At 66.5% G+C, this 54,688-nt stretch carries 59 protein-coding genes and 1 other RNA gene (2 of these 60 only partly in view); 28 read left to right on the plus strand and 32 right to left on the minus strand.

Going from position 1 to position 54,688, the window contains the following annotated elements:
- Positions 1-638: the final stretch of a DNA repair protein RecN gene (gene recN / locus ACXJJ8_RS09800; protein WP_499029393.1), read on the plus strand. 1,033 nt of this gene lie to the left of the window's left edge; only the last 638 of its 1,671 coding nucleotides appear in the window; the start codon falls outside the window, past its left edge; it ends in the stop codon at positions 636-638.
- An 85-nt stretch (positions 639-723) separates the two neighbouring features.
- Here the strand turns inward: recN and fur are convergent, their stop codons facing one another.
- Positions 724-1,128 (minus strand): ferric iron uptake transcriptional regulator, encoded by a 405-nt coding sequence (gene fur, locus ACXJJ8_RS09805; RefSeq protein ID WP_499029602.1) that lies wholly within the window; start codon positions 1,126-1,128, stop codon positions 724-726.
- 49 nt (positions 1,129-1,177) lie between these two features.
- Here fur and ACXJJ8_RS09810 point away from each other — a divergent pair, with 49 nt between their 5' ends.
- Positions 1,178-1,573 (plus strand): outer membrane protein assembly factor BamE, encoded by a 396-nt coding sequence (locus ACXJJ8_RS09810; protein ID WP_499029395.1) that lies wholly within the window; start codon positions 1,178-1,180, stop codon positions 1,571-1,573.
- On the opposite strand, the gene ACXJJ8_RS09815 is transcribed toward ACXJJ8_RS09810, so the two are convergent.
- Positions 1,570-1,863, minus strand: a complete 294-nt coding sequence (locus ACXJJ8_RS09815; protein ID WP_499029398.1) for an RnfH family protein — start codon at positions 1,861-1,863, stop codon at positions 1,570-1,572. The genes ACXJJ8_RS09810 and ACXJJ8_RS09815 overlap by 4 nt on opposite strands.
- Positions 1,864-1,867: 4 nt before the next feature.
- A complete protein-coding gene (locus tag ACXJJ8_RS09820) occupies positions 1,868-2,299 on the minus strand; it encodes a type II toxin-antitoxin system RatA family toxin (protein WP_499029400.1) in 432 nt (143 codons plus the stop codon).
- 30 nt (positions 2,300-2,329) lie between these two features.
- Between ACXJJ8_RS09820 and smpB the strand changes: the two genes are divergently transcribed.
- Positions 2,330-2,851, plus strand: coding sequence for an SsrA-binding protein SmpB (smpB, locus tag ACXJJ8_RS09825; protein ID WP_499029402.1), 522 nt, complete (start codon positions 2,330-2,332; stop codon positions 2,849-2,851).
- A gap of 15 nt (positions 2,852-2,866) precedes the next feature.
- Positions 2,867-3,235 carry a hypothetical protein gene (locus ACXJJ8_RS09830; protein ID WP_499029404.1) on the plus strand — a complete coding sequence of 123 codons (369 nt, stop codon included), beginning with the start codon at positions 2,867-2,869 and terminating at the stop codon, positions 3,233-3,235.
- Between the two features lie 61 nt (positions 3,236-3,296).
- On the opposite strand, the gene ACXJJ8_RS09835 is transcribed toward ACXJJ8_RS09830, so the two are convergent.
- Entirely contained in the window at positions 3,297-5,123 is a 1,827-nt protein-coding gene (locus tag ACXJJ8_RS09835) for a sensor histidine kinase (RefSeq protein ID WP_499029407.1), read from the minus strand.
- 108 nt (positions 5,124-5,231) lie between these two features.
- On the opposite strand from ACXJJ8_RS09835, the gene ssrA reads away from it, so the two are divergent.
- The 6 genes from ssrA (at position 5,232) to ACXJJ8_RS09865 (ending at position 10,865) form a co-directional block, all read left to right on the plus strand.
- Positions 5,232-5,585, plus strand: a transfer-messenger RNA (tmRNA) gene (gene ssrA / locus ACXJJ8_RS09840).
- A gap of 172 nt (positions 5,586-5,757) precedes the next feature.
- On the plus strand, positions 5,758-6,987 hold the full coding sequence (locus ACXJJ8_RS09845; RefSeq protein ID WP_499029409.1) for a tyrosine-type recombinase/integrase: 1,230 nt from the start codon (positions 5,758-5,760) through the stop codon (positions 6,985-6,987).
- Between the two features lie 102 nt (positions 6,988-7,089).
- Positions 7,090-7,758, plus strand: a complete 669-nt coding sequence (locus ACXJJ8_RS09850; RefSeq protein WP_499029411.1) for a hypothetical protein — start codon at positions 7,090-7,092, stop codon at positions 7,756-7,758.
- A 76-nt stretch (positions 7,759-7,834) separates the two neighbouring features.
- Complete coding sequence (locus ACXJJ8_RS09855) at positions 7,835-8,071, plus strand: helix-turn-helix transcriptional regulator (RefSeq protein WP_499029413.1); 237 nt, start codon at positions 7,835-7,837, stop codon at positions 8,069-8,071.
- Positions 8,068-8,427, plus strand: coding sequence for a hypothetical protein (locus tag ACXJJ8_RS09860; protein WP_499029415.1), 360 nt, complete (start codon positions 8,068-8,070; stop codon positions 8,425-8,427). The genes ACXJJ8_RS09855 and ACXJJ8_RS09860 overlap by 4 nt, the downstream gene beginning before the upstream one ends.
- Positions 8,424-10,865 (plus strand): AAA family ATPase, encoded by a 2,442-nt coding sequence (locus tag ACXJJ8_RS09865; RefSeq protein ID WP_499029417.1) that lies wholly within the window; start codon positions 8,424-8,426, stop codon positions 10,863-10,865. The genes ACXJJ8_RS09860 and ACXJJ8_RS09865 overlap by 4 nt, the downstream gene beginning before the upstream one ends.
- A gap of 294 nt (positions 10,866-11,159) precedes the next feature.
- Here ACXJJ8_RS09865 and ACXJJ8_RS09870 read toward each other — a convergent pair whose 3' ends face one another.
- Together ACXJJ8_RS09870 and ACXJJ8_RS09875 are read right to left on the minus strand one after the other, a co-directional pair.
- The gene (locus ACXJJ8_RS09870; RefSeq protein WP_499029420.1) at positions 11,160-11,387 is read right to left on the minus strand and encodes a hypothetical protein; all 228 of its coding nucleotides are present in this window, start codon (positions 11,385-11,387) and stop codon (positions 11,160-11,162) included.
- Positions 11,388-11,474: 87 nt separating this feature from the next.
- Entirely contained in the window at positions 11,475-12,104 is a 630-nt protein-coding gene (locus ACXJJ8_RS09875) for a hypothetical protein (protein ID WP_499029422.1), read from the minus strand.
- Positions 12,105-12,451: 347 nt separating this feature from the next.
- Between ACXJJ8_RS09875 and ACXJJ8_RS09880 the strand changes: the two genes are divergently transcribed.
- Positions 12,452-13,027 carry a hypothetical protein gene (locus tag ACXJJ8_RS09880; protein WP_499029425.1) on the plus strand — a complete coding sequence of 192 codons (576 nt, stop codon included), beginning with the start codon at positions 12,452-12,454 and terminating at the stop codon, positions 13,025-13,027.
- Positions 13,024-13,572: a hypothetical protein gene (locus ACXJJ8_RS09885; protein WP_499029427.1), complete on the plus strand. Its 549-nt coding sequence runs from the start codon at positions 13,024-13,026 to the stop codon at positions 13,570-13,572. Before ACXJJ8_RS09880 ends, ACXJJ8_RS09885 begins: the two co-directional genes overlap by 4 nt.
- Positions 13,573-14,346: 774 nt before the next feature.
- Here the strand turns inward: ACXJJ8_RS09885 and ACXJJ8_RS09890 are convergent.
- Positions 14,347-14,883, minus strand: a complete 537-nt coding sequence (locus ACXJJ8_RS09890; RefSeq protein WP_499029429.1) for a hypothetical protein — start codon at positions 14,881-14,883, stop codon at positions 14,347-14,349.
- 478 nt (positions 14,884-15,361) lie between these two features.
- Between ACXJJ8_RS09890 and ACXJJ8_RS09895 the strand changes: the two genes are divergently transcribed.
- The gene (locus tag ACXJJ8_RS09895) at positions 15,362-16,504 is read left to right on the plus strand and encodes a ScyD/ScyE family protein (protein WP_499029431.1); all 1,143 of its coding nucleotides are present in this window, start codon (positions 15,362-15,364) and stop codon (positions 16,502-16,504) included.
- 56 nt (positions 16,505-16,560) lie between these two features.
- Here the strand turns inward: ACXJJ8_RS09895 and ACXJJ8_RS09900 are convergent, their stop codons facing one another.
- Positions 16,561-17,559, minus strand: coding sequence for a TolB family protein (locus ACXJJ8_RS09900; protein ID WP_499029433.1), 999 nt, complete (start codon positions 17,557-17,559; stop codon positions 16,561-16,563).
- 244 nt (positions 17,560-17,803) lie between these two features.
- On the minus strand, positions 17,804-18,451 hold the full coding sequence (locus ACXJJ8_RS09905; protein WP_499029435.1) for a response regulator transcription factor: 648 nt from the start codon (positions 18,449-18,451) through the stop codon (positions 17,804-17,806).
- A 207-nt stretch (positions 18,452-18,658) separates the two neighbouring features.
- Here ACXJJ8_RS09905 and ACXJJ8_RS09910 point away from each other — a divergent pair, with 207 nt between their 5' ends.
- The gene (locus tag ACXJJ8_RS09910) at positions 18,659-19,723 is read left to right on the plus strand and encodes a redoxin domain-containing protein (RefSeq protein WP_499029437.1); all 1,065 of its coding nucleotides are present in this window, start codon (positions 18,659-18,661) and stop codon (positions 19,721-19,723) included.
- A gap of 3 nt (positions 19,724-19,726) precedes the next feature.
- Here the strand turns inward: ACXJJ8_RS09910 and ACXJJ8_RS09915 are convergent, their stop codons facing one another.
- The 3 genes from ACXJJ8_RS09915 to ACXJJ8_RS09925 form a co-directional block, all read right to left on the minus strand.
- Positions 19,727-20,941, minus strand: coding sequence for an epoxide hydrolase family protein (locus ACXJJ8_RS09915; protein ID WP_499029439.1), 1,215 nt, complete (start codon positions 20,939-20,941; stop codon positions 19,727-19,729).
- A gap of 117 nt (positions 20,942-21,058) precedes the next feature.
- A complete protein-coding gene (gene msrA / locus ACXJJ8_RS09920; protein WP_499029441.1) occupies positions 21,059-21,559 on the minus strand; it encodes a peptide-methionine (S)-S-oxide reductase MsrA in 501 nt (166 codons plus the stop codon).
- 120 nt (positions 21,560-21,679) lie between these two features.
- Positions 21,680-22,189 carry a GNAT family N-acetyltransferase gene (locus tag ACXJJ8_RS09925; RefSeq protein ID WP_499029444.1) on the minus strand — a complete coding sequence of 170 codons (510 nt, stop codon included), beginning with the start codon at positions 22,187-22,189 and terminating at the stop codon, positions 21,680-21,682.
- Between the two features lie 121 nt (positions 22,190-22,310).
- Here ACXJJ8_RS09925 and ACXJJ8_RS09930 point away from each other — a divergent pair, with 121 nt between their 5' ends.
- Positions 22,311-22,694 (plus strand): hypothetical protein, encoded by a 384-nt coding sequence (locus tag ACXJJ8_RS09930; RefSeq protein WP_499029446.1) that lies wholly within the window; start codon positions 22,311-22,313, stop codon positions 22,692-22,694.
- Between the two features lie 4 nt (positions 22,695-22,698).
- On the opposite strand, the gene ACXJJ8_RS09935 is transcribed toward ACXJJ8_RS09930, so the two are convergent.
- The 5 genes from ACXJJ8_RS09935 to ACXJJ8_RS09955 form a co-directional block, all read right to left on the minus strand.
- A complete protein-coding gene (locus ACXJJ8_RS09935; protein ID WP_499029448.1) occupies positions 22,699-23,415 on the minus strand; it encodes a glycerophosphodiester phosphodiesterase in 717 nt (238 codons plus the stop codon).
- A 9-nt stretch (positions 23,416-23,424) separates the two neighbouring features.
- A complete protein-coding gene (locus tag ACXJJ8_RS09940; protein ID WP_499029450.1) occupies positions 23,425-23,787 on the minus strand; it encodes a hypothetical protein in 363 nt (120 codons plus the stop codon).
- A 93-nt stretch (positions 23,788-23,880) separates the two neighbouring features.
- Positions 23,881-25,953 (minus strand): TonB-dependent receptor family protein, encoded by a 2,073-nt coding sequence (locus ACXJJ8_RS09945; protein WP_499029451.1) that lies wholly within the window; start codon positions 25,951-25,953, stop codon positions 23,881-23,883.
- A gap of 73 nt (positions 25,954-26,026) precedes the next feature.
- Complete coding sequence (locus ACXJJ8_RS09950) at positions 26,027-26,401, minus strand: DUF2946 family protein (RefSeq protein ID WP_499029452.1); 375 nt, start codon at positions 26,399-26,401, stop codon at positions 26,027-26,029.
- A 22-nt stretch (positions 26,402-26,423) separates the two neighbouring features.
- Positions 26,424-27,461 carry a diguanylate cyclase gene (locus ACXJJ8_RS09955; RefSeq protein ID WP_499029453.1) on the minus strand — a complete coding sequence of 346 codons (1,038 nt, stop codon included), beginning with the start codon at positions 27,459-27,461 and terminating at the stop codon, positions 26,424-26,426.
- Between the two features lie 202 nt (positions 27,462-27,663).
- On the opposite strand from ACXJJ8_RS09955, the gene ACXJJ8_RS09960 reads away from it, so the two are divergent.
- From ACXJJ8_RS09960 to ACXJJ8_RS09975, 4 genes are all read left to right on the plus strand, one after another.
- Entirely contained in the window at positions 27,664-29,760 is a 2,097-nt protein-coding gene (locus tag ACXJJ8_RS09960; protein ID WP_499029454.1) for a M13 family metallopeptidase, read from the plus strand.
- Between the two features lie 183 nt (positions 29,761-29,943).
- On the plus strand, positions 29,944-31,407 hold the full coding sequence (locus ACXJJ8_RS09965; RefSeq protein ID WP_499029456.1) for a sensor histidine kinase: 1,464 nt from the start codon (positions 29,944-29,946) through the stop codon (positions 31,405-31,407).
- Positions 31,404-31,841 carry a response regulator gene (locus ACXJJ8_RS09970; RefSeq protein ID WP_499029458.1) on the plus strand — a complete coding sequence of 146 codons (438 nt, stop codon included), beginning with the start codon at positions 31,404-31,406 and terminating at the stop codon, positions 31,839-31,841. The genes ACXJJ8_RS09965 and ACXJJ8_RS09970 overlap by 4 nt, the downstream gene beginning before the upstream one ends.
- Positions 31,841-34,438, plus strand: a complete 2,598-nt coding sequence (locus ACXJJ8_RS09975) for a sensor domain-containing protein (protein WP_499029459.1) — start codon at positions 31,841-31,843, stop codon at positions 34,436-34,438. The genes ACXJJ8_RS09970 and ACXJJ8_RS09975 overlap by 1 nt, the downstream gene beginning before the upstream one ends.
- A 77-nt stretch (positions 34,439-34,515) precedes the next feature.
- On the opposite strand, the gene ACXJJ8_RS09980 is transcribed toward ACXJJ8_RS09975, so the two are convergent.
- The 13 genes from ACXJJ8_RS09980 to ACXJJ8_RS10040 form a co-directional block, all read right to left on the minus strand.
- Positions 34,516-35,202, minus strand: coding sequence for a YiaD family glycine zipper/OmpA-like lipoprotein (locus ACXJJ8_RS09980; RefSeq protein ID WP_499029461.1), 687 nt, complete (start codon positions 35,200-35,202; stop codon positions 34,516-34,518).
- 96 nt (positions 35,203-35,298) lie between these two features.
- The gene (locus ACXJJ8_RS09985; RefSeq protein WP_499029462.1) at positions 35,299-36,747 is read right to left on the minus strand and encodes a WS/DGAT/MGAT family O-acyltransferase; all 1,449 of its coding nucleotides are present in this window, start codon (positions 36,745-36,747) and stop codon (positions 35,299-35,301) included.
- Positions 36,748-36,783: 36 nt separating this feature from the next.
- Positions 36,784-37,875, minus strand: a complete 1,092-nt coding sequence (gene alr / locus ACXJJ8_RS09990; RefSeq protein WP_499029464.1) for an alanine racemase — start codon at positions 37,873-37,875, stop codon at positions 36,784-36,786.
- A gap of 9 nt (positions 37,876-37,884) precedes the next feature.
- Positions 37,885-38,091 carry a hypothetical protein gene (locus ACXJJ8_RS09995; protein WP_499029465.1) on the minus strand — a complete coding sequence of 69 codons (207 nt, stop codon included), beginning with the start codon at positions 38,089-38,091 and terminating at the stop codon, positions 37,885-37,887.
- A gap of 37 nt (positions 38,092-38,128) precedes the next feature.
- Entirely contained in the window at positions 38,129-39,541 is a 1,413-nt protein-coding gene (locus tag ACXJJ8_RS10000) for a replicative DNA helicase (protein ID WP_499029466.1), read from the minus strand.
- Positions 39,542-39,658: 117 nt separating this feature from the next.
- Positions 39,659-40,435, minus strand: coding sequence for a YaiO family outer membrane beta-barrel protein (locus ACXJJ8_RS10005; RefSeq protein ID WP_499029467.1), 777 nt, complete (start codon positions 40,433-40,435; stop codon positions 39,659-39,661).
- 16 nt (positions 40,436-40,451) lie between these two features.
- Positions 40,452-41,048 carry an LbetaH domain-containing protein gene (locus ACXJJ8_RS10010; RefSeq protein WP_499029468.1) on the minus strand — a complete coding sequence of 199 codons (597 nt, stop codon included), beginning with the start codon at positions 41,046-41,048 and terminating at the stop codon, positions 40,452-40,454.
- The gene (locus tag ACXJJ8_RS10015; RefSeq protein ID WP_499029470.1) at positions 41,035-42,174 is read right to left on the minus strand and encodes a glycosyltransferase family 2 protein; all 1,140 of its coding nucleotides are present in this window, start codon (positions 42,172-42,174) and stop codon (positions 41,035-41,037) included. Before ACXJJ8_RS10015 ends, ACXJJ8_RS10010 begins: the two co-directional genes overlap by 14 nt.
- A gap of 3 nt (positions 42,175-42,177) precedes the next feature.
- Positions 42,178-42,816, minus strand: coding sequence for a PIG-L deacetylase family protein (locus ACXJJ8_RS10020; RefSeq protein WP_499029472.1), 639 nt, complete (start codon positions 42,814-42,816; stop codon positions 42,178-42,180).
- Positions 42,817-43,013: 197 nt separating this feature from the next.
- Entirely contained in the window at positions 43,014-43,466 is a 453-nt protein-coding gene (rplI, locus tag ACXJJ8_RS10025) for a 50S ribosomal protein L9 (protein ID WP_499029474.1), read from the minus strand.
- 73 nt (positions 43,467-43,539) lie between these two features.
- Positions 43,540-43,770 (minus strand): 30S ribosomal protein S18, encoded by a 231-nt coding sequence (gene rpsR / locus ACXJJ8_RS10030; protein WP_213434867.1) that lies wholly within the window; start codon positions 43,768-43,770, stop codon positions 43,540-43,542.
- Between the two features lie 11 nt (positions 43,771-43,781).
- Complete coding sequence (gene rpsF, locus ACXJJ8_RS10035; protein ID WP_499029477.1) at positions 43,782-44,201, minus strand: 30S ribosomal protein S6; 420 nt, start codon at positions 44,199-44,201, stop codon at positions 43,782-43,784.
- A 180-nt stretch (positions 44,202-44,381) separates the two neighbouring features.
- Positions 44,382-44,720, minus strand: coding sequence for a HesB/IscA family protein (locus tag ACXJJ8_RS10040; RefSeq protein ID WP_499029479.1), 339 nt, complete (start codon positions 44,718-44,720; stop codon positions 44,382-44,384).
- Positions 44,721-44,839: 119 nt separating this feature from the next.
- Here ACXJJ8_RS10040 and asnS point away from each other — a divergent pair, with 119 nt between their 5' ends.
- The 9 genes from asnS to ACXJJ8_RS10085 are packed head-to-tail and all read left to right on the plus strand — an operon-like array spanning position 44,840 to position 51,379.
- A complete protein-coding gene (asnS, locus tag ACXJJ8_RS10045; protein WP_499029481.1) occupies positions 44,840-46,240 on the plus strand; it encodes an asparagine--tRNA ligase in 1,401 nt (466 codons plus the stop codon).
- A gap of 31 nt (positions 46,241-46,271) precedes the next feature.
- The gene (locus tag ACXJJ8_RS10050) at positions 46,272-46,577 is read left to right on the plus strand and encodes a hypothetical protein (protein ID WP_499029604.1); all 306 of its coding nucleotides are present in this window, start codon (positions 46,272-46,274) and stop codon (positions 46,575-46,577) included.
- Positions 46,570-46,896 (plus strand): hypothetical protein, encoded by a 327-nt coding sequence (locus tag ACXJJ8_RS10055; protein WP_499029483.1) that lies wholly within the window; start codon positions 46,570-46,572, stop codon positions 46,894-46,896. Before ACXJJ8_RS10050 ends, ACXJJ8_RS10055 begins: the two co-directional genes overlap by 8 nt.
- A gap of 5 nt (positions 46,897-46,901) precedes the next feature.
- Positions 46,902-47,546, plus strand: a complete 645-nt coding sequence (locus ACXJJ8_RS10060) for an FMN-binding negative transcriptional regulator (protein WP_499029486.1) — start codon at positions 46,902-46,904, stop codon at positions 47,544-47,546.
- Positions 47,536-48,321, plus strand: coding sequence for an SDR family oxidoreductase (locus ACXJJ8_RS10065; RefSeq protein WP_499029488.1), 786 nt, complete (start codon positions 47,536-47,538; stop codon positions 48,319-48,321). Before ACXJJ8_RS10060 ends, ACXJJ8_RS10065 begins: the two co-directional genes overlap by 11 nt.
- Positions 48,322-48,331: 10 nt before the next feature.
- Positions 48,332-49,753 (plus strand): aldehyde dehydrogenase, encoded by a 1,422-nt coding sequence (locus ACXJJ8_RS10070; RefSeq protein ID WP_499029490.1) that lies wholly within the window; start codon positions 48,332-48,334, stop codon positions 49,751-49,753.
- Positions 49,750-50,415, plus strand: a complete 666-nt coding sequence (gene can, locus ACXJJ8_RS10075; RefSeq protein WP_499029491.1) for a carbonate dehydratase — start codon at positions 49,750-49,752, stop codon at positions 50,413-50,415. Before ACXJJ8_RS10070 ends, can begins: the two co-directional genes overlap by 4 nt.
- The gene (locus ACXJJ8_RS10080) at positions 50,412-50,846 is read left to right on the plus strand and encodes a RidA family protein (protein ID WP_499029493.1); all 435 of its coding nucleotides are present in this window, start codon (positions 50,412-50,414) and stop codon (positions 50,844-50,846) included. Before can ends, ACXJJ8_RS10080 begins: the two co-directional genes overlap by 4 nt.
- 2 nt (positions 50,847-50,848) lie before the next feature.
- Complete coding sequence (locus tag ACXJJ8_RS10085) at positions 50,849-51,379, plus strand: 3-hydroxyanthranilate 3,4-dioxygenase (RefSeq protein ID WP_499029495.1); 531 nt, start codon at positions 50,849-50,851, stop codon at positions 51,377-51,379.
- A gap of 27 nt (positions 51,380-51,406) precedes the next feature.
- Here ACXJJ8_RS10085 and ACXJJ8_RS10090 read toward each other — a convergent pair whose 3' ends face one another.
- Positions 51,407-51,937: a hypothetical protein gene (locus ACXJJ8_RS10090; protein ID WP_499029496.1), complete on the minus strand. Its 531-nt coding sequence runs from the start codon at positions 51,935-51,937 to the stop codon at positions 51,407-51,409.
- Positions 51,938-51,950: 13 nt separating this feature from the next.
- On the minus strand, positions 51,951-54,688 hold the 3' portion of the coding sequence (locus tag ACXJJ8_RS10095) for a cytochrome c peroxidase (protein WP_499029497.1). The gene runs 766 nt beyond the window's last position; 2,738 of the gene's 3,504 nt are visible here — the last part of the coding sequence; its start codon lies beyond the right edge, outside the window — the gene reads right to left on this strand; it ends in the stop codon at positions 51,951-51,953.

The following is a 54,688-nucleotide window of genomic DNA, read 5'->3' on the forward strand; positions in this document are numbered from 1 at the left end:
CGCTCGACGGCGAAATCGAAACCGCGCGCGCCGCGTGGCAAACCGCCGCGACGGCATTGACGAAAGCCCGCACGAAGGCAGCGAGCGCGTTGTCGGGGGCGACCACCACGCTCATCGGCGAACTGGGGATGGGCGGCGGCCGCTTTTCGGTCGCGATCGAACCGAACGCCGCCGCAGATCCGGACCCGCTGGGCGCCGAGCGCGTCGAATTCCTCGTCGCCGCCAACCCCGGCCAGCCGGCGCGCGCGCTGCGCAAGGTCGCTTCCGGCGGCGAACTCTCGCGCATCTCGCTGGCGATCGAAGTGGCCGCGCTGGGCCTGGATGCCGTGCCGACAATGGTGTTCGACGAAGTGGATTCGGGGATCGGCGGCGCGGTGGCCGACATCGTTGGCCAGAAATTGCGCGCCCTCGGCGGCAAGCGCCAGGCGTTGTGCGTGACCCACCTGCCCCAGGTCGCGGCGCAGGGGCATGCCCACTACCGCGTCAGCAAGGCCGCGAGCGAAGGCATGACCCAGAGCGCGGTGCGCAAACTGGAAGCGAAGGACCGCGAGGAAGAACTCGCCCGCATGCTGGGCGGCGTGGAAGTGAGCAAGGAAGCGCGGGCCGCGGCAAGACGATTGCTGGCCGACGCCAACTGATCGATCTGGTGGAAGCGCCCCTTTTTAGTGGAAGGGGCGCGCGACAGCGGGGGTATTGGGCAAGCCGCGCTCGCGCGATCGCGTCTTACGTGCGCTTTTTGCGCACATACAACACCAACGCATGTTCTTCGATCTCGTACCCGTGTTGGGCCGCGATCTGCTTCTGCAGTTCCTCGATCTGCGCGCTCTGGAACTCGATGACCTTGCCGGTCTCGATGTCGACCATGTGGTCGTGGTGTTCCCCGCGATCCAGCTCGTAGACCGCGTGGCCGCCCTCGAAGTTGTGCTTCAGGACCAGGCCGGCGGCCTCGAACTGCGTGAGCACGCGGTACACCGTGGCCAGCCCGATTTCGTCCCCGTGGTCCAGCAACTGGCGGTAGATGTCCTCGGCCGTCATGTGGCGCGGGCGGGTCTGCTCCAATAGCTCGAGGATCCGCATCCGCGGATGCGTGACCTTCAGCCCGGCCTTGCGGAGATCCTGCTGTTCCATGGCGCCGGAGTGTATCATCGGCCCTCCCCGCGCCAGCCCCGAAGACCGAATGCGCAAGCTGCTCATCGCCCTGTCCCTGACCGTCCTGACTTCCGGCTGCGGCGTGCTGTACCGCACGCCGATCTACCAGGGCAACCTGCTCGAGAAGACCAACGTCGAGCAACTCCAGCAAGGCATGGACAAGCGCCAGGTGATGAACCTGCTCGGCTCGCCTTCGGTCGCCGATCCCTTCCATCACGATCGTTGGGATTACGTCGCCACGCAGCGCACCGGCCGCGTCGGCCCGACGGAACGGAAGACGCTGACGCTGTGGTTCGAAAACGACCAGCTCGCCAAGTGGGACGGCGAATACTTCGGCGAGCAGGACCAGGCGCTCGCCAAGGAAATGCGCGACCACTACGGCAACTTGCCGGTCGACAAGAAAAAGAAGAAGCAGGGCCGCTAAGCGCCGCCCTGTTTCGAAGGCGCGCCCGGGCGCGCGGCGCGTCGCCGGCGCGCGTCCTTCGGGTCGGCCACCAGCGGACGCAACAATTCGATCCGGTCCCCCTCGCGCAGCACGCTCTGCGGCGAGGCGCGCACCCCGTGCAACGCCAGGCCATCGATGCCGCGCGATGCCAGCGACTCGGGCGTGAAGCCCGCCGATTCCAGCGCCTGTGCCACGGTCGCACCGATCGGCAAGGTCACCTGCCACGACTCGAACGCCCGCGGCACCGCCAGCACGATCTCCACGCGCATGCGCCTACTCCGCGCCGCGGTCGGCCGCGCGCACGAAATCGTCGACCATGCGATCGGCCAGGCCCTGGAACCCCAGCGCGAAGGCCGGCCCGAGCAATTTGTTCTTCGGTTCAAAGTCGAGCGTGAGCGTCACCTTGCACGCGCACTCGTCCAGCGCATGGAATTGCCAGCGCCCGTGCAGCTTCTTGAACGGCCCGTCCTTCAGGTGCATGTCGATGTGGTGCGGCGGCGCGAGCGTGTTTTCCGTGGTGAACCAGGTGCGCAGCGAACCCAGCCCCAGGTCCAGCCGCGCGACCACGCGACTGTCGTCCTTTTCCAGCACCTGCGCGGCCTCGCACCACTCGAACCGGCGCGGATACGCCGCGATGTCGTTCACCAGCCCGAACATGCGGGCGGCGGAGTGTTCGACGAGGGCGCTGCGCTGGATCGTGGGCATTCGGAGGCGTGTTTCGGCGAGAATGGCGGGATGAACAAGAAAGTGGCCAAGGATAAGGGAAAGCCGGCTTCCGGCGCGGCGAAGGCGCCCTCGCTGAAGACCGTCGCCCTGAACAAGCGGGCGAAACACGAATACCACTTCGAACAGAAGGTCGAGGCCGGCATCGCGCTGCAGGGTTGGGAGCTCAAGGCCATCCGTGCCGGGCGCGCCAACATCGGCGAGGCCTACGCGATCGTGAAGGACGGGGAGCTGTACCTGTTCGGCGCGCAGGTCACGCCGCTGATCTCGGCGTCCACGCATGTCATCGCCGACGCCCACCGCACCCGCAAGCTGCTCCTGCACCGCCGCGAGATCGACGAACTGATCGGCCGCGTGCAGCGTGACGGCTACACGCTCATCCCCACCGCGCTGTACTGGAAGGGCAACAAGATCAAGCTCGAACTCGCGCTGGCACGCGGCAAGCAGACGCACGACAAGCGCGAAGCCAGCAAGGAACGCGACTGGAACCGCGAGAAGCAGCGGCTGTTGCGGCGACACAACAAGAACGCTTGACCTCTTGGGTGCGTAGTGAAGCCCGCTCGAAACGCATTGGCGCGCCGCCGGGAACGTGGAGAGTTCCAAATTTTTTTGGGAAAAAAATTTGAAACTCTCCACGCTGCGGCATCACCTTGCGAGTCGCTTCGATCAAGGGGCTTTCGCTGGGGCAGTGATTGGGGGCTGCAAAGCAAGCTTTGCAGGAAGCCGATCGTTGCGATCAAGAGCGAGCAAATCTCTCCGGAGACTTCGCAACTGCCCTTCGAGCAAAATGAAGGCATACCTGCAAAGCTTGCTTTGCAGCCCCGAGTGAATGCCCGGGCGAAGGCCCTGATCGAAGCGACCACGAAAGGTGATGCCCCAGCGTGGGGAGTTTCAAATTTTTTTCCCAAAAAAATTTGAAACTTCACACGTTCGGGCGGCGCGCCAATCGTTTCCAGCGCGCTTTACCCGGAAAGCCGCTTCAACCCACCCGAAGCGTAAAAGCGAACACCGCCCCCTTCCCCGCTTCGCCCGTCGCCGTGATCGTGCCGCCGTGGCGCTCGACGATGCGTTTCACCGTCGCAAGGCCGATGCCCTCGCCGGCGAACTGCGCGTCGTCGTGCAGGCGCTGGAACGGACGGAAGAGTTTGTCGACGTAAGCCTGGTCGAAGCCGATGCCGTTGTCCTGCACGTAGAAGGTCTCGCCGTCGTCGTGTTGCGCGAAGGCGATGAACGCCTGCTCGCGATCGCGCGTGAACTTCCACGCATTGCCGAGCAGGTTCAAAAGCAGGCTGCGGACCATCGCGGCATCGGCGGTCGCGACCAGCGTGGGCGCGATGTCGAGGGTGACGGGGCGATGCGGCTCGAGCGTGCGCAGGTCGGCGATGATTTCGCCGGCCATGCGCGAGAGGTCCAGGCGTTCGGGCACCAGATCGCCGCGCCCCACGCGTGAGAGCTTGAGCAGGCCTTCGATCAATTCGCTCATGCGCGCCGCCGCGTTGCGCACGCGTCCGAGATAGCCGCGTCCGGTTTCGTCGAGCACCGGCGCATACCGATCCTCGAGCACGCGGCCGAAGCCTTCGATCGCGCGCAAAGGAGCGCGCAGGTCGTGCGACACCGAATAGGCGAAGGTTTCCAGCTCGCGGTTCGCCTCGCTCAATTCGCGCGTGCGCGTGTCCACGCGCGCTTCGAGGCTACGATTCAAGGCACGCACGCGCGCCTCGCTGCGCCGCGCGGCCAGGCTCATGCGCGCAGCCAGGCGCTGCGCCCGCAACTCCGTATGCGCAAGCGACCACACGATGCCGAACAACAACAGCGATGCCAGCAGCCCGACGATCAACGCCGTGCGCAAGGGCGTCAGCCCGGGCGCCGCGGTTTCCAAGGTCCCCGACGCGAATTCGAAATGCCACTGTCGCCCGTAGGCGCGTACGGTGGTGGATTCATGGAATGCCGCTGCATCGCCTTCGCGATAGTCCGGATCGGAATACACCAGATCTCGGCCTCCATCGGTGATGTCGTACAGGCGGAAGGTCACCGAACGCTTGATCGGCGCGAGCGCGACTTCGACGAAACGTGTCACGCGGATCGGCGCGTAGACCCACCCGGTGATCGCGCTTTCCCGCTGCATGTGGGTCGGCGGCGCGAGCCCGCCGGGAAACACGGGCACGTACAACAGGAAACCGCCCGCCTTCGGATCCAGGTCCTGCACCAGCTTCACGCGCGCGCTCATGCGCGGCATCGCTTCGTGCATCGCCGCCAGCATCGCGGTGCGGCGCGCGGGTTCGGAATACATGTCGAAGCCGACCGCGCTGAGGTTCTCCGCCGTGCGCGGTTCGAGATACAGGATGGGCCCGTAACGTTCGCGCTCCCCGCGTGGCCAGATCGACAGCAGGCCGCGGCCGGCGTCGCGCGTGTCGATCTGCAGGCGCTGCATCCCGTAACGGCTGACATACGCCGCATACCCCAGGCCCGTCATCGCGGGGAACCGCTGCGCCAGGCTGAGCCCGTCGACATACGCATGCCATTCGGCGGGACTCGGCCGCGCGACACTCGCGAACAGGGCTGCGCCACCGCGGATCGTCAGCTCGTAATTGACGAGGCGCTGCTGCAGCAACTCGACGATTTCTTCCGTCGAGGCATGGAACTCGGCCTGCGCACCGGCGAGCGCGGTCTCGCGCGCCGCACGCCACGCCGTGAGGACGAGCGCCACGGTGGCGATCAGCACGAGCACCGCCAGCGCGAAACCGGCGAAGCCCGGCGTGGCGCGTGGCGCGTCGGGCGCGGTGGGGGAACGCGGCGCGGACGGCATGGCCCCAGCATAAGCGGCAATGAACCCCAGGCCACGTAGATGGCCCGATGCCTTGCCCTGCCCCGTAACGCCCCTATACTGGCCGGGTCAGCGTGTTTGATGTCTCCCGGGGGTGCACTGGCTTCGACGGGGGTCGCGAAATCGCTTGGCGCATGCCGAGGGGGTAGCTTTCCTCGTTAATCCAGCTGCAAAAACCTAGACGCGAACGACGACGTCTACGCTCTGGCCGCTTAAGGCCTAGCCCCGAACCCACTTGTGCCTGTGCTCGTGGATGTAGGGTCATCATCACAGGATCGGTTGGAGTGGCGACCCGTCAGCTTCGACTTAACCTAAAGCGGGTGTGTCCTGCGGTGTGCCTCGCACGTCGTGTTGCCGCAGGCCGAGAACGAACGGCGAGCTAAGCATGTAGTGCCGGGGATGGAGTGCCTTCGGACGGGGGTTCAATTCCCCCCACCTCCACCATTTAAGTGTTCGACGCAGTACAAATCAGGCCGGAATCCTCAAGAAAAACAGGGATTTCGGCCTTTTTTGTGCCTGACGGCCGGGAACTTGTTCAATTTTGTTTGTTGCAATCCGGGGGCATGAGGGGGCAGCCTTGGGGGCATACGGCCGCCGCCGACAACTCGATGCCCCCATGCCCCTGACCGACACTGCCATCCGCAAGATCAAGCCCACCGACAAGACGCAGCGCATCTACGACGAGCGCGGGCTGTACCTGGAGCTCGCGCCTTCGGGCAGCAAGTTGTGGCGATTGAAGTACCGCGTCGATGGCAAGGAGAAGCGCCTCGCGCTCGGCGCATACCCGGACGTGACCCTCGCCGAAGCGCGCGACAAGCGCGACGCCGCACGCCGCCTGTTGGCCGCTGGCGTCGACCCGAACGAGCAGCGCAAGGCCGCGAAGGCCGCGCGCGTCGAAGCGAACGCCAACAACTTCGAAGCGATCGCGCGCGAGTGGCTGGCGAAGCAGAAGTTCGTGCCGACCTACATGGTGAAGGTGTCGGCATGGTTCGAACGCAACGTGTTCCCCTACATCGGCGCGCGCCCTGTCTCCGAGCTCACCGCCCCCGACTTCCTGCGCGTCCTGCGGCGCGTGGAAGAGCGCGGCGCGCACGAGTCCGCCCACCGCATCAAGCAGAACATCGGCCAGGTAATGCGTTACGCCATCGCCACCGGCCGCGCCGATCGCGACCCGACGGCCGATCTCAAGGGCGCGCTAACCAAGCCCGCCGAGAAGCACCACGCCGCGATCACCGACCCGAAGGAGGTCGGCGGCCTGCTGCGCGCGATCGACACATTCACCGGCACGCACGTCGTCCGCTGCGCGCTGCAACTCGCGCCGCTGCTGTTCGTGCGCCCGAACGAGCTCTGCGCCGCCGAGTGGTCCGAGTTCGACTTCGACACCGTCGAATGGAATATCCCGGCCTCGCGCATGAAAACGGGCCAGCCGCATCTCGTCCCGCTGTGCACGCAGGCAATCGCGATCCTGCGTGACCTCCACCCGCTGACCGGCGCGGGCCGCTACGCCTTCCCTAGCGCGCGCACGCCGCACGCCAACGCCTCGCAGCGCCCGATGACGACGAACGCCCTGCTCGCCGCGTTGCAGCGCATCGGCTACACCGGGGACCAGATGACGACGCACGGCTTCCGTGCCACCGCGCGCACGCTGCTCGACGAAGTGCTCGGCTTCCGGCCCGACTACATCGAGCACCAACTCGCGCACGCGGTTCGCGATCCCAACGGCCGCGCCTACAACCGCACGTCGCACCTGTCCGAGCGCCGGAAGATGATGCAGGCGTGGGCCGACTACCTCGACAGCCTGCGCGCGGACACGTCGAACGTGGTACCGCTCAAGCGCCGCGCCTGATGTAACTTTCACCTTGTCGCGCATAGGACGGCCATCCGAAAACCGGGCACCTTCCCCGGCTGGCGCGACAAATCCTTGAAGGGCGCGACGAAGGACGCGCTGATGATCGACACCACCACTTCCGGTGTGCGCGTCGCGCGCGTTCCGGATGCAACAGACGCCGTGCGACGTCTGTTGGAACTCCACGGGCTCGCGAACGTACCGGGCGACCACACCGAGGCGCTGGCCGCGGCGGTCCGCCGCGCTTGGAAGAAACGCGCACCGCCGGCACACGCACTCGCCGCACGCGAGCGTCAGCAGGCTATCGCCTGCACGCGAACCCTGATGCGCCACCTGGACAGGGCGCCGCGGCGCGCGAGCACCACCGACGACAAGCGCCGGAAGTTAGTTGCGCTCCTCGACACCCTGCACGCGGTCGTGAAGCTCGCGACTTCTTCCGGCTTCAACGTCGTGCCGGTGCTGGAACGCCTGCGCGCGGGCGCGTACACCGCAGACGATCTACACGCGCTCCTGACGGCGTTGGAGGCTATGGCCCCAGGCACGGGCGCGGCACCCCCGCGCGCGCCGTACGCGCGGCTTGTGCGCGGCGGGGTCATGGCATGGGAGGCGAGCGGTCGCGCTGCTGGCTACACGTTCAACCAGTACACCGACCCGCCGACGCTTGAAGGACCGCTGCCGGCGTTTCTGCGCGACCTGATTGCGTCGGCACAGCTGGACGTGCCGACAGACAACACGCTGCACGCGCATCTGGTGAAACTGCAAAACGTGTAGGCGTTCGTACCTTTTTCGGCACCCCGGTCCGAGGTGAATTGTTCGCCCGCGTTCAATTTTGACGCGAGGAGAACCTATGAGCCCCGAACCCCTGCTGCGCGTGACACAAATCATCGGCCGCAAGGCTTCTAAGCGTTACCGCGCCGTTCCCGCCCTCATCCCGGTTTGCCGCACGACGTGGTGGGCCGGCGTGAAGTCCGGACACTTCCCGCAACCCGTCAAGATCGGTCCCCGCTGCGTCGCGTGGCGCGTGAGCGACATCGTCGCCCTGGCCCAACAGACGCGCAACCCCGCGAAGCGGGGTGCGAAGTGATCGCCGATTCCCCCACCACGCCGGGTAAGAAGTACGCCCTCCAGCTCTGCGAGGACGGCCTCTACGGGTACTTCGAAGTCGGCCCGCTCATGGAGTCCGATCGCGCATGGCTGGGCCACGAAGAATACGAACGCCTCGCGCAGCACCGCGCAGCAGGCGTCAACGTCGTCGTCGCGCAGACGCTCGCGCACAACGTCGGATTCGTGCGCATTCCCGCAAGCGTGAACACCCAGGACGACGACCAAATGCGCCCCTTCTATCGCGAAGGCGCGCGCTTGGTGGAAGCCGGTCACGACATGGTGTTGTTCGATGCTGGTCGCGATTCCGCGCAGACCCTCGCCGGGGGTGTCGCATGAACGCCGCCGAAAAAGAGAACCCCCAGCCGGGCAGGACTGAGGGTTCCGAGGATGCACACGAGACGAGCGCGGGCGCGATGAAGCATACCGACTTGCGACCCGACTTCCACGCTGCTCGCCGGTTCCTCGCTCTGCTCGACCAGAACGCGAACGAAGCCGGCGCGTGGCATTTCCGCGTCATCCACCCCGATCCGGCATGGCAAGGGAAGCGCGCCATGAGCTTCTCCGGCGCGTTCGATGATGTTGCGGACGCGCTGCTCGCTGCCAATGCGCAGGGGTACGGCGTGTTCGTGGTGGTGAACGAAGGTGGTCATGAGAAGGCCAACATCACTCGTGCCCGTGCGGTGTTCGCGGACTTCGACAAGCCCGGTGCGCTGGATGCGCTGCTGAAACGCGACCCCGGTGCACTGAACGTCGCCGGAGTCCTGCCCAACATCGTCGTGGCATCGAGCGATGGGCGGCATCACGTGTACTGGTTGCTCGATCCGGCCGATCCGTTGCCCGTGCCCGAGTTCACCGACATGCAGAAGCGCATCGCGGCGAACTTCGGCAGCGACGCCTCGGTAAACGACGCATCGCGCCTGATGCGCCTGCCCGGCTTCCTGCACCGCAAGCCGAAGAACGAGGCCGCGAAGTACAGCGGCGAGCCGTTCTTGACCCGCATGTACACGGTCGCCGATCGCATCCCGCACTCGCGCGCCTTCACGGCGACCGAGCTCGGCGCAGCGTTCCACGCGCCCCCAGTGCCGACGTCGGCCACGGGCTTCGTGTTCAGCGAAGACACCGTGCACCCCTCGTACGACCGCCAGATGCACGACGGGCCGCTGGTCGTCACGAAGGAACGCCACGCGGACGTGCTGCGCATGGCCGCCCGTGTCTCCCGCGACGTGGTTTGGGAAGGCACGCCCCACGAGACTGCCCTCGACTACTTGAAGGGATTGCGCGACGCCGGGCGCTGGGATCGTGACGTGGACGACGAGGAGTTGAAGCGCGCGCTGGATGGGGCCGTCGAGAAATTTCGCAGCAGCGAGTGGTCGAAGCCGGAAACTCTGACCGCCGGACCGACTTCGGTGGACGCGTTTCCTCAAGCTGCGAACGACCCGTTCAAGGACACTGCCGCCGCGCGCATCCACGAGCTTGCTCGCGACCTCGCACCGCTTCTGACGCCCGCAACCGACGAAGAGTGGGCCGCCGCGGCGACGCCGGACCCGCATCTGTTCGGCGACGGCGAAACGGGTCTGTTCCCCATTGGCGAGGCTACGGTGCTCGGTGCGCCGCCGCGTGCTGGCAAGACGACGCTCATGGTGCACCTGGCCACGCAGGTTGCGCTCGGCCGAACTGTTGTCGGCCTGCCGTCGAAGTGCGGGCGCGTCGTGATCTACAGCCGCGAGGATGACCGCAGGCAGTACACCCGAAAGCTCCGTGCCGCGTGTTCGCAGCTGTCGCCGCAGGACGCTGCGCGTGCGCGAGCCGCCGTGATCGTGCCGAACCTTCGCGCTCCCGGTATTCGCGAGGCGAGCGCGCTGATCGACATTTGTGAGAAGAGGCGACGGCCGATCGAAACGCCGGTCGTGGACGCGCTGGTTCGCGCGCTACGCCCGCACGTCGAGTGCGACGACCCCGTGCGCCTGCTGGTCTTCGAAACCGCGAGCACGCTCTCGCATGCCGAGGAGGACAACAAGGGGCTGGGCGCACTGGCCGCCGCGCTGAAAAAAATCGCACAGGACTTGGGCGTGGCAGTCGTAATGACGCACCACTTGAGCCAGGAAGGCACGAAGGCGCTGCAATCGCTGGACTTGACGCCGGCCGTGATTCGCGGCGCGACCGCGCTCATCGGCGACACGCGCCAGATCCTCCTGCTGGTCGACCTCGGCAGCGAGGAAGAGCCGTTCCCCGATTCGGACCAGCGCGAAGTCTGGCGCCGGTACCTTCAGCAGAGCCCGTTCAACCCGCACCGGGGCGCACGCCTGAGCGCCCTCGTGCCGCTCGACACCTCGAAGGCGCGCGATCCGCTCCCGCTCGTGACGGCATGGTGCCGCACAGACGACGGCCCCGCGATGACCACCGTCGCGCTGCCGGAACAGATCGAACAGATGCGGTGGCGGCGAATGCGCGGCGTGATCCTGGCGTGGGGTGCGGCGCAGGCGAAGAAGGCGAAGGGCGATCGCCAGACGACCACCGCCAACGCCGAAATCGAAGAAGTGGTTGCGGCGTACCGCATGGTCGTCGACGCCGGAGGCGTACCTACGGCGAACGCGATCGCGAAGGTCCACTCGCGTGGCAAAGACTTCGTTGCCGCGCGCCTCGCGGCTGCGGTGAAGGCCAACGTGTTCACCACGAGCATCGAGCAGGTGCACCGCGGTCCGCCCGGCGGGACGATGATCTACACGCTAGTCGAGCATCGCGACGCCCCGGCAGACAGCACGAACGCCGTCTAGTGACTGTGCGAAGGCGACCGCGCAGTCATCGCACCGTCGTCGTCTCTTCGCGCGGAAACGCCGTAGCAATAGCGGTTTGTGACTGTGCGACGACTGTGCGGGTGTGGCGTTCCTTCTGTTCTTTTCGTGGGGAAGGATGGGGACGTAGGTAGGGTTGGGCGGGGGGCAGCGCCCACCCCAACCCGCCTACTTCCCCATGCAGTCGCTAAATCATTGATTCTTCGTCACCGCGACCACTGTGCTGGTTTCGCTATAGGGGTCTGGGGACTTCCTCCTAGTCAGTCGTGCCGGCGACTACGCGACCCGCGTCAGCAGCGCCGCCAGCCATTCTTCGACCGCCTCGATCGCGTCGCCCTCAACGCCGAACGGCTCGATGCGCACAGGCGACAAGTGCAACCCCATCACCGCCCACCAGGTCGTGCCCGACTTCGCGACGCGTGCGAACAAACGGCCGCGCGGCCCGCCATGTCGAAGCTGCATTTCCGGTTCGACAAGGTGCCACTGGAATTCCGACAGGTTCATGTCCTACCCCAAGCATCGACGACGGCGCACAGAATCCGCGCAGGAGCGGCGCGCGGCTATTGTCCTGCGGGGCAGCGGCGGTACGACCTACATCGCGTTGTCGGGCGCTGGCGGGGCGATCGGCTCGACAGGTGCAGGAGTAGGTGCAGGTGTCGGAGTTGGGGCGACTTTGTATCGCCGCCGCATTCGCTGCTGCACCACTTCGACTTGCGCCTCCAGCTTGCGCAAACGCGGCTCGCCGCCCGGCGAGTAGCCGACGTACGCGCTCCGAACGGCCGGATAGCTGAGAAGGTCCGCAATGACTGCCGCAAACATCGGCTTCCGGGCGAGATGCAGGTCTTCGGCGTCCTCGATGAACGCTGCCTGCCAAAGCGCCAGGCATTCGTCGCGGTCGTCGGTTGTGGGGGCCGTTTCCACCTGCGCCTGCATCATCTGGTTGTAGAGCCCGGCGAGGTACGACCACTGCGACGCGAAGCGCGTGTAGAGCGCGACGTACACGCCCGCAAAGATCGCGCCGAACCACGGAATCGTGTCGGCCATGACTGCTCGTGCTTCGGCAGTGTCGAAGTGCAACGTCGCTCGAGGCGCTAACGCTGATTTCAGCGTGATCGCGACGACGTAGAGGATCGTGGAAATGAAAGCGGTTCGATAAAGCACCACCGTCCCGCCGTTCGGACGATTCTTGAGAAAGAACTCCCCGGCAACCCACGACCCCATGCCCCCTCCTTCGCCCACCATACGCACACGTATGGTTAGCCATTGTCTTGTTCAGCGAATCCCCGAGAAGCCCGACGGTACAACGGTTTCCGCGGTTAGCCACCATTAGCGACAAAGTGACCCAACCTTGTTCAGCGATTTGCCCACCGCCTGTGGCGTCGCTACCGCACTTCACCCGTGGCGCCTCCTCCTAGCCGCGGCTATCGTCGGGACCACGGGGGGACGCATGAGCAATCTTTGGGGACACATTCGGCGCAGCAGGCTGACCTTCGGCGTCGGCGCGGCCGCGCTCGGCGCGGCGGTGGTGCTGCTCGCGATCGGGCAAGGCGTTTTGGATTCGTCGTTGCGTGCTGCCTGGTGGTCCGCGCTCGCTTTTTGCGGGCATCGTGGCGCTCGCGCTGGGCGTCGAGGCGAATCTGCGCGCTGAACGTGCCGCCAGGGCGACCGCAGCGGGCGTCGCCGCGCTGGTCAGCCTGCCGCTGTACCAGCTTCGCGCGACGTTGGAGGTGTTGCAGGAAAACAGCGAGACCGTGCGCGCTAGCAAGGAAGGTCACGCCGCATGGCTGCACGGAATTTCAAAGTGGTTCGCCGAGTCGAGGCCGCTGATTCAGGACAAGCACCTGCCGCTGCTGACTTCGCTGCCCCCATTGGAGCTTCAATGCCTCGCTCTCGCCGATGACGCGCTCGCGCGCTTCAAGGCGAAGCACCTTCTTCCGCCAACGACCACGGTCGCAGAAGTCGTCGCCGCGTTCGACACCTTCATGGACAAGGCGCTTGCCTTGATGCCGATCGTGGTTGAAACGTCGAACCAGATTCACCGCTTGAGCCCGAATGATGGGTTCCTGCCCCCGTGGGACGCCGTTGCGCTTCGCCGCGCTGCCGCCAAACCGCCCGACAACCACCAACAGGAAACCACACAATGAACGGCTGGCAGCGATTGTTCCTCGTCATCGTCGTCGGAACGTGCGCGGTGTTCGCGGCGGTGACCGTGGCGCAGCGCCCCTCGCCGGACGACAGCCACTTCATCATTAAGTGCCGCCTTGTAGATTCGTACGTCACGCCCGAGCGCGCGAAGAAGTACCTCAGCGAGCAGCGAATCCCGGAAGAAGACTTCCAATCCTGGGCCCACGACAACACAGCCGAAGACTGGAAGGAATGCAGCACCGAGTTGAAGGAGGTCGCGTCCGGCGCGGAGTACCGCGAAGCGCAGGCGCGGTGGAAGGAGTCGACGCAGTGGGCGATCGCGGGCATCGCGATCTTCTTCGCGGTCCTCTACGCGCTGGGGGCGGCGCTAGGCTGGGTGTGGCGCGGCTTCTTCCCGCGAAAGCCGCAGCGCGTAGACGTGTTCCTCCCCGACATCCGAATCGGCACGTTCACCGTCGAGAACGGTGTTGTTCAGTTGTCGGCCTCCGACGCGCGTGCCATCGCGACCTGGACTTCCGGAGAAGCTGGCAACAGCCCCGGCTAATAGCGGCGGGCACAACACCATGAGGGCGCTGGCGGGCAGACTCGCCAATGTCCGCTTTCGGCCAATAGCAGACGTTCGTGAGGGCCGGTGCGTATGCACGAAGCTGTGGCTTGACCAAGACCTAGCGACCAGATTTGTCGCGACGGTGCTTGCCAAAAATTGCCCCTAGCGCGGCTATGAGCGCATATACCGCTACGAGCATTGGAATTTGTTGGGTCGGGAACGGAAAGAGATAAACCGTGACGCAAAGGTACACGGCGGTACCAAGCGCCCCCGCAATTGTGCCGTGGAGGATTGGCCTGCTTGAGGCGCGACGGGCCGACACATATCCCGCAAATGCCGGGATGAGGCTAACGCCTGCTTGCATGACCCCCGACGCCACGCGAGCAATCGAAGGGGCCGAATTCGCCGCGACAGTTCCCGCGATCATTAAAGCCAGGACGCCCAGCATGAACGTTGCGACTCCGTACCCAAGAGCTTTCAAATCGAAATATCGCGTCATCACCCAGGTCCGGCGAATGGGATGCGGATCGCCCCCTATTCGCGAGCTTATGCAACGTGGCCTCGGCCAACAAGAGTGGGCGGAATGTCCGCTTTGGGTCGAAAGCGGTCATGGCAGGGCTCGAGGTAGACCAGACAACTTGTAGGGTGCTGGCCGTTTTTCCGCGAATTTGGTCGGGGCGTCAAAAATAGGTTTTCGCTTCGAACGTCGGGGTCCCCCGGGGGGTGCCCCCGCAGCGATACACCGCGGCAAGGCCCATCGACGCCAGCGCCTCAGTCGAAGTCGAGATAGTCAGGATCGGCCGCGCTCCACAGTTCCTCGATGTAGGCGTCCACCGCCTCGCACCAATTTGCGACGTTCAACTCGACCTGCCACGGGCGGCCGGCGTGCTCGCCGTGCAAATCGAACTTCCCCTTCCAGTAGGTGAAGCGGCGATACGGTCGTTTCGACGAACCTGTGGCCCATGCGAGCTCAACGTTAGTCGCGTGGATGATCTTGTTGCACGACTCGCGCACAGTGAGGTCGAACTTGCCTTGCCGCACGGTGCCGATGTCGAGGCCATCTCTCGCGTGTTTGTCGGCCGTGCGAGGGGCCGATGGCCGCACCTTTCCCTTGATCGAATCCTCGAAAATCCGCACCTTTGCGGCGCACTCGATCAGGTATCCGCTCACCAACTTCTTCAATCGCGAGCCGTATGCGTTCCAGTCGTCGTCGGCGTAGGGGTAGCCGCCTTTAAGCAATTCTTCGACCTTGCAGTATTCCCTGCTCGCGTACGAAAGCTGGCGCAGGAGAAACAACTTCTCGCCCACGCTGCCAAAGTCCAGGCTGTGTGTCATCGCCTCCCGCCCCCTAGCGCCCCTGTGTTGCGAGACTAGGCCGATGCGCGACCGCTCGCATCCCTAACGATAATCGCCTGGGGGCACGTCTGGGGGCATGCCGACCTTACGCCGCACGCACTTTTGCGCAGTTGAGCCGTTTTCAGCGTGCTTTTCAGTAGCCCCCACCTCCACCATTTAAACCCCCCTGATTTATCAGGGGGTTTTTCTTTTTAGTCGCCCACGTTTCAAATTGCCGATCGTGGCCGGCGGCGAGTTGCGCTTCACGATGCAGGCGCAGCCCAACCGGGCGTGGCCAGGTCCGAACGCAAGCAGCCGTATTCGATGTCGCAATGCGTTTGCGGCGCGGGCAGTGCGAACACGCACTGCCCCGCTCGGGTGTCCCCTGTCCTGTCCGCATCGCAATCGCGTTGGGTCTTGTGGCGGACCGCTTCCGCCAGGAGAACCCCCCATGAAGCACAGCTCTTCCGTGCACATCTGCGTGCTGGCGATGGCGATTGCCGTCGCCACTTTCACCGCAAGCGCCGGCCATGCGACCGATCCGTTGCTGCGTGCCGCCGAACTCGTCCGCGTCGAAGCCGCACAGCCCATCGGCGTTTCCGTTTTCGCCACCGGCCTCAACAATCCGCGCGGGCTGAAGTTCGGCCCCGACGGCAATCTCTATGTCGCCGAAGGCGGCATCGGCGGCACGCACGCGACGACATCGGCGCAATGCACCCAGGTCGTGCCGCCCATCGGCCCTTACACGGGCGCAAGCACCGGCGGCCGCATCTCGCGGATCGACGCCACCGGCCACCGCACGACGGTCACCACCAACCTGCCCACCAGCACGACGAGCGCAGACGCCGGTTCGCTGGTCAGCGGCGTGGCCGACGTCGCATTCCTCAACGGGCGTCTGTATGCATTGATCGCCGGCGGCGGTTGTTCGCATGGCGTCGCCGATCGCGACAACGCCATCGTGCGCATCGGCGCAGGCGGCACGCCATCGCTCGTCGCCAACCTCAGCGCCTACCAGAAGACGCATCCCACGGCAGTTACCGAGGACGAAGACTTCGAACCCGACGGCACGTGGTACAGCATGGTCGCGCACAACGGCTGGTTGTACGCGGTGGAGCCCAACCATGGCGAATTCGTGCGCGTCTCGCCCACGACCGGTGCGATCCAGCGCGTGCTCGACATTTCCGCGCGCGTCGGACACGCCGTGCCCACGGCGCTCGCGCACCATGGCGCGTATTTCTACATCGGCAATCTCCACCCGTTCCCGATCGTCGATGGGTCTTCGCGCGTGTGGCGCGTGCTGTCGAATCCGACGCGGCTCCAGGTCGTTGCGCAAGGCACGACAATCCTCGGCCTGGCCTTCGATTCTCGCGACAACCTCTACATCCTGCAGAACACGACCGGCAATCCGGGGCCGACGCCCGGCGCCGGCAGCATCGTGCGCATCCGCCCCGGTGGCGGGCCCGAAACGATCATCAGCGGGCTCACACTGCCGACTGCGATGACCATGGGACCGGACGGCAACCTCTACGTCTCGCACGTCGGCTTCGGTCCGCCGTTGCCTGGGGTGGGTGAGGTGTTGCGCATCGATCTGTAATCGCGCGCGAAACGGACAAGGCCCGCATCGCGCGGGCCTTGTCGTTGCTGCATCGATCACGGTTGATACCAGTCACTCGCACTGCCCACCGGCAAGGACACCGCGGTCCCGCTGGCGACATTGAACAAGCGCATCGCGACGCCGCTCGCGTTGACGCGGTCGGTCAGCAGGCGCGTTGCATCGCGCGAGAATTCGACCGGGTAGTAGTCCAGACCGTTGGCGACCGGCATGGGGATCTCGGTATCGCTCGTGCCATCGGCGCTCATGACCCACACATGCGAGTAGATGTCGCTGCCGCTGAACTGCGTCTTCTGGTAGGCGAAGCGCGACCCGCCTGCCGACCACACCGGGTAGGTGCCTTCGGCACGCGGCACGATCGCGTCGGTGGCGAAGTTGATGGACGAGATCTCGCGGCCGTCGTCCAGCAAGCCTTGCGTGCCGGCCGGATTGATCAGGAGGCGATAGCCGTCTTCGAACATGCCCGAGGTCAACAGCGTGCGTGCGCCCGTGCTCGCGTTGATGCTGAATGCGTTGAGGTAATACGGCGGTTCGAGACCGGCGCCCCGACGCCACGTCGAAACGAACAATCGCGCGCCATCCGAAGACCACACCGGCCGTGCGTTGAAATATTCCCGCGCCGTCGGGCAGTAGAGATTGCGTTGCCCCGTGCCGTCGGGCCGCACGATGGCCAGGCACGAAGCACCGGTCGACGGGACGGTCGTGGTGAAGGCGATCATGCCGCCGTCGGGCCGCCACGATGGCAACTCGTGCGAGGCCGTGCCGGTGGTGACCTGCGTGCGCGTGCCGCCGGTGGCCGCCATGCGCCAGAGCTTGGAGGCTGCGGTGCCTGTCCAGGATTGGTAGACGATCGTGTTGCCGGACGGCGACCACTGCGGGTCGAAGCGATAAACGTTCGCGCTCATCGGCGCGAGTTGCGAGAGCCCCGTGCCGTCGGCGTTGACGCGGTAGAGCGTCGAGGAGCGGAGCGAGCCGTCGGTGTTGTACACCCCGCGCAGGAAGACCACGCGGCTCTGCGCGGCGCAAGGCTCGACCATGGCAAGCGACAATAAAGCGGCAATTAGGGCAAAACGTGAACGATGCATGGTGTCCCTCCGTTGCAGTGAATTCCTGCAAGGAGAAGCACGCGCCGCGCGCAAGCGTGCGGTCAACGGTGTCCGAGATTCACGAGGTGACCGGAAAGCGTTGCGCCGCCGTAACATCGGACGCATCCGGACGGGATTCGCCACAACCGCCTTCCGAAGGGCGGCCATTTCGCGGCATGGGAGCAGCCGGAGATCTTTACGAAGGAACTGAGGGCGGCATTCGCATCGCTGCGCCCGTCGTCGCCAACGCCCCCACCAAATTGACCAACTCGGCCAGCGAGTGCGCCTGCATCTTGCGCATCACGCGGCCGCGATGGGCCTTGACCGTGATTTCGCTGATGCCGAGTTCGGCGGCCACCTGCTTGTTCAGCAGGCCCGTCGCCACACCACGCAACACCTCGCGCTCCCGCGGCGTCAGCGACGCATAACGGATGTCGAGCGCGTGCGCGATCGCCGCGCGTTGCAGGGCCTGGATGCTGGTGGCGATCGCATCGCGCAGGATGGGCACCAGGGCCTCGTTCGCGAGCGGCTTGACGAGGAATTCGAACGCGCCCGCTTTCATGGCCCGAACGCTGGTGGGCACGTCGCCGTCGCGGGTCATGAAGATGATCGGCAACGTCGGGCGCTGCGCGGCGATCTGTTCCTGCAGCGCCAGGCCATCGATGTCGGGCAAGGCCACCTCGAGCAGCACGCAACCGGCTGCGATCGAGCGCGGGTGCGCGAGGAACGCGCGCGCGGTGGCGAACGCTTCGGCCCGCCATCCCAGCGATCTGATCAACGCCGACAGCCCGCGACGCGCGGCCGCATCCCCGTCGACGACATGGACGAGCGGCTGCGATGACATGAATACGGCGGCCCCGTGCCGATTGTTAACGTCCCTGTATTGCTCACGGCCGATCTGTTGCGACATTGGTCACCCCGCGACACACGGTCGCGTCGAGGATGACCGCAACGGGCGATGCCTGCACATCTATTTTCGTGCCAACGCGGCGGCCGATACGTTCGTGCAATCGACAGGCCGCGCGCATCGTGTTGAGTTGGCGGCAATGTCATGAAGACACTCCGCGCGCTGCTCGCTTGCGTCGTGGCCGGCGTCGCCGTCGCGCTGTCCGGTGCATCGTGCGAAGGCAGCGGCCGTTCGCCCGCCCTGCCCTCGGTCTTCGAACGCACGATGCCTCCGCTCGATGGTGCCACCGGCTGGATCAACTCGCCGCCGCTGGGCGGGCAGGCCCTGCGCGGCAAGGTCGTGCTCGTCGACTTCTGGACCTACACGTGCATCAACTGGATGCGCACCGCGCCCTGGCTGCGCACGTGGGCGGAGAAGTACAAGGACGCGGGGCTGATCGTCGTCGGCGTGCATTCGCCCGAGTTCGAATTCGAACAGGACCCGGCGCGCGTACAGCACTTCACCGCCTCGATGGACTTGCACTATCCGGTCGCGATCGACAGCCGCCACGCGATCTGGAACGCCTTCGGCAACCAGTACTGGCCCGCGCTGTACTTCATCGACGCACTGGGCCGCATCCGGCACACGCAATTCGGCGAGACCGATTACGACAAGGCCGAAGGCCTCCTGCGCGACTTGCTGACCGAAGCGGGCGCGAGAGACCTCCCGCCGATCACGCCCAGTGTCGGGCAAGGCGCGGAAGCGCCCGCGGATTGGGCCAACCTGCGCACGCCGGAGACTTACACCGGCGCCGCGCGCACCGAGCGCTTCGCTTCACCGGGCGGGATCGTGGCCTCGCAACGCCATGTCTACACCGCGCCGTCGACCTTGCGCGAAAACCAATGGGCGCTCATCGGCGACTGGACCATGGAAGGCGAAGCCACGCGGTCGAACGCCGGCAATGCAAGCGTGCAATACCGCTTCCACGCGCGCGACGTGCACGCGGTGATGGGATCGGCGATGGAAGGACCGGTGCGCATCCGCGTCACCATTGACGGCAAACCGCCGGGCGATGCGCACGGCACGGACATCGATGCCGACGGCGCCGGCACCGTGTCCGACTACCGCATGTACCAGTTGATCAGGCAATCGGCGCCGATCGAAGACAGGACCGTGGAGATCCTGTTCTTCGACCGGGGCGTCGCGTTGTTCGCCTTTACCTTCGGCTGACACTCACGACCGCAACGCGCGCAGGCCCGTACGCACTTCGTCGACGAAGGATTGCGGCTGTTCCCAGGCGGCGAAATGCCCGCCCTTGGGCACGCGGTTGTAATGAATCAGTTTCGGATACGCCTTCTCCGCCCAGCTCCGCGGCGTGGGATACAACTCGTCGGGGAAGACGGTGATGGCGGTGGGCACCTTCACGTTCTTGATGTCGAAGAAACCAGCCCTGTTCTCCCAGTAGAGTCGGGCGCCGGAGACGAAGGTGTTCGTCAGCCAGGTGATCGTGATGTTGTCCAGGACATCGTCGCGGCTCAGGCCTTCGTGCTTGCCGTCGAACACGCGCGCGATCATCTGATAACTGCGTTGGTCGTGGTCGAGGAAATACGCGGCCAGCCCGATCGGCGAATCCGCCTGCCCGTACAGCGTCTGCGGGCGCAGGCCCATCTGCAGGGCATAGCCGATGCCCTTGGTGTACATGAAGTGCAGCCGGTCCCATGCGGCCTGTTCGTCTTCCGACAGGTTCGCCGGCGGCGCGCCCCCGGTGGCGAGTGCACTGGAAATCGCGGGCGGCAGGATGCCCGGCATGTTCGAGTGGATGCCGAGTAACCCCGCCGGTGCCTGGGCACCCAGCATGTCGGTGATCAACGCGCCCCAGTCGCCGCCTTGCGCGACGTACTTCTCGTAGCCCAGGCGTTTCATCAACACGTCCCACGCCATCGCGATGCGCGCCGGATCCCAGCCGGCCTTGTTCGGCCGTTCGGAGAAGCCGTAGCCGGGGATCGAGGGGATCACGACATGGAACGCATCGTCCGCCGTCCCGCCGTGCGCGGTCGGATCGGCGAGGGGTTCGATGATCTTCAGTTGCTCGACGATCGAACCCGGCCAACCGTGCGTGACGACGATGGGCAACGCGTTGTCGTGCTTCGACTTCACGTGGATGAAATGGATGTCGAGGCCGTCGATGTTGGTGATGAATTGCGGCAGCGATTCCAGGCGCGCTTCGATCTTGCGCCAGTCGTAACTCTCCGCCCAATACTTCGCGAGCGCCTGCATCGTCGCCAACTGCACGCCCTGCGTGTCGTCGTCGACGGTTTCCTTTTCCGGCCAGCGCGTCGACTTGATGCGGCGCTTCAGGTCGGCCAGGTCGGTGTCCGATGCCCTGTAATGGAAGGGACGAATGCCGGTGGGCGAACCGGCATTCGTGGTTTCTGCGTGTTGCGCCATGACGAGGATCCTTTCGTGGGGGAAAGTCCGTCGATCACAGCAGACCCCACGCGCATGGGCGATTGCACGTTGGTATGCATACGAAGGTATCGGGCGGCCGCGGCGCCGCCGCTTGCCTCACGCGCGCCTGGGCAACTTCCAGTCCGGGCGGATGACGTGGCAGGTGTAACCGGTCGGATAGTGTTCCAGGTAATCCTGGTGTTCGGGTTCGGCTTCCCAGAACGGGCCTGCCGGCGAGACTTCGGTGACCACCTTGCCGGGCCACAGGCCCGAGGCGTCGACGTCGGCGATGGTGTCTTCGGCCACCTGCTTCTGCTGGTCGTTGGCGTAGAAGATCGCGGAACGGTAGCTGCTGCCGACGTCGTTGCCCTGCCGGTTCATCGTGCTCGGGTCGTGGATCTGGAAGAAGAACTCGAGGATGTTCCGGTAGCTCGTCTTTTCGGGATCGAAGGTGATCTCGATCGCTTCGGCGTGCGTGCCGTGGTTGCGGTAGGTCGCGTTCGGCACGTCGCCGCCGCTATAGCCCACGCGCGTGGTCACGATGCCCGGCTGGCGCCGGATCAGGTCCTGCATTCCCCAGAAACAGCCGCCGGCCAGGATCGCGGTATCGGTGGTCATGTGCATTCCTCCGTCAGGTGCCGGTGACATGGGGGCGGCGCCCGGGCCGTTCCAGTGGGCACCGGATGAGGGGCTGGCGGAAGTGTGGGCACTGGCGAGGCGCTCCGCGAAACCTCGCGTTCATTCCTCGCGTCCCGGCAGCAACTGCCAATACCCCACGTCGAGCCACGCTCCCTGCTTGAAGCCGACTTCGTCGAACTGCGCGACCTTGCGGAACCCCAGGCGCTCGTGCAGCGCGATGCTCGCGGGATTGGGCAACAGGATGCCGCCGATGACCGCGTGGATCCCACGCGCGCGCAAGGCCCCGATCAACGCCGCGTACAGCGTGGCGCCGATGCCCTGCCCCGCGCGTTCGGCGTCGACGTACACGGTCGACTCCACGGAGAAACGATACGCCTTGCGGCTGCCTTTCCAGGGCACGGCATACGCGTAGCCGACGAGGTCTTCGCCGTGCATCGCTACGAGCCACGGAAGTTCGGCCCCTTGCACATCGGCGATGCGCCGCGCGATCTCGTCGGGCGACACCGGATCGAATTCGAAGGTCACGCCCGGCATCGCGACGTAATGGTTGTACAAGGCTGCGATCGCGGGCGAATCGCCTTCGCGTGCAGGACGGACTTCGATGTTCACGGACGCGACCTCCCCATGACCCCGCCGCCATTGTGCCGCACCCGCTCCCGCCTCCCGCGGTCACGTCGGCTTGACGCCGACTGTTTCCAGATGCACCCCCGTCCCATGCGAAATGCGCCCCATGGACACCACGCTCCGTCACCGCGCGCTGGCTGCCGTCTTCGCGCTTGCCCTCGTCCTCCCCGCTGCGGCCGCCGAATCGAACAAATGGCGCCTGCAGTTCAGCGGCAGCGCGAATGCCGATGGGGAAATCGAGCTCGTGCTCACGCCCGACGGCGGCGAAGCGACGCACGTGGTCGTCGCGATTCCGAAGGACACGGGCGAAAACCGTGCCGCGAAGCTGGTCGTGGAAGCGATCCGCAAGCAATTCGGCGATGCGATGTACAAATCCGAGGTCGACGATGGCGAAGACGTGCTGGTGAAGGCGCGTCGCGGCACGCCGGATTTCCAAGTCGTCGTCCAGCGCAACACGACGGGCCTGCGGATCACTCCCGATACGGAATGAGGCCTCAGGCCATCACGGCGATCGGATCGTCGGAGAAGAAACCGCACACGCCGAGCCCGAACAGGCGATCGCGTTCCGCGCGATCGTTGACCGTATACGCGACGACGCGAAAGCCCGCCTCGCGCCACGCATCGAACACCGTCGCATGCGCGCGCCGGTCCAGCCCCGCCCAGCGCACGCCCGCGGCATGCGCGGCTTGTATGCCGTCATCGCGTGCCGTGAGGAACATCGCCGGATAACCCGCGGCGATGGCCGGCATCAGATCCTTGAGTGCGAAGGCCTGCACCAGCGCCTGCTCCGGTGGAATCGATGCACGCAGCAACGCCTCGACCAAGGCCGCGCCGCTGCCGGGCGCCTTCGCTTCGGGCACGAAAATCGCACGGCCGCCGAATTCGGCCAGCACGTCGGCGAACAGGGGCGGAGACACCGTCGCCTGGAAACCCGGAAACGGACGCACGCGCAATTGGCGGAACGTCGCGACATCGAAATCGGCAACGTGGCCGTGGCCGAGCGTCGTGCGTTCCACCGTCGCGTCGTGGATCACCACGAGCGTCCCGTCGGCCAACACGCGCACATCCTGTTCGAGCAGGCGCAACCCGCTCGCCCACGCGGCGCGATACGCTTCCAGCGTATTTTCCGGCGCGAGTGCCGCAGCCCCGCGATGCGCGATCCACAGCGGCGCACGTGGGCTGGCATCGTCGAGCGCAGGCAGCGTTTCCATTACGTCAGCCTAGGCGAACGCCTCCCCCATCGCCACCGACGCCGCGCGGTCCACCAGGCGCAGCAGGCCGCCGCGCCGTGGCGCATACCACGCGAAGTACAGCGCCTTGAGGCTGAAGTCGTGCTGCGCTTCCAGCAAGGGCACCAGGCACGCGGCCGCGCGGCCTTCGCCGACATGCACGCACCCCATCGAAATGCGGCCCGCCAGGCGCCGCACCTCGGCCCATTCCCCGCCGGCGGCAGCATGCTCCAACGCAAGCAGCTCGCGCACCGTCGTGCGGTGGAACGCAGCCAGGGTGCGGCGCATGCACGCCGCGTCGCGTTGCAACCAGCGTGACAATTCGGCGAATCCGCCGTCGGTGTCGTCGACCATGCGCAAACGTTACGCAGGAGGCGGCGTGCAGCGGAAGAGGAGAACCTCCCTCTTCCGTGCACGGTCTATCCCGCGCGCGGACGTGACCGCGATTCAGAGCCGCAGTTCGAGGCCCGCGTACAAGCCGCGCCCGTCGCCCGGCAACACGTGCCGGCCATCGATGCCGTTCGCATCGGCCACGACGTTCGTGCCTGCGATCCAACGTCTGTCGAACACGTTGCGCAGGTCGGCGAACCACGTCCAACGCTGGCCCAGGTCGCCGCCCACGCGCAGGTTCCAAACCGTCGCGCCTTTCGCGCGCAAGGAATTGGCGTGGTCGATCCAGGTCGCGTCGTTCCATTCCAGGCCCGGCACGACGTGGACGCTTGCAACAGGCGACCAACGCATCTCTGCGCGAACCTGTTGGCGCGGGACGCCGGCCAGCGTGTTGTCGCCGTACCGCGCGTCGCCGTCGAAACGGAAGTCGTTGAACAGATATTGCAGGCTGGTGCGCCACCGCGACGTCCAGTCCCACGCGCCGCCCAGCTCGATGCCCTGGTGCACGGTGCGATCGGCATTCGTCGTGCCCAGCGGATTACCGTTCACATCGTTGAGCGCGAGCAGTTCGTTTCCGACGCGCGCGTGATAGAGCGCCACGTCCAGCCAGCCTTGCGCATGCTGCAGCCGCGTACCGACTTCGACGGTCGTGGCGTGTTGCAGATCGACCTGGGTGACTCCGGGTCCACCGGTGAGTTCGCCGAAACTCGGCGGCTCCAGGCTGCGACTGATGTTCGCGAACACCTGTGCGTGCGCGCCCACCTGCGCGCGCACGCCCAGCTTCGGGCTGACACCCGAATACGTCGCCTCGAAGCTTTCGTCGCGCCCGCCGGTGATCAACCGGTCGTTCGATCGACGCACCGCGTGCAGGCCCTGCGCGCCGAGCGACATGGTCCAGCGATCGTCGAGGGCCAGCTGCTGTTCGAGATACGCAACGCTGTCGCGCGCATGCTGGTCGAACGCGTTGGTCGGTGCGCCCGCGCTTCCCGCGACATTGACGAAGCGGTCGTCGCGCAGCGAACCATTGGTCGTGCGAAGCCCGGCGATCAAGGTCGCCGCATGGCCGCCCCAGTCCGACGCATGCCGCCAGCGCAGGTCGACGCCCACGTCGCGCGAGTCCTGTTCGAGCACCTGGAAGATCGGATGGTGCAATCGCTTGTCGGCCACGGAGAGCGACAACGCCACCTGGTCGTCGGCGCCGGGCGACCAGGCCAGCTTTCCGGCCAGGCGTTCGAGGGTGAAATCACGACGTTGGTCCATCGCCACGTTTGCCGGTGCGGCCAACGTGGGATCGCGTTCGAATTCGGCGAAGGTGAGGTTGCCCGGCAATTGCGATCGCGTATCGACCTTCGTGAAGTACAGGCGCCCGTCGAGCGTGTCGTTGAAGCGATACCCGGCGTTGCCGAAGAAGCGATAGGTTTCCTGCACCGCATGTTCGCGATACCCGTCCTGCGAAGTGCCGGTCAAGGTCGCGTAGCCGTCGGCGCGGCCGTCGACCCCCGCCGCCGCGAGCTGGCCGCGACGGAAATCGAACGCGCCCGCTTCCGCGCGCGCGGTGAACATCGGCGCGTCGTAGCCGGTCGGCGAGACGAAGTCGATCGCGCCGCCAAGGGTCGCCGCGCCGTATTCGAGCGCATTGCCGCCGCGATGGACGGTGATGTAACGCGCGGCGAGGGGTTCGATCGCCTGCATGTCGAAGCTGCCGTCGGCCAGGTTGATCGGCGTGCCGTCCTGCAGGACGACCAGGCCGCGGCCGTGGAAGGTGCGTTGCAGGCCGGAGCCGCGAATCGAGACGCGCGCTTCATCCGCGCCGAAGCGCGGTTGCACGAACACGCCGGGCGCGAAGCCCAGGGCATCGACCAGCGTGCCGGCGCGCCGGTCCCGATACGACTCGCCATCGATCACGGCCGTGCCGCCGGCGCGTTCGTTCGCCTTGCGGCGTGCGGCGGACAGATCGTCGACCGTGCGGATCGGGCGCGTGCCCAGCACGGTCACGGCATCGAGTTGCTCGGGCGTGCGTTGCGGGGTCCCCGGTTCGCCTGCATGCGCCGGTGCGCAGGCGAGCAACAGGGTGGACGCGAACGCGACGCCGGGCGGCGCCACGCTTCGCGCGGATTTCGAGAAAGACATTCGGTGCTCTCCTGAGCAGCATGGATGGCGCATTTCGCCGAGGGCGGACGCGCGGTCGGAGCTTGCGTTGTCGTCAGGAGAGAGCGGGCGGCCCGCGGGAACCCAGGCCGTTGGGATGCCGGAAACACGGCGGCGCGGCGACATCGACCCGTGCAGGTGCAACGGGTGCGGCCGCGGCGGCGCCGACCAGCATGGGTGCCTTTGCCGCGACCATCGATTGCAGCAACGGGCAGTAATCGCAGTCGCCGTCACCATGGTGCGGCGCATCGGGCCTTGCCGGCGCGCCGTGGTGCATCGCACCGGCCATCGCCGACATGGCATGGCCGTGATGGGCCTCCGCCGCCTGGTGCGCCTGCGCGATGCGCCCGGCGACCGGCACGAGCAGCAACGCGAACGTCGCCGCCAGCGCCAGGCGGTGCATCAGGCCTTGGAAGTCGTGCGCACGCATCACGGCGCGCATTCTACCGGCCTCAGGAATGCGCGGGGGAGCGCGGGCGGCGGATGCGCTGGCGGTTGCTGCGCAGCGCCGAGACGCCCTTCGGGATCGGCTGCTGCGGACCGCGGCCACGTTCGCGCGCGAAGGCGACGATGCGATCGCGACCGCGCGACTTGGCCAGGTAGCACATCTCGTCGGCGCGATAGAGCAGTTCGTACGCGCTCAACTTGCCGTCGGCGAATTCCAGCTGCCCGATGCTCGCGCCGATGCGGAACACCTCGCCCTGCCATTCGAAAGGATAGGCGGCGATCGCGCGTCGCACTTTTTCCGCGACATACCCGGCCTGCTCGGCCGCGGCGTCTTCGAGCAGGATCGCGAACTCATCGCCGCCCAGGCGCGCGAGCGCATCGGATTCGCGCAACTGGCTGCGCAACAGCTTGGCGAGTTGGCGCAGCAGTTCGTCGCCCGCGGCATGCCCGGCGGTGTCGTTCACCGGTTTGAAGTGGTCCAGGTCGAAGTACAGCAAGGCGTGGCGCGAGCCGTTTTCCTTCGCGCTCTGCACGGCGCGGCGCAGGCGCGACTCGAAGGCGCGGCGGTTCGGCAGGCCCGTGAGCGGATCGTGGTGCGCCTGGTGCGTGAGTTCGTCGGTGAGGCGCTTGGCGGCGGTGACGTTGCGGAAGGTCACCACCGAGCCGAGGACCTGGCGCTGTTCGTCGACGATCGGCGAGACATTGCCGTCGACCAGGACCACGTGGCCGTCGCGGCGGCGCAACATCGTGAAGTGCCAGTCCGACTCCGGCGACAACGGATCCATGCCGTTGCCGTGCTCATCCACGAAGCGCACCACGTCGCCCAGCGGCCGTTCGAGCGATTCGGGCTCGGTCCAGCCGGTGAGATGGGCGGCGACCGGATTGAGCAGCGTGATCTTCCCTTCCAGGTCGATGATCACGACCGCGTCGGAAATCGCGCGCAACGCAGCGACCGCGAACCGGCGCTGTTGGCGGCACGTCTTGAGTTCGCGCACCAGGTGCGCGTCGGCCGCATCCTGCGGCGGGTGTTGCGGTTCGTCCACGTTCGGGGGAAGGGGCTGTGGGCGGTATCGCAGCGTAGGTCGCTTATTGCAAAGGTAAGGTGACGTTCATTCGTGTGAGGTCGCAGTTGTCTTCACCTGATCCGTATTCAGGAAACCGGGCCCGCCCATGACCTTCGGTATATGCGCCACCGCGCCCTTCCGGCGCCATGATGGCGTCCCTTCGACCGGAGAGCCCCGCCCCATGCAGCACCGCATCGGCTGGATCCTGACCACCGCCCTGATCGTCGGCTGCAATGCGCAGTCTCCGGCAGACAAGGCGGGCACGACCCCTGCATCGGCAAGCACCGCCACCGCCAAGGCGAACGTGGCGCCCACCATCGGCATCGATCTTGCCGGCATCGACAAGTCGGTGAAGCCGGGCGACGACTTCGAGGAATACGCCAACGGTGCATGGCGCAAGAAGACGCAGATCCCCGCCGACCGCGCGAGCATCGGCACCGGCTTCTACGTCTACGAGCTCTCCGAGAAGCGCACGCGCGACCTGATCCAGACCGCAGGCAAGGCCAACCCGGCCGCGGGGACCAGCGAACGCAAGATCGCCGACTACTACGCCGCCTACATGGACGAGGCGACGATCGAGAAACGCGGGCTGCAGGCCATCGAGCCCGACCTCAAGGCCATCGATGCCATCGCCGATACGCAGGCGCTCTCGCGCACGCTCGGCGGCCAGGTCCGCGCCGACACCGATCCGCTGAACTCCACCAACTTCGATACCGAGCACCTGTTCGGCGTGTTCGTCTCGCAGCCGCTCGACAAGGCCGGCACGCAGGTGCCCTACCTGATGCAGGGCGGCCTGGGCCTGCCCAACCGCGAGTACTACCTCGCCAAGGACATGGGCGACAAGCGCACCGCGTACCTGGCCTACATCGAAAAGATCCTCACCGCCTCGGGCACGCCGGACGCGAAGGCCAAGGCGAAGGCCATCTTCGACCTCGAGACGAAGATCGCGAAGGCGCACGCCGACGTCGTGGAAAGCAGCGACGTGCACAAGGCCAACAACCCGTGGCCGATGGCCGACTACGCCAAGCGCGCGCCGGGCATCGACTGGACGGCGTTCTTCGACGCAGCCGGCCTGTCGGGCCAGCCGATCGTGCTCGCCTGGCAGCCCGGTGCGATCACCAAGCTCTCCGCGCTGGTGAAGAGCGAACCGCTGCAGACCTGGAAGGACTACCTGCGCTTCCACACCATCAATCACGGTGCGGGCCTGTTGCCGAAGGCCTATGCGGACGCTGCGTTCGACTTCTACGGCCGCCAGCTGTCGGGCACGGAGAAGCAGACCGATCGCTGGAAGCGTGGCATCGGTTCGACGAGCAACGCGCTCGGCGACGCGGTCGGGCAGATCTACGTCAAACAGTATTTCCCGGCCTCGTCGAAAGCGCAGGTCGAGGACATGGTGAAAAACATCGTCGCCGCCTTCGACGATCGCCTCACCAAGCTGGACTGGATGCAGCCGGCGACGAAGGAAAAGGCGCGCACCAAGGTCAAGCAGATGCAGGTGGCCGTGGGCTACCCGGAAACCTGGCGCGACTTCGCGTCGCTGGAAATCCGCCCGGACGATGCATTGGGCAACTACCTGCGCGCCGAGAAGTTCGAATACCAGCACCAGCTCTCCAAGCTCGGCAAGCCGCTGGACCGCCGCGAATGGTGGATGACCCCGCAGACGGTCAACGCGGTGAACCTGCCGCTGCAGAACGCACTGAATTTCCCCGCCGCGATCCTCGAAGCGCCGTTCTTCTCGCCGACCGCCGACGCCGCCGCCAACTACGGTTCGATCGGCGCGGTGATCGGGCACGAGATCAGCCACAGCTTCGACAACACGGGCGCGGAGTTCGACGCCGACGGCACGCTGCGCAACTGGTGGACCAAGGAAGACATGGACCACTTCAAGGGCGCCGCGGCCGCGTTGGCCGCGCAGTACGATGCGTACGAGCCGCTGCCGGGGGTGCATCTGAACGGCAACCAGGTGCTCGGCGAGAACATCGCCGACGTCGCGGGCCTGAGCGCTGCGCATGCGGCGTATCGGAAGTCGCTGAATGGCAAGGAAGCACCGGTGATCGACGGCCTGACCGGCGACCAGCGCTTCTTCCTCGCCTTCGCGCAAGCCTGGCGGGCGAAGACGCGCGATGCCGCGCTGCGCAACCAGATCATCGGCGATGGCCATTCGCCGGCGCGTTATCGCGCGCTGACGGTGCGCAACCTGGATCCGTGGTACCAGGCCTTCGACGTGAAGGACGGAAAGATGTTCCTGGCGCCCGACAAGCGCGTGCAGGTTTACTGAGTCATGCCCTCGGGCATGTGACACCGACGGGCCGCCTCGCGCGGCCCGTCGCTATTCGGGCGTGAGGAAAACGCGTTTGTTGACCGTTGTTCTCCCGTTGAGCCGCATTCGCTCCACGCGACGTTGACTGCCTCGGCACGAAGGTGCTTCAAGCGCATCACGACGATGCGTTCCCGGGGGAACATGGATCGATCGGCGCGCCATGGCAGGCGGCATCCACATCACCATCGCGCATGGCTGCTCGCGGGTGTCGGGCTCGGCGTGGCCATCGTTGCGCTGCTGGCTTCGCAGGCCTGGCGCCAGCATCGGCAGACGCAGGACACGCAGGCCTACGTGGCCGGCACGTCCGCGGTTCTGCACGACACGCTCAGGCTCGAAGCAACCGCGGCGGCGATGGAAGCGAGCCACCGCGGCTTCCTGCTCACCGGCGATCCGGCGTTCGTCGCGCAACGTGAATCGGCCTTCCGCGACGCCGCCGCACGCAGCGCCGCCCTGGCGCGCGCCTTCGGCGGCGAGCCCGCGCAGGCCGCGCGCGTGGGCGAGGCACGCCGCGCACTGCAACGCCGCCACGCGATCATGGTCGAGACCTCGCGACATGCCGCGAACGAAGGCATGGACGCCGTGCGATCGCGATTCCGCAGCCGCGGTGCCGGCGCATACGACCTGGTGCGCGCCACGCTCGAAGGGGTTCGCGTCGATGCCGAACGTCGCCTGCATGAACGCATCGACCGGGCGCAAGCCAGCGCCGATGCCTTCGCGCGCTTGCTGATGTTCGGAACGGCCGCGGCCTTGCTGCTTGTCGTCGCGACGACCTGGGAGCTGGCGCGGCAATTGCGCTGCAACGACCAGATCCGCTTCGCCCTCCAGCGCGACATCGTCGAGCGTCGCGCCGTCGAAGCCCAGGTGCGCGCATTGAACGCGCAACTGACCGAAAACGCCGATGCGCTGGAACGCAGCAATCGCGAACTTGAAGCGTTCAGCTACACGATCTCGCACGACCTGCGCGCGCCGCTCCGCCACATCGATGGCTACGCGAAGATGTTGCGCGAGGACGCGGAGGCGACCCTGGACGCGGACATGCGCCGTTACATCGACGTCATCGGCGAGGGCGCGCGACGCATGGGGATGCTGATCGACGATCTGCTCGCCTTCTCCCGACTCGGCCGCAAACCGATCGAACGCTCGCACGTGGACATGACTGCCCTCGCCCACCAGGCGCTGTACGAAGCCGGCGGCGCGAGCTCCCTGGCGCGCGTGCGCATCGACACGCTGCCGCTCGCGGACGCGGACCCCGCCCTCCTCCGCCAGGCCTTGGTCAACCTGCTGTCGAATGCGCTGAAGTACAGCGCGCCGCGCGGCGATGCGGCGCGCGTGGAAGTCCAGGGCGAGTCCGACGGCGAGCACGTGCGCTACACGGTGCGCGACAACGGCGTGGGCTTCGACATGCGCTACGCCGACAAACTGTTCGGTGTGTTCCAGCGCCTGCATTCCAATGACGAATTCGAAGGCACCGGCGTCGGCCTCGCGATCGTGGAACGCATCGTGGCGCGGCACGGCGGGCGCATCACCGCCGATTCGGCGCTCGGCCGGGGCGCCGCCTTCACCATCGAATTGCCCGCGCACGCCGCGGCGGGAGCCATCGCATGACGCTGCGCAACGTCGAGATCCTGCTGGTGGAAGACTCCAGCGCCGATGCCGAGATGACCCTGCGCACGCTGAAGAAGCGCGGCATCGCGAACGCGGTGGAATGGGTGCGCGATGGCGTCCAGGCGCTTGACTGGTTGTTCCGCGAAGGCGACTACGCAGGACGCGACAACGTCGATCCGCGCCTGGTGCTGCTCGACATCAAGATGCCGCGCATGGACGGGCTCCAGGTCCTCGAACGCATGAAGCGCGATGCGCGCACGCAACGCATCCCCGTGGTGATGATGACGTCTTCGCGCGAGGAGTTCGACTTGCTCGCCAGCTACACGCTGGGCGTGAACGGCTACGTCGTCAAACCCGTCGACTTCGACGCCTTCGCCGCGACGATCGCGCAGGTGGGCATGTACTGGATGATCGCCAACGAGGTACCGGATTGATGGACCGGAGGACGCAACCGCTCGAGGTGCTGATGGTCGAGGATTCGCCGGCCGACGCCGAGCTGATCCTGCGCGCGATGCGCGATCTCGGCGTCCCCATCCGGCATCGCCGCGTGACCAGCGAGGCCGCGTTGCGGGCCGCGCTGGCCGACATGACGCCCGACATCATCCTCAGCGACTTCTCGATGCCCGGCTTCAGCGGCCAGGAAGCGTTGAAGGTCGCCAAGTCCGTCACGCCCGACACGCCGTTCCTGTTCGTCTCCGGCACGATCGGCGAGGAACTGGCGATCGAGGCGCTGAAGCTGGGTGCCGAAGACTACGTGCTGAAGGACAACCTGCGCCGCCTGCCTTCGGCGATGGACCGCGCGATCCGCGCCGCCAACGAACGCGCCGAACGCGTGCGCATTTCCGCCGCGCTGCGCGAGAGCGAGGAACGCTTCCGCAGCATCGTCGAATCCAGCCTGGACTGGATTTGGGAGATCGACCGCGAGGGGACGATCGTCTACAGCAACGAGGCGGTGCGCGACATTTTGGGATATACCGCGCAGGAGATGATCGGGCGCAGCATGCTGGCCTTGATGGCGCCTGCCACGCGTGCCGCGGTGGAAGCGCTGATTCCGCAATATCTCGTCGGCTCCGGTCGGTGGCGGCGGCGCAGCATGACCTTCCTGCACCACGACGGCAGCGAGCGCCTGCTGATCAGCAACGCGCGCTCGGTGCACGACGACGGCATGACCGTGCTCGGGTTCCGCGGCACGCACCGCGATGACACGCAGCGGATCGCGCAGTACCGGAAAATCCGCAAGCTCGTGCGCATCCACTCGGTCCTCGGCGCATTCGGCGCGCAGGTGCTGCGCGCCACCGACCGAAGGCAGATCCTCGATCGCGCCTGCGAGATCGCAGTGGACCGGGGTGGGTTCCGCGCGGCTTTCATCGTCGAACGCACGGCCGACGGCCATCTGCGCTTCGTCGCGCGTTGCGGTGCGCCCGAAGCCGTGGCCGCGATCGCCCACGAAACCCCCATCCCGCTGGCGAACGACGGCAACCTGCGGGCCGACTACCCGGGCGTGCGTGCGATGCGCGAAGGCCGGACGGTCGCGACACAGGACCTGGGCGATCCGCACTTGCCGGAGAGCTTGCGGAAAACCATGCTGGCCGCGGGCGTGTGTTCGGAAATCGCGCTTCCCCTCGGCGATCCGGCATGGGGCGTGATGCTGTTGTTCTCCGACACCGCGCAACGCACCGACGAGGAAGAAACCGAATTGCTCGCGCGGCTGGCGGGCGACATCGCCCACGCGGCCGACTTCCTCGAGAAGAGCGAACGTCTCGAGTATCTGGCCTATCACAATCCGGTCACGGGCCTTCCCAATCGCGCGCAATTCCGCGAGCGCCTGCCGGGCATGCTGCGTGCGTCGGGACCGCTGGCCGTGGCCGTGCTCGATGTGCAAGGCATCGGGCGCATCAACGAGTCGCGCGGGCGCGAGTACGGCGATGCACTGTTGAAGGAGGTCGGCGACGCGCTTGCGCGCAACGACGCTTCGGGACTGGTCGCGCATCCCGAATCCGACAAGTTCACCGTGGCGTGGCCCGCCGATCGCGACGACCTGCAGGCCGCCGCCGCGCGGCTGGACGGATTCCTGCACGAACTGGGCCAACGCCCCTTCGTCGTGGAGGGCGAATCGGTGTACGTGGCGATGTCCGCGGGCCTGGCGCTTTCGCCCTTGCACGGGCAGGACGGCGAATCGCTGGAACGCAGCGCACTGGCCGCGCTCGCCGAAGCGAAGAAGCGGCGTGCGCGCGTACTGCCCTTCACCGAGGACCTGCGCGGCCGCGCGGCACGACGACTCGAACTCGAACGCGACTTGCGCAAGGCGATCGAGACCAACCAGTTCACCCTGTGGTACCAGCCGAAATTCCAGACCGCGACGCAACACCTGCTCGGTGCCGAAGCGCTGCTCCGCTGGCGGTTGCCGGACGGTTCGATCGTGGGCCCGGCCGATTTCATCCCGGTGCTCGAGGAAACCGGGCTGATCGTGCCGGTCGGGCGCTGGGTGCTCAAGCGCGCGATCGCGACCGCCACGCGCTGGCGCCAACACCACCCGAGCATCCGCGTTGCGGTGAATCTGTCGGCGCGCGAATTGCGCAGCGCCGATTTCCTGGAAGCCTACGCCGCCATCCTCGGCCCCCACGCGAGCGAGCAGGCCATCGACATCGAAGTCACCGAAAGCCTGTTGATGGACGATGTCGACCGCAGCACGCACTTGCTCGAGCGTCTGCGCGAACTTGGCTGCCGCGTCGCCATCGACGACTTCGGCACGGGCTATTCCTCGCTCAATTACCTCGCGCGCCTGCCGGCCGACGAAATCAAGATCGACCGGAGTTTCATCGCGCTGTTGACGCAGTCTCCTGAAACGATGGGTTTGGTGACCAACATCATCACCCTCGCCCACTCGCTGTCGCTGCAGGTGGTCGCCGAAGGCGTCGAGGAAGAAGACCAGGCCAAGCTGCTGCGCCTGCTGCGTTGCGACGCCGTGCAGGGCTATCTGTTCGGCAAGCCGATGTCCGAGCAGGATTTCGTGGCGCGGTTCTTCAACTGAGGCGCGGCTTCAACTTAAGCGCGGCTTGCGAAAGAAAAGGCCGCCTTGCGGCGGCCTTTCCGGTGCAAGGGTTTCGATCAGCCGCCCGACTGCTGCTCGACCGGCACCAGCGTGATCTCCACGCGGCGATTCTGCGCGCGGCCCGCGTCGGTGTCGTTGCTGGCGATCGGACGGGTTTCGCCCGCGCCGACGACCATCATGCGTTGCTGCATCACGCCATGCGAACCGAGGTAACCGGCGACCGTATTCGCGCGACGCTCCGAGAGCGCCTGGTTGTACTGGTCGGTGCCGACGCTGTCGGTGTGGCCGGCGATTTCGACGACCGTCTTGTCGTACTGCGTCAGCGTCTGCGACACCTTGTCGAGCACGCCGCCGAATTCCGGCTTCAGCGTGGCGCTGTTGAAGTCGAAGGTGATGCCGCTGGGCATGTTGAGCGTGATGTTGTCGCCCTGGCGCACGACGTCCACGCCGGTGCCGGCCATGTCGCGGCGCAGTGCGGCTTCCTGCTTGTCCTGGTACGCGCCGACGGCGCCACCGGCCAGCGCACCGACGCCCGCGCCGACGAGCGCATGCTGGCGGCGTTCGACCGCGTCATCGCCCGTCAGCAGACCTGCGGCCACGCCGATCGCCGCGCCGATCAAGGCGTTGCGTTGCGTGTGATTCGGATCGTCGGGTGCGTTCGTCTGGCCGGTATACGTGGCGCAACCGGAAGCGGTCAGCGCCAGGCCTGCGGCGACGAAACCGGCGATCATGGAAATCTTCATGTAGTGCTCCTTGCTTGTCCGCTGAATGCGGGGCCCAAGCTAAGCAGCTTCGCGTGGGGATCGGGTGATCGGGCCCGATGCGCGTTCAAGAAATAGTCAGGCCATCAGCGCTTCGGCGGCAACCGAATCCAGCGTGCGTTCCCAATCGCCCATCAATGCCAGGTACAGCAATTTGTCGAACTCCGGGCCGAATCGGCGAATCACCGCATCCGGATCCGGGATCAACTTCGCATCGGCGATCAAACCGAAATGCACGCGCCCGTTGTAACTCAGGATGGAAATGCCCACGCCGATCGAACCGGTCTGCGGCACCCAGAACATCATCTCGCGCACCATGCAGCCGGCCAGGTACAGCGGTTGTTGCGGGCCGGGCACGTTCGTCGCGACGGCGGTTGCTTTCCTGCTCAACAACTCCAGCGCGAGCGACTGCACTGCCGGCGGCGCGATGCCGAGCGCGGCGAGCAGGCCGAAAGCGACGATCGCCTGGCGCGAGGCTTTCAACTGGTGCATGCATTCGCCGACGTACTCCAGGCGACGCATCGGGTTGGCTTCGCCCACCGGCAGATCGAGGAACACCAGGCCGAAGTGGTTACCGAGTTTCCTGGCGTGTTCAAGCGGACGCAGGTTCACCGGCACGGTGGCGCGCAATGTCGTTCCGTCGAGATCGGCCCCGCGCTCGAGCATGTAACTGCGCAATGCACCCGCCGCCGCCGCCATCAGTACATCGTTGACGGTGAAACCGCTTGCGCGGCCCACTGCCTTGACGTCCTCGAGATTCAACGGCTCGGCCCATGCGACGCGCTTGGTGGTGCCTAGTTCACCGCGCAGCAGCGAGGGCGGATCGTCCGGCAAGGCGAGTGCCTGCAACAACTCGCGCGCGATTTCGCTGCCTTCCTTCGCGAGCAAGGCACCAAGCGAAGGATCGCGATAGATCGCCATGCCCTGCCCGAGGACCTTGCCGCCGAGTTTCATCGCGCGTTGCGCCGCGCCGACGCGATGGGCGACCGGTGCGCCTTCTTCCTTCAGCCAGGCCTTGTCCAGGTCGCTGCCTTTCATCGGCGTGGGCGAGGTGTCGGTGAGCGACAACAGCACCTGCACGAGCGCCATGCCGTCGGCGTAACTGTGGTGGATGCGCGCGATCAGGGCGCAACCACCGTCGTAGTGTTCGACCAGGTGGAATTGCCACAGCGGGCGGCTGGCATCGAGCGGGCTGGATGCGAGGTTGCTCACGTACCGTTCGAGCGCACGCTTGCCACCCTTGCCCGGCAGCGCCGCGAGTTGCACGTGCCAATCCAGGTCGAAGTGTTCGTCGTCCTGCCAGTACGCGCCGGCAGGCGTGTCGACGGGTTTCTGGCGGAAACGCGCGTAGTCGAGGAAGCGCGACTTGATGACCTGCTTCAGCGCCTTGAGCGACATCGCCTCGGCGAACATCAGCACGCCGGTGATCATCATCGGGTTGGTGCCGCGTTCCATGCGCAGCCACGCGGTGTCGACCCGCGACATCGGTTCGCGCGTTGCGCGCCTGCGGCGGGCCTTCGTGGCCATGCGGCGTTCCTCTCCCGGATTGACCGGGAGTTTGCCTCAGGCCTCGACGAAGCGCACGCGGCGCGTGATCGAGCACACCAGCTCGTAGCCGATGGTGTCCGCGGCGGCGGCGATGGTTTCCACCGGCAGGCCTGCGCCCCACAGCACGACCGGATCGCCGGGCTTCGCATCAGGGTGGCCGCGCAGGTCGAGCGTCATCAGGTCCATCGATACGCGACCGACGATGGGCGCCGGGCGCCCGTCCAGCAGCACGTGCGTGCCCGAAGGCGTGTGGCGCGGATAGCCGTCGCCGTAACCGATCGCGGCCACGCCGATGGGCATGTCCTCGGGGCAAGTCCAGGTGGCCGAGTAGCCGACACGTTCGCCCTTGCGCACGCGATTGACGGCGATCAACCGCGTACCGAGCGTCATCGCCGGGCGCAGGTCGAAGTCCGCGCCGGTGGTGCCCTCCACCACGGAGATGCCGTACAGCGCACCGCCCGGCCGCACCCAATCGGCGTGCGCATCGGGCCAGCCGAGCACGGCCGCGGAATTGGCGAGCGACCGCGCGCCACCCAGGCCCGCGGTGGCTAGCTCGAACAAACGCATCTGCGCCTTCGTTTGCGCGCCGTCATCGGGGCCGTCGCCGAATTCGTCGGAACTCGCGAAGTGATTCATCAACACGATGTCGTCCGCGACCGCGGGCATCGCCTGCATCCGCGCATGCGCCTGGCGCACCGCGTCGGGCGCGAAGCCCAGGCGATGCATGCCGCTGTCGACCTTCAGCCAGCACCGGATCGGGTCGCCGTCGGGCGCCTGTTCGAGCATCGCCAGTTGCGTGGCGTGGTGCACGACGGTTTCGACGTTGAGTCGGCGCAATTGCGGGAGGTCGTCGGCCTCGTTGAACCCCGACAACAGGATGATCGGTTGCGACAGGCCCGCGGCGCGCAGCCGCTCGGCGTCGCTCAAGGCCGCGACACCGAAGGCATCGGCGCCCTGCAATGCGCGCGCCACGCGTTCCAGGCCATGGCCGTAACCATCGGCCTTGACCACCGCCATCACGCGGCTGCGCGGGGCGCGGGCGCGGACCTGCGAGAGGTTGTGGCGGAGGGCGTCGGTGTGGATCGTCGCGGAAGTCGGTCTTGCCATGCGGCAAGTCTACGGGTCACGACGGCCGGCGGACCACCTTGAACAGGTCGATGCGCTCGGCGTCGATGCACGGGTCCTGCACGCGCAGCAGCTGGCGGCGAGCTGCACGGCCTCGTAGCGGTCGTCGGCGAGGATGTGTTTTCGGATCCCATCGTCGGGGAGGCTGTCGCCGCCCTGCTCGCCGAAACGGAATTCCACCGTATACACGTACGCCATCGCCGATCCTCCCGCTACGTTGGATGGGGAAACGCCTTTACTCGAAGCTGCCCACCGAGTCGTGGGACAAATTGTCGAACCGCGTGTACTCGCCGAAGAACTTCAGCTTGATCGACCCCGTGGGGCCGTTACGCTGCTTGCCGATGATCACCTCGGCCAGGCCCTTGTCCGGCGAGTTTTCCTTGTTGTAGTAGTCGTCGCGGTAGATGAAGACGATCACGTCGGCGTCCTGCTCGATGGCGCCGGATTCGCGAAGGTCGGCCATCACCGGGCGCTTGTCGGTGCGCGTTTCCAGCGATCGATTGAGCTGCGAGAGCGCGATCACCGGGACGTTGAGCTCCTTGGCCAGGCCCTTGAGCGAGCGCGAGATCTCCGAGATCTCCGTCGCGCGGTTCTCGCTGTTGCCGGGCACGGCCATCAGCTGCAGGTAGTCGATCATGATCAGGCCCAGGTCGTGCTCGCGCTTGAGGCGTCGGGCCTTGGCGCGCAGGACGTCGGGCGAAAGCGCGGGCGTGTCGTCGATGAAGACCTTGGCTTCGCGCAACTGGCGGATCGCGCCGGTGACGCGGCTCCAGTCCTCGTCCTCGAGCTGGCCGGTGCGCAGGCGCGTGGCATTGACGCGGCCGACCGAGGAAATCAGGCGCAACGCGAGCTGCGAGGCCGACATTTCCATGGAGAAGACAGCGACGGCCTTCTTGGTCTTCAGCGCCGCGTATTCGGCCATGTTGAGCGCGAGCGTGGTCTTGCCCATCGCCGGGCGCGCGGCGAGGATCACCAGGTCCGTCGGCTGCAGGCCGGCGGTCATTTCGTCGAATTCGGTGTAGCCGGTGGGCAGGCCGGTGATGCTGCCGCCGGATTCATAGCGCTTTTGCAGGACGTCGAAGGCTTCCGACAAGGCCTTGTTGACCGGGGTGAAGTCCGTGCGGCCGCGCGCGCCGGCTTCGGCGATCGCGAACACGTCCTGCTCGGCCTTCGCCAGCAGCTCGGCGCTGTCGCGCCCTTCGGGCATGAAGCCGTCGTTGACGATCTCGGTGCCGACATCGATCAGCTGGCGCAACACCGCCTTGTCGCGCACGATCTCGGCGTAGGCCTTGATGTTGGCGGCCGACGGCGTGGTGCTGGCGAGTTCGATCAGGTACGTGCCGCCGGCGACCTGTTCGGCCAGGCCCATCGACTCGAACCACTCGCCGAGCGTCACCGCGTCGTAGGGCTTGCTGCGTTCGGCCAGTTCGCGGATCGCGCGCCAGATCAACTGGTGGTCGCGGCGATAGAAGTCGTTCTCGACGAGCATGTCGGCGATGCGGTCGTACGCATCGGGCGCCAGCATCAGCCCCCCCAGGACCGCCTGTTCGGCCTCCACCGATTGCGGTGGCACGCGCAACTGTTCGACCCTGTGGTCGTTGCGCGTCGCAAACGCGGCATCCGAACGCATCCCTTGGCGCACGCTCATTGGCGATCCTGCTCCCCTGTCCGTCGAACATCGTATGCGGGCGGCCGGGTCGACCGTTGCAGACAAGTCTGTGGATAAGCGGTGGCTATCTCAGGGACTGCGAATGCCCGCGCTTCGTCACAAGCCGATGCGCAGGCCCACCGTGACGGTCGAGGCCGTGTAATCCCCCGCAGGAGTGTCCTGCCAGGCGCGTTCGATGGCGAGCTTGAGCGCCAACGAATCGGTCAGCGGCTGCACGCGGCGCAACGCCACGCTGCGGCCATCGCCCGGCAGTGCGGTCGGCGACCAGTCGAAGGCCTGGAACGTATCGCTGGCGCCGATCCACAGTTGCGTCGCGCCTGCGCCCCTGCGGTCGGCCAGGCGTGCGCTGATCAGGTGGGCGCTGCCGTCGGCCTGTCCGGCAACGTCGTGGTGCGTATAGCGATACCGCAGCACGATTCGATCGACATACAGCGCGCCGCCGAGCGACAAGGCGAAGACGTCGCCGTTTCCGAAGTATTCCGACTGGCGCAAACCCGCGGTGAGGTTCGTGCGCCGCGAGGTCCTGAAAGTGACGTCCTGTTCGAACTGGTGGCGCGTGAAAACCGGGTCGTCGTCCGCGATCGATGCGGCCGTCCGCGTGGAGACCGTGTCGTTCCACGTCCGATACCAGGTGCCCGACAACCGCGTGCCACCGTGCGACGTGGCATCGAAATCGCGTTCGCCCACATCGGCGCCGAACAAGTAGGTATTCGCGCCAGCGTGGTGCTTCCAATGGCTGGAAAGGATGGTGCGCTCGCCCAGCCCGCGCGTGAAGTGCGTGCGCTCGGCGCCCATCGTCAGCGTGTCGCGGGCGTGCGCCGGAAGCACGAACGTCAGCAGGGCGGACGCGACGCAGGCCGCGGTGCGGATCATGGGCAAGTTCCTCAAGCTAATAACCTTCGATGGCCTGGCAAAGGCGGTAACGCCCCGCCGGCAGGTTGCGATCGACCGTCACGCGCGGGCCGAACACCGTGTCGGGTTGGATCTCGCGCCCGGGCAGCACGATCACCTGCACGCCCAGCGAAGCGCCGGCGCCAATGCGGCAGCCCAGCTTCGACAGTCCGGTATCGATCAGCTTTCCGCCGGAGAAGGCGTGGACGGTCGCGCGGTCGAGGCGATGATTGCTGGTCCGCACTTGTGCGCCGAGGTAGGCGGCATCCTCGACGATCGAATCGGCGACATAGCACTGCGGCCCCACGGCAACGGCCGCGCCGAGGATCGCGTTCTTCAGTTCGGCACCGAAGCCGATGCAGGTGTCCTGCCCGATCGCGACCGGCCCCCGCACGAACGCATGGTTCCCCACGAGCGCGCCACGGCCGATCACCACCGGCCCCTGGATGCACGCGCCGTCGCCGATGCGCGCGCCCGCTTCCACGCGGACCGCGCCGCGCAGGATGGCCGTCGGCGCGATGTGCGCGCTGGGGTCCACGCGCGGCACGAGCGCCTGCAGCGCGCGCGCCTGCGATGCGAGTTCATCCCACCACATGGGTATACCGCGTGGGTTTGTCGCGCGAAGGCTCCCGGCCCGTCAGCAAACCGCGCGTGCCGTGCAACAACCACAATGCATACGACATCACCACGTACAGCACCGCGAGCGCGGCCAGCGGCACGAGCACCGGCTTGCGGTGATGCACGGCACTGATCGTCCCGATCACGCCCACGACGGCGAGCCACCACAGCGGAAACAACGTCAGTGCGATGTGCAGCGGCGTGCCGCGCAACATCGCGGCCGACCACAGGTGGGCATACGCCGCGACCCCGAACAACACGACCCACACCATCGGCAGGATCGTCATCACGCCGTAGCGGCTCAGCAACAACCCGCGATGCAGGCGCATGCAGACCGCATAGCCGATGATCCATCGCCGCCAGCGCCGCCACTCCTCGCGCAGCGTGTTGCATTCCTGCGTATAGACAACGCACCGGCCGGCCTGGCGCACCTTGAAACCGTTGGCGACGAGCGTCCAGGTCAGGTCGAGATCCTCCACCTTCGTGCGATCGGTGAAGCCGTGGCGACGCAGTACGTCCGTGCGGAACATCCCGCACGCGCCCGAGACCAGGAACGGCGCACCGCCCAGCAACTGCTGCAAGGTGCGTTTGACGAAGATCATCGGGAGTTTGACCGTCGCGCGAATGTGCGGGAGCACGCCGGCGCGGCGCAGGTCCGAGGATGGAATGCCGCCGACCGCGTCGGCGCCGGCTTCGATCTCCGCCAGCAGGTAGCCGAGCGCGCGACCGTCGGGTGGGACGTAGGTGTCGGCGTCGCTCAGGAACACTTGCGGCGCGGTGGCATACCGGAGCCCGTGCATCAGCGCCCCGCCCTTGCCGGTGTTCGCCTGGTGCACGGCGACCAGCCGGCCTTCCCACTCCGGCACCATGCGATCGAGGACCGCGGCCGTCTCGTCGGTCGAGCCATCGTTCACGCAGACCACGCGCGCGATGTAGGGGTTGCACAGGAGCATGCGCAACGAGGCCTCCAGGCAAGGCCCTTCGTTGAAGGCCGGCACGATCGCATCGACCGACCGCAGGCGGGTACTCGCCGGCCGCCGCCAGTGCCACGCGGCATGCCCGAGCGCGAGCGCGCACATCGACAGGAACAGGAGGATGTCCACGCTTCAGAGCACCAGCTTGTAGGGAATGAAACCCTCGCTGGGCCCGAGCCCCGCCTGGTGCCCGCGAAACTGCGCATTGCAACGCACCTGATCCTCGCGCATGTAGTCGCGGTGACGCTGGCTGGCGTGGAAACGCAATGCGGCGACCTTGCGGTCCATCCACGGTGCGACGGGCTCGAAGACGACGGGCGCGAAGTTCGGCGAAGAGCTCGGTGTTTCGTACGAGAGGATCTGCGGCACCGAGCGGCACGCGACGATGGAAGCGTCGTACACCGCGCGGTGGTCCTGGTGCCGGTCGTCGCGGAACATCGTGTAGACACGATCGGGCGCCAGATCAGCGCAGTGGCGTTCGATCAGTCGGAGGATGTCCCCCGTGGCGTCGGGCAGGCAGGTATCCGGGAGGCACGCCTGGGCGACATCGACGACGCCGAGTTGCGCCAGTGCGCCCCGGGTTTCCTCGCAACGGTCGGTGCCGTCGCCGCCGTGCCCGCGCAACCCATCGGACAACACGAGCGCGCGCACGTGGACACCACCGTCGCTGAGTTTTGCGAGTGTCGCGCCGCAGCCAAGTTCGAGATCGTCGGGATGCGCACCGATCGCGAGAATGGTGCGGAGGCGATGCGGGGGCTGCGTGTTCGACATGGCGGCCATCCTAGGAAGACCGGCCATCGAAAAGAATCGGAAAGTCCTGCGACAGTGAAAGGCAGTTCGCGATCAGGTCGTGTTCGAATCCCGAAGGTGTCCGCCGACTTGCAAAACGAACAGGCAAAGAAAAACGGGCGCCCTTGCGGACGCCCGTTTTTTGTCTTGCGATTTGAATCGGATTGATTCGAATCGGGTTACGCGGCTTCGGCCACCACGACGACCTTGACGGTCGTTTCGATGTCGGCATGCAGGTGGATCAGCACGTCGTATTCGCCGATGTTGCGCAGCGGGCCTTCGCCCATCACGACTTCCGACTTCTCCACCGGCGTGCCGGCGGCGGTCAGGGCGTCGGCGATGTCGCGCGGGCCGACCGAGCCGTAGAGCTTGCCTTCCGTCGACGCATTCGCGGCGATGGTGACCGAGGCGCCTTCCAGGCGCGCCTTGCGGCCTTCGGCGCCATCGAGCGAGGCCTTGGCCTTGGCTTCGTACTCGGCGCGCTTGGCTTCGAACTCGGCGACGTTGGCGGCGGTGGCCGGCACGGCCTTGCCCTGCGGCACGAGGAAGTTGCGGCCGTAACCGGGCTTGACCTTGACCTTGTCGCCGAGGCCACCGAGGTTGGTCACTTTCTGCAGGAGGATCAGATCCATTTCAATTGCTCCGATTCGTTAGCGGCGCGCATTGGCGCGCCGCAACTGATTGCTGTCCGAATGGACGAAACGCTTACGCGTTGTGGTTGTCGGTGTACGGGATCAGGGCCAGGAAGCGCGAACGCTTCACCGCGGTCTGCAGCTGGCGCTGGTACTTCGACTTCGTGCCCGTGATGCGGCTCGGCACGATCTTGCCCGTCTCGGTGAGGTACTGGCGGAGCGTGTTGAGATCCTTGTAATCGATCTCCTTGACACCCTCGGCGGTGAACTTGCAGAACTTGCGGCGGCGGAAGAACTTGGACATGGGTGTGCTCCTTAGGCGGCTTCGGCGGCGTCGTCGTTGTCGGCGGCACCCACGGCACCGTCTTCATCGCGGCGGCGACGTTCGCCACGCTCGGGCTTGTCGCCCTTCTCGTCCTTGTTCTTCATGATCAGCGACTGCTCGGTGACCGCATCGTCGCGCTTCATGACGAGGTGGCGCAGCACGGCGTCGTTGAAGCGGAAGGTGTCGACGAGTTCGTTGAGCACGACCTGGTCGCATTCGATGTTCAGCAGCACGTAGTGCGCCTTGACCAGGTTCGCGATCGGGTACGCCAGCTGGCGGCGGCCCCAGTCTTCGAGACGGTGGATGGTGCCCTTGCCGTTTTCGATGAGCGACTTGTAGCGCTCGATCATGGCGGGCACCTGCTCGCTCTGGTCCGGATGGACCAGGAACACGACTTCGTAATGACGCATGGTGGTTCCTTGAGGATGGGCCTGGAACACCAGGCCGGACAGCCCCCCGGGGAGAGGTACGCGTACAGCCACCCGGTGGAGCAAGAAACCCGCGGGCGTTCCGCGGGGCGCAAAATTATGGGGGAATCAGGGGGTTGGCACAACCCCGGGGCCTGGCCCGGCCTGCTTGATGGCGCCTGCTCAGGCGGCGCCGGCCTTCGTGGTGAAGCTTTCCCCGCAGCCGCATTCGGCCGTCACGTTGGGGTTGACGAACACGAACTGCTCGTTGAGGCCCTGCTTCACGAAGTCGATCCGGGTGCCGTCGACCAGCTCCAGGCTTTCGGCATCGACGTAGATCCGCACGCCGTCCTGCTCGAACACCGTGTCCCCGGGGCGCTCTTCCCTGGCCATGTCGGCCAGGTAGCCCCAGCCCGAACAGCCGGTTTTCTTCACGCCGAAACGCATCCCGAGCGCGCCGGGCGCGTCTTGCAGGTAACCGCGGATGCGGTCGAGGGCGGCGGGGGCGAGAAGAACGGCCATGCAGGACTCCGGTGGGGATGCCGATAGTGTAGTGGGGGCTGGCCGGCGCTGCCGGTGCGGCTACACTTGTCGGTTCAGGAAGTGGTTGAAGTGGTCTCGCTCTCTCGAGGATTCAAGGCATGACGGTGGTCAGCGTCGAACACGCGCTCTCGGGCAAGATGCCCGCCGGCGGCGAAGTCACGGTCCGCGGGTGGGTGCGCACCCGCCGCGACGCGACGGCCGCCCTCAGTTTCGTCCACCTCAGCGACGGCTCGTGCTTCGCCCCCATCCAGGTGGTCGCCACCGACGCTTTGCCCAATTACGAGAACGAAGTCCGCCACCTTTCCGCAGGGTGCGCGGTCGTTGCGCGCGGCACGCTCGTGCCGTCCAAGGGCAAGGGCCAGTCCTACGAAATCCAGGCCACGCAGGTCGATGTCGTCGGTTGGGTCGAGGATCCGGAAACCTATCCGATCCAGCCCAAGCCGCACTCGCTGGAATTCCTGCGCGAGGTCGCCCACCTGCGTCCGCGCACCAACCTGTTCGGCGCGGTCACGCGCATCCGCCATTGCCTGGCGCAGGCGGTGCATCGCTTCTTCCACGAACAAGGCTTCTACTGGGTCAACACGCCGATCGTGACGACCTCCGACGCCGAAGGCGCCGGCCAGATGTTCCGGGTCTCGACGCTCGACATGGCGAACCTGCCGCGCGACGCCGGCGGCGCGGTGGATTTCTCGCGCGACTTCTTCGGCAAGGAAACCTTCCTCACGGTGTCCGGCCAGCTCAACGTCGAAGCCTTCTGTCTTGCGCTGAGCAAGGTGTACACCTTTGGCCCGACCTTCCGCGCGGAAAACAGCAACACCACGCGCCACCTGGCCGAGTTCTGGATGATCGAGCCGGAAATCGCCTTCGCCGACCTGGACACCGACGCGCAGCTGGCCGAGGACTTCCTGAAGTACCTGTTCCGCGCCGTGCTCGCCGAGCGTGCGGACGACATGGCCTTCATCGACGAGCGCGTGCAGAAGGGCGCGGTCGCGCGGCTGGAGACCTTCGTCAACGCGCCGTTCGAACGCATCGAATACACCGACGCGATCAAGCTGCTGCAGGCCTCGAAGGTGAAGTTCGATTTCCCGGTCGAATGGGGCCTGGACCTGCAGACCGAACACGAACGCTGGCTCACCGAGCAGCACGTCGGCCGCCCGGTCGTGGTGATGAACTATCCCGAGCACATCAAGTCCTTCTACATGCGCCTGAACGACGACGGCAAGACGGTCGCTGCAATGGACGTGCTCGCCCCCGGCATCGGCGAAATCATCGGCGGCTCGCAACGCGAGGAACGCCTGGACGTGCTCGACGCGCGCATCGCGCAGTTCGGCCTGGACCCGGCGCATTACCAGTGGTATCGCGATTTCCGCCGTTACGGCACCGTGCCGCACGCCGGTTTCGGCTTGGGCTTCGAGCGCCTGGTCGTGTACGTGTGCGGCTTGTCGAACATCCGCGATGCGATCCCGTACCCGCGCACGCCGGGGCATGCGGAATTCTGATGCGACCGAAATCGATGATCCCGGCGCCGACATGATCCTGTTCTTCGCCCTGCTCTTCGTCGCGCTGGCCATCGCCGGCGCGACGGCCTTCGTCATCTTCTGGCCGCTCGCGCTCGTGCACATCCGCGACCGCAATCCGGAAGTGTCCGCGCTGCTGGGCCAGGGCGCGTTCCTCAAGCCTGCCGCGCTCGCCTGGTTGTTGCGTGGCGGCTATCGCGACGCGCGCGATCGCAACCTCAGCGGATTGGCCACGCCGGCGCGCATTTCCCTGATGGTCATCATCGCCGGGCTCGCCATGGCGGGCCTGTTGTGGCTCTGGGCACAGGCATATGGCTGACGACCGTTTCGACGAAGGCAGGGAACCGACTTCCTGGTGGCTGGCCACGCTCGGGCGCACGATCGTCTGGGCGCGCTTGCGCCTGCGCGAAGCAGGCACCGCCGAAGTGTTCGACAGCGACGGCAACACGCTCGCCTACGACAGCGAAGACACGGCCCGCGCGGCGTTGATGGATGCAGAGTTCGTGGACTACGAAGGCTTGGATTACGAAGACGCGGCCGATCGCGGTTTCGACCTGGCGGAAGTCGCACCGCCGCATGCCGATTCGGACGAAGCCCTGCGCGCCGCCATGGTCCTGCAACTGCCGCCGCGGCACTGATCGGCATGTACGTCCCCCGCGCCTTCGCCTCGAACGATCCCGCCGCGCTCGATGCGCTGCTCGCGGCCGACCCGTTCGTCACCCTGGTCACCGTCGTCGATGGCGCGCCCTGCATCAGCCACCTGCCGGTCTTGCTCGAACGCGACGGCGATCGCCTCGCGTTGCGCGGCCATTGGGCGAAACCGAATCCGCAATCGGCGCACACCGGCCCCGCGCTTGCCATCGTGCACGGCCCGCATGCCTACGTCTCGCCGTCCTGGTATCCCGACAAGGTGGAACAAGCGCGCGTGCCGACCTGGAACTACATCGTCGCGCACCTGCACGGCACGCTGGAACGATTGACCGCCACCGACGCGCTCGCCGCGCTCGTCGCCGGGATGAGCGTGCATTTCGAAACGCAGGTCGGCGAAGCGTGGCGTTATGTCGACGACCACGCGCATCGTTCGCAACTGCGGGGCATCGTCGGCTTTCGCCTGCAGGTCGAACGCGTCGAACTCAATGCCAAGCTCAACCAGAACCACCCCGACGACAATCGCGCAGCGGTGAGCGCAAAACTCGCCGCACAGGACACCGACGACGCCCGCGCCGTCGCCCGATGGATGCGCGAAGCGCTCGACGCTTCGCGCACTGGAGCACCCCATGGATCTTGATCTCACCGGCAAGCACGCGCTCGTGTGCGGCGCCTCCGAAGGCATCGGCCGTGCGGCGGCACGCGAGCTTGCGTTGTTGGGCGCCGACGTCACGCTGCTCGCGCGTCGCGCCGACGTGCTGGAGACACTCGCCAACGAACTGCCGCGCAAGGACGGCCAGCAACACGGCTGGATTTCCGCCGACGTCCTCGACACCGAAAAGCTCCGCGCGCAAGCGCAGGCCCTCGCCGCGGGCAAGCCCGTGCACATCCTGGTCAACAACACCGGCGGCCCGCCCGGCGGGCAATTGCATACGGCGCAAAGCGACGCATTCGAACGCGCCTTCCGCCAGCACCTGCTCGCCAACCAGGCGCTCGTGCAGGCGATGTTGCCCGGCATGCGCGCCGCGCGCTTCGGGCGCATCGTGAATGTCATTTCCACCTCGGTGAAGGAACCCATCGCGGGCCTCGGCGTGTCGAACACGATCCGCGGCGCGGTGGCGAGCTGGTCCAAGACGCTCGCCAGCGAAGTCGGCGGCGACGGCATCACCGTCAACAACGTGCTGCCGGGTTACACGCGCACGCAGCGCCTCGACCAGATCCTCGGCGACCGCGCGAAAGCGACGGGCCAGGCGGAGGACACCATCGCGAAGGGCATGCTCGCCACGGTCCCCGCGGCGCGCTTCGCCGATGCATCCGAACTCGGCGCGGTCATCGCTTTCCTCTGCACCCCGGCCGCGGGGTACATCAACGGCGTGAACCTGCCGGTCGACGGCGGGCGCACCAAGTCCCTGTAAGCTGATCGCCATGCGCTTGATGCACTGGATCGACGGGCAAGCACGCGAAGCGGCCAGCGGCCGCTGGCTCGACGTGTTCGATCCCGCCACCGCGCAAGCCTTCGCGCAGGTCGCCGCCGGCGATGCACGCGATGTCGATGCCGCGCTGTCCGCCGCGCAACGCGCTTTCCCCGCGTGGTCGAGCCTGCCGAACAGCGAACGCGCGCGCTGGATGGAACGCCTGGCCGATGCGCTCGAAGCGCGCCTGGACGATTTTGCGCACGCCGAATCGCGCGACGGCGGCAAACCACTGCGGCTCGCACGTGAAATCGAAATCCCGCGCGCGATCAGCAACCTGCGCTTCTTCGCGCACGCGGCCACGCAATTCTCCAGCGAATCGCACCACGGCCAGGCCGGGCTGAATTACACCTTGCGGCAGCCGCTCGGCGTCGTCGGCACGATCTCGCCCTGGAACCTGCCGCTGTATCTGTTCACGTGGAAAATCGCGCCTGCGCTCGCCGCCGGCAACACGGTGGTCGCCAAGCCATCGGAGGTCACGCCGCAGACGGCGACGATGCTCGCGCAACTCGCGGCGGAAATCGGCTTCCCGAACGGGGTGCTCAACGTCGTGCACGGCCTCGGGCCCGACGTCGGCGAACCGCTCGTGCTCGATGCGCGCACCAAAGCCATCTCCTTCACCGGCAGTACCGCGATCGGCAAGCGCATCGCGACGCTGGCCGCGCCCCTGCTCAAGAAAGTCTCGCTCGAACTGGGCGGCAAGAACCCGACGCTGGTCTTCGCCGACAGCGATTGGGAACGCCACCTCGACACCATCGTGCGCTCGGCGTTCCAGAACAGCGGCCAGATCTGCCTGTGCGGTTCGCGCGTGCTGGTCGAACGCCGGATCTATGCCGAGTTCCGCGACGCCTTCGTCGAACGCGTGCTCGCCCTGCGCGTCGGCGATCCCATCGATCCGGACATCGACCTCGGCCCGCTGGTGTCGCAGGCGCACTTCGACAAGGTCGTCGCCGCGATCGCCCGTGCGAAAAGCGAAGGTGGCCAGGTGCGCTGCGGCGGCAATGCGTTGCAGCGCCCGGGCTGGTTCGTCGCGCCGACGGTCATCGACGGCCTCGGTCCGGAAAGCGCGACCAATCGCGACGAAATCTTCGGGCCCGTCGCCACCCTGCAATCCTTCGAAGACGACGCCGAAGCACTGCGCCGCGCCAACATGGGCGACTATGGCTTGTCCGCTTCTGTCTGGACGCGCGATCTCGGTCGCGCGCACCGCGTCGCCGCGCAATTGCGCGTGGGCATGGTCTGGATCAACACCTGGCTGATGCGCGACCTGCGCACGCCGTTCGGCGGCATGGGCCAATCGGGCCTGGGCCGCGAAGGAGGAATGGAAGCGATGCGTTTCTTCACCGATCCCCGCAACGTAGGAATCGCACTGTGAGCCGGCGCCTGGACGATCTGCTGGAAAACAACCGCGCATGGGCCGAACAGGTTCGCCGCGATGACCCCGGTTTCTTCAAGCGCCTGTCGAGCCAGCAATCGCCGAAGTACCTGTGGATCGGGTGCTCGGATTCGCGCGTGCCCGCCAACCAGATCATGCGGCTCGACCCGGGCGAAGTGTTCGTCCATCGCAACATCGCCAACGTCGTCGTGCATGCCGACCTCAATTGCCTGTCGGTCATCCAGTTCGCTGTCGACCTGCTGAAGGTCGAACACATCCTGGTCACCGGCCACTACGGTTGCAGCGGCGTGCACGCGAGCATGACCGGCAAGCGCGTGGGCCTCGCGGACAACTGGCTGCGCCATGTCGGCGATGTCGCGAACAAACACGCGGCGTTGCTGGAAGAAGTGGATACCGAATCGATGCGCCACGCGCGCCTGTGCGAACTCAACGTGATCGAACAGGTCGCCAACGTGTGCCAGACCACCATCGTCCAGGATGCCTGGGCGCGCGGGCAAACGCTCAGCGTCCACGGCTGGTGTTACTCCTTGCTCGACGGGCGCGTCAACGACCTGGAACTCGGCGTGTCCGCGCCCGAGGAACTGCAGCCTTCCTACGACGCCGCCCTCTCCCGCATCCGCCATTCCAGGGCCCGCGCATGAGCGACGCGATCCAGGCATCCACCGCGCCCAGGCCCGTCGGCGTGTATCCGCATGCGCGGCGCGTCGGCGACTTGCTGTTCCTCTCGGGCATCGGCCCGCGCGACCCGGCGACGAACGCCATCGCCGGCAACGAGTATTTCGCCGATGGGCGCCTTCGCAAGTACGACATCCAGGCGCAGGCGCGCGCGGTCTTCGCAAACGTACGCGCGGTCCTCGCCGAAAGCGGTGCGCGGTGGGAAGACCTCGTCGACGTGACGGTGTACCTCACCGACATGACGAACGACTTCAAGGCCTACAACGCCGTGTGGGCCGAGCACTTCGCCGACCCGGCGTCCGCGCCCTGCCGCACGACGCTCGGCATCACCGCGTTGCCGACGCCGATCGCGATCGAACTCAAGTGCGTCGCCGCGCTGCGGCGCGCGGAGGATTGACGATGTTGCCCGCACCGCTCGACCTGCAGGCCTGGATCGAGGAACACCGCCACCTGCTCAAGCCGCCGGTCGGCAACAAGGTCGTGTACGACGGCGATTTCATCGTCATGGTGGTCGGCGGGCCGAATGCGCGCACCGACTACCACTGGGACGAAGGCGCCGAGTGGTTCTACCAGCTCGAAGGCGAAATGGTGCTGCGCATCCAGGAAGACGGCGCCGTGCGCGACATCCCGATCCGCGCCGGCCAGACCTTCCTGTTGCCGCCCCGCGTGCCGCATTCGCCGCAACGCATGCCCGATTCGGTCGGCCTGGTCATCGAACGCAAGCGCCTGCCGCACGAACTGGACGGCCTGCTGTGGTTCTGCGAGCAGTGCAACGCGAAGTTGTACGAGGAATTCTTCAAGCTCGTGAACATCGAACTCGACTTCCCGCCGGTGTTCGACCGCTTCTATTCCTCGCGCGAAAACCGCACGTGCACGCAATGCGGGCACCTGAACCCCGCGCCGGACAGGTACGTGATGCCCGACACCTGATCGGGCCTCACCCGGCGAGCGCGCAAGCTATTGCACGAACGCGACCTCCATCGCGTCGGCGGTGCGCGTCGCGCGCACCTTGAGCACCTTGCGCTGACCGCCGGCGGCGGCGATCAACTGCCCCTCGCCCGCCTCGCGCACGACGATGGTCACCTGCCCCGCGGGGTCGTGGCTGATCGCGATCATTTCCGGCGCGCTCGTCGACCAATCCCCGCTGAGGTCGGTGCGCGTGCCGTCCTCGCCGATTTCCTGCAACTTGGCGTGCGTGGTGTATTGCCTGCCGGGCTGTGCGAATTCGAACGTCGGCGGCGACACCCAGCGTTCGCCCAGGAAGCTCCCGCGCATGAGGTCCGGGTCGATCTTGAAAGCGACGACCATGCGTTGCTTCGGTTGCGCCACGATCTGCGGCGCTTCGGCCCGCGGCGTCGGGGACGCTTGCTCCGCCAGGGCGGGCGGCGGCGCCACCGCCGGAACACGCGACGCACGCCACGTGTTCACGATGGCGAAGACCGCCACCAGCACCACCACCCCGACGACCACCCGACCTGCGGTACGCATTCCTTCCCTCGCGCTATTGGTCGAAGATGTCGTTGTTCACGCCGGGCGTCGGCACGCGCTGCACGTTGAGGAACGCCGGCACGCGCGCCGCGTGTCCCGCCGCGCCGGTCGCGGCCAGTCGGCGGAAGCAGATCGCCGCGCCGCACGAACTGGTCGTGGTGGACTGCGTGATGATGCGCGTGCGCCCGCCGGTGTTGTCCGGCGCGCGACCATCGATCGGCACGAACAACTCGGGCCGGTCGAACGGCGCCTGCTCGTGCGCGACGCGTTCGTCGGTCAGCGACAGCAGGAACGCCGCCATCGCATTGCGTTCGTTCGGGCTCAGCACGATCGGGACTTCGTGGTCCAGGTCGACGATGTGGGCGTCCTTGTTCGCCGCATTGGTCACCGGGAAGTCGCCGCCGTGCGCATAGAAGTTGATGACCTGGCGGAACGTCACCTTGCCGCCGTTGTGGAAGTACGGGCCGGTGAGTTCGATGTTGCGCAGCGAAGGCACCTTCACCCCGCCCAGGCCGCCGATGCGGTTGACGTTGGGGAACGTGCCCGCCAGCGCGCCTTCGGCGGCGTTGGTCTGCTGGTTGAGGCGCGCGCGCGGATTGAACGGGCCGCGCACGTCGAGGAAGCCGTCCTGGAGCGGCACGGTGGTGACCGTATTGAGCCCGTTGTCGACTTCATCGAACACCGGATGCGCCTTGCCCAGCATGAAGCCCGGGATCCACGGCCACAGCGTGGCCGGCAGGCGCGGATTCATCAGGCGCGAACTGAAGCCCGGATTGATGTTCTGGTCCTGCGCGGTGCGCGCGAACAACCCGCCGGTCGTGCAGCGCGGCGTGCAATCGGCCGATGCATTCGGATTGAAGGTGGGCAGGCGCGTGCCGGGGATCACATTCGGTCCGCCGAGGTTCTTCAACTGCAGCGCGATCAGGGACAGCGGCCAACCCCACGGGTCGTTGCCGCCGCGCAGCGCATCTTCGTCGGTCGGCCGCACGCCGAGGTTGTACATGCCGGTATCGAAGAACGCCGCACCCGCCGGCCGCGATTGCCCGCTGGCATCCAGGCCGAAACGCGGGCTGATGAAATCGCGACGCAGCGCGTTGCCCGCATTGCCATTCACCAACGCTTCCAGGAGGAACCCGGAGACCAGGCGCGGCATGCCCATCGGCCGGCGCGGGAGCTTTGTGCCGGGCGTCGAGAATTCGGGAACGAAGTCCTGCATCGTCAGGCGGCTGGTGCTGAGCCAACTGTTGGAACTCATCAAGCCGCCGGCGTGGCAGTTGCCGCAACGCGCATTTTGGAAATTCGGATTACGACCGCTCAGGTTGGTGCCGAAGAAGATGTCGACGCCGCGCAGGCGATCGTCGCGCGGATCGGCCGGCACCGCGCGCGTGAACCCATCGGTCACCGTGACGCACGGCTGGCGGCCGCCGGTGTTGACGCAATTGGACATGTTCTGCGTGAACGCCACGAACGCTTGCGGGTTGCGATCGAGGAAGCGGTCGAACGGCGTGTCGTCGGAGATGAGGATCTCGATGTAGGCCTGCATCGCCAACCCGGCGAACAGCGGGAAGTTCGCTTCCATCTGCGTGAATTGCATGCGGTTGGTCGGCGTCGACGCGCCGGCGGCGATGCCGAGCACGAAGCCGTCGAACGGATCGCACCCGGCCGGCGACACCACGCCATTGACCGCGCCCGTGCAAGGACGCACGGCGCCGTTCAAGTGCTGCGCGGTGTTCTGCCACAAGGCCGGGAAGTAGGCGCCCTGCACCAATTCGCGATACGTCGTGCACAGGCCGGGACGCCCGGCCGCCGTCGCGCGCCCGAGCGCCGCGCAACGCGAGCCGCCCTGGTTGGAAAATGGCCCGAGGACGCTGTCGCTGGGCGAGACGAGTTGATTGGCGAGCGGCGTGACGTTCGGGAGCGTGGCGCTTCCGTTGCCTTGCAGCAGCTTCTTGCCGATCTTCGCCCAGCTGCGCCCGCGGTAGGACATCTCGAAGTCCGACAACGCGGGGCCGACGATCTGCGACGCCACGGACGAGAACCGGATCAACTGGCGCGTGGGTTGCAGCGTGCCGCCCGAATCGACGAACACGTGCGGCTGCGGGTCGGCCGCACCGAACACGCTGCCGCCGTTGAAGTCGTGGCTCGCGCGGCCATCCCAGAAGTTGTCGTAGTAGAACGCCGAGTTGATCATCGAGGGCGTGTTGCGCGGCTCGACGCGGCGCTTGCCGCGGTACAGCGGAATCTCGTCGGTCATGGCCGCGCCGATTTCCGGCAGCAAGGCACTGACGCCATTGTTCGGCGCCGCGAACGCGCTCGTCCCCGGCACCTGGATGTCGGTAAAGCCGCGCAGGCGTACGCCCATCGAACCGATGATGTCGTTGCTGTCGCGGATGTTGTTGCGCGGGTTGATCAGCGGTTCGCCGGGAATGCCCTGGTTGGCCAGGCGATGCGTGGGCCAGTCATCCGTCGCGAGGTCGCGATTGACGTCCTGGTCGGCCGCGGTTTCGTCGGTGTCGATGTGGCGATTGCGGAAGATTTCCAGGCGCGTGTCGCCGCCGAGGTGATTGGGGTTGATCGAGTTGCGGATGCGATTGTCGGTACCCGCGTTGAAGTGGCACGAACCGCAGGCCTGCACGCCATCGCTGCCGAGCTGCATGTCCCAGAACAGGGCCTTGCCGAGCACCGTCGCCATCTGCGGATTGCGCACATAGTCGCCCGGATTCGACGCGGTGAGCGCTTGCGGCCGCGCTG

The sequence above is a fragment of the Lysobacter sp. P5_C4 genome, from assembly GCF_054049695.1.

Bases quoted from the DNA above. Each gene is read 5' to 3' on its own strand.
- asnS (WP_499029481.1), top strand. From the start codon at position 44,840: ATGACGGTGGTCAGCGTCGAACACGCGCTCTCGGGCAAGATGCCCGCC.
- ACXJJ8_RS10055 (WP_499029483.1), top strand. From the start codon at position 46,570: ATGGCTGACGACCGTTTCGACGAAGGCAGGGAACCGACTTCCTGGTGG.
- ACXJJ8_RS10060 (WP_499029486.1), top strand. From the start codon at position 46,902: ATGTACGTCCCCCGCGCCTTCGCCTCGAACGATCCCGCCGCGCTCGAT.
- ACXJJ8_RS09960 (WP_499029454.1), top strand. From the start codon at position 27,664: ATGCAGCACCGCATCGGCTGGATCCTGACCACCGCCCTGATCGTCGGC.
- ACXJJ8_RS09970 (WP_499029458.1), top strand. From the start codon at position 31,404: ATGACGCTGCGCAACGTCGAGATCCTGCTGGTGGAAGACTCCAGCGCC.
- ACXJJ8_RS10070 (WP_499029490.1), top strand. From the start codon at position 48,332: ATGCGCTTGATGCACTGGATCGACGGGCAAGCACGCGAAGCGGCCAGC.
- ACXJJ8_RS09855 (WP_499029413.1), top strand. From the start codon at position 7,835: ATGAGCCCCGAACCCCTGCTGCGCGTGACACAAATCATCGGCCGCAAG.
- ACXJJ8_RS09810 (WP_499029395.1), top strand. From the start codon at position 1,178: ATGCGCAAGCTGCTCATCGCCCTGTCCCTGACCGTCCTGACTTCCGGC.
- ACXJJ8_RS09980 (WP_499029461.1), bottom strand. From the start codon at position 35,202: ATGAAGATTTCCATGATCGCCGGTTTCGTCGCCGCAGGCCTGGCGCTG.
- ACXJJ8_RS09935 (WP_499029448.1), bottom strand. From the start codon at position 23,415: ATGGAAACGCTGCCTGCGCTCGACGATGCCAGCCCACGTGCGCCGCTG.
- ACXJJ8_RS09895 (WP_499029431.1), top strand. From the start codon at position 15,362: ATGAAGCACAGCTCTTCCGTGCACATCTGCGTGCTGGCGATGGCGATT.
- ACXJJ8_RS09815 (WP_499029398.1), bottom strand. From the start codon at position 1,863: ATGCGCGTGGAGATCGTGCTGGCGGTGCCGCGGGCGTTCGAGTCGTGG.
- ACXJJ8_RS09975 (WP_499029459.1), top strand. From the start codon at position 31,841: ATGGACCGGAGGACGCAACCGCTCGAGGTGCTGATGGTCGAGGATTCG.
- ACXJJ8_RS10010 (WP_499029468.1), bottom strand. From the start codon at position 41,048: ATGTGGTGGGATGAACTCGCATCGCAGGCGCGCGCGCTGCAGGCGCTC.
- ACXJJ8_RS09875 (WP_499029422.1), bottom strand. From the start codon at position 12,104: ATGGGGTCGTGGGTTGCCGGGGAGTTCTTTCTCAAGAATCGTCCGAAC.
- ACXJJ8_RS10065 (WP_499029488.1), top strand. From the start codon at position 47,536: ATGGATCTTGATCTCACCGGCAAGCACGCGCTCGTGTGCGGCGCCTCC.
- ACXJJ8_RS09905 (WP_499029435.1), bottom strand. From the start codon at position 18,451: ATGTCATCGCAGCCGCTCGTCCATGTCGTCGACGGGGATGCGGCCGCG.
- ACXJJ8_RS09930 (WP_499029446.1), top strand. From the start codon at position 22,311: ATGGACACCACGCTCCGTCACCGCGCGCTGGCTGCCGTCTTCGCGCTT.
- ACXJJ8_RS09835 (WP_499029407.1), bottom strand. From the start codon at position 5,123: ATGCCGTCCGCGCCGCGTTCCCCCACCGCGCCCGACGCGCCACGCGCC.
- rpsF (WP_499029477.1), bottom strand. From the start codon at position 44,201: ATGCGTCATTACGAAGTCGTGTTCCTGGTCCATCCGGACCAGAGCGAG.
- ACXJJ8_RS10040 (WP_499029479.1), bottom strand. From the start codon at position 44,720: ATGGCCGTTCTTCTCGCCCCCGCCGCCCTCGACCGCATCCGCGGTTAC.
- ACXJJ8_RS09910 (WP_499029437.1), top strand. From the start codon at position 18,659: ATGAAGACACTCCGCGCGCTGCTCGCTTGCGTCGTGGCCGGCGTCGCC.
- rpsR (WP_213434867.1), bottom strand. From the start codon at position 43,770: ATGTCCAAGTTCTTCCGCCGCCGCAAGTTCTGCAAGTTCACCGCCGAG.
- ACXJJ8_RS10080 (WP_499029493.1), top strand. From the start codon at position 50,412: ATGAGCGACGCGATCCAGGCATCCACCGCGCCCAGGCCCGTCGGCGTG.
- ACXJJ8_RS09985 (WP_499029462.1), bottom strand. From the start codon at position 36,747: ATGGCCACGAAGGCCCGCCGCAGGCGCGCAACGCGCGAACCGATGTCG.
- ACXJJ8_RS09870 (WP_499029420.1), bottom strand. From the start codon at position 11,387: ATGAACCTGTCGGAATTCCAGTGGCACCTTGTCGAACCGGAAATGCAG.
- ACXJJ8_RS10085 (WP_499029495.1), top strand. From the start codon at position 50,849: ATGTTGCCCGCACCGCTCGACCTGCAGGCCTGGATCGAGGAACACCGC.
- ACXJJ8_RS09885 (WP_499029427.1), top strand. From the start codon at position 13,024: ATGAACGGCTGGCAGCGATTGTTCCTCGTCATCGTCGTCGGAACGTGC.
- msrA (WP_499029441.1), bottom strand. From the start codon at position 21,559: ATGACCACCGATACCGCGATCCTGGCCGGCGGCTGTTTCTGGGGAATG.
- ACXJJ8_RS10020 (WP_499029472.1), bottom strand. From the start codon at position 42,816: ATGTCGAACACGCAGCCCCCGCATCGCCTCCGCACCATTCTCGCGATC.
- ACXJJ8_RS10000 (WP_499029466.1), bottom strand. From the start codon at position 39,541: ATGAGCGTGCGCCAAGGGATGCGTTCGGATGCCGCGTTTGCGACGCGC.
- ACXJJ8_RS09850 (WP_499029411.1), top strand. From the start codon at position 7,090: ATGATCGACACCACCACTTCCGGTGTGCGCGTCGCGCGCGTTCCGGAT.
- alr (WP_499029464.1), bottom strand. From the start codon at position 37,875: ATGGCAAGACCGACTTCCGCGACGATCCACACCGACGCCCTCCGCCAC.
- ACXJJ8_RS09945 (WP_499029451.1), bottom strand. From the start codon at position 25,953: ATGTCTTTCTCGAAATCCGCGCGAAGCGTGGCGCCGCCCGGCGTCGCG.
- ACXJJ8_RS09845 (WP_499029409.1), top strand. From the start codon at position 5,758: ATGCCCCTGACCGACACTGCCATCCGCAAGATCAAGCCCACCGACAAG.
- ACXJJ8_RS09965 (WP_499029456.1), top strand. From the start codon at position 29,944: ATGGATCGATCGGCGCGCCATGGCAGGCGGCATCCACATCACCATCGC.
- ACXJJ8_RS09950 (WP_499029452.1), bottom strand. From the start codon at position 26,401: ATGCGTGCGCACGACTTCCAAGGCCTGATGCACCGCCTGGCGCTGGCG.
- fur (WP_499029602.1), bottom strand. From the start codon at position 1,128: ATGGAACAGCAGGATCTCCGCAAGGCCGGGCTGAAGGTCACGCATCCG.
- rplI (WP_499029474.1), bottom strand. From the start codon at position 43,466: ATGGATCTGATCCTCCTGCAGAAAGTGACCAACCTCGGTGGCCTCGGC.
- ACXJJ8_RS09820 (WP_499029400.1), bottom strand. From the start codon at position 2,299: ATGCCCACGATCCAGCGCAGCGCCCTCGTCGAACACTCCGCCGCCCGC.
- ACXJJ8_RS10090 (WP_499029496.1), bottom strand. From the start codon at position 51,937: ATGCGTACCGCAGGTCGGGTGGTCGTCGGGGTGGTGGTGCTGGTGGCG.
- ACXJJ8_RS10050 (WP_499029604.1), top strand. From the start codon at position 46,272: ATGATCCTGTTCTTCGCCCTGCTCTTCGTCGCGCTGGCCATCGCCGGC.
- ACXJJ8_RS09940 (WP_499029450.1), bottom strand. From the start codon at position 23,787: ATGGTCGACGACACCGACGGCGGATTCGCCGAATTGTCACGCTGGTTG.
- ACXJJ8_RS09915 (WP_499029439.1), bottom strand. From the start codon at position 20,941: ATGGCGCAACACGCAGAAACCACGAATGCCGGTTCGCCCACCGGCATT.
- smpB (WP_499029402.1), top strand. From the start codon at position 2,330: ATGAACAAGAAAGTGGCCAAGGATAAGGGAAAGCCGGCTTCCGGCGCG.
- ACXJJ8_RS09900 (WP_499029433.1), bottom strand. From the start codon at position 17,559: ATGGTCGAGCCTTGCGCCGCGCAGAGCCGCGTGGTCTTCCTGCGCGGG.
- ACXJJ8_RS09865 (WP_499029417.1), top strand. From the start codon at position 8,424: ATGAACGCCGCCGAAAAAGAGAACCCCCAGCCGGGCAGGACTGAGGGT.
- ACXJJ8_RS09995 (WP_499029465.1), bottom strand. From the start codon at position 38,091: ATGGCGTACGTGTATACGGTGGAATTCCGTTTCGGCGAGCAGGGCGGC.
- ACXJJ8_RS10005 (WP_499029467.1), bottom strand. From the start codon at position 40,435: ATGATCCGCACCGCGGCCTGCGTCGCGTCCGCCCTGCTGACGTTCGTG.